This is a genomic window from Candidatus Defluviilinea gracilis (assembly GCF_057138825.1).
On sequence record NZ_DBNHEF010000032.1, the window covers coordinates 1 to 53,604 of the forward strand.

At 52.9% G+C, this 53,604-nt stretch carries 53 protein-coding genes; 30 read left to right on the forward strand and 23 right to left on the reverse strand.

All coding sequences use genetic code 11. The annotated features are described in order from the left end of the window. The first annotated feature begins 220 nt into the window (after positions 1 to 220). The gene (locus AC16KF_RS04190) at positions 221 to 1,351 is read left to right on the forward strand and encodes a GNAT family N-acetyltransferase (RefSeq protein ID WP_484036044.1); all 1,131 of its coding nucleotides are present in this window, start codon (positions 221 to 223) and stop codon (positions 1,349 to 1,351) included. Between the two features lies 1 nt (position 1,352). On the opposite strand, the gene AC16KF_RS04195 is transcribed toward AC16KF_RS04190, so the two are convergent. Further along, complete coding sequence (locus tag AC16KF_RS04195; RefSeq protein WP_484036045.1) at positions 1,353 to 3,626, reverse strand: GAF domain-containing sensor histidine kinase; 2,274 nt, start codon at positions 3,624 to 3,626, stop codon at positions 1,353 to 1,355. Positions 3,627 to 3,673: 47 nt separating this feature from the next. Here AC16KF_RS04195 and AC16KF_RS04200 point away from each other — a divergent pair, with 47 nt between their 5' ends. Beyond that, positions 3,674 to 6,535 (forward strand): alpha-amylase family glycosyl hydrolase, encoded by a 2,862-nt coding sequence (locus AC16KF_RS04200; protein ID WP_484036046.1) that lies wholly within the window; start codon positions 3,674 to 3,676, stop codon positions 6,533 to 6,535. Positions 6,536 to 6,544: 9 nt separating this feature from the next. On the opposite strand, the gene AC16KF_RS04205 is transcribed toward AC16KF_RS04200, so the two are convergent. The 5 genes from AC16KF_RS04205 to AC16KF_RS04225 all read right to left on the reverse strand — a co-directional run bounded on the left by AC16KF_RS04205 (position 6,545) and on the right by AC16KF_RS04225 (position 11,594). After that, positions 6,545 to 6,892 (reverse strand): DUF5615 family PIN-like protein, encoded by a 348-nt coding sequence (locus tag AC16KF_RS04205; protein ID WP_484036047.1) that lies wholly within the window; start codon positions 6,890 to 6,892, stop codon positions 6,545 to 6,547. Beyond that, positions 6,892 to 7,203 carry a DUF433 domain-containing protein gene (locus AC16KF_RS04210; RefSeq protein WP_484036048.1) on the reverse strand — a complete coding sequence of 104 codons (312 nt, stop codon included), beginning with the start codon at positions 7,201 to 7,203 and terminating at the stop codon, positions 6,892 to 6,894. The genes AC16KF_RS04205 and AC16KF_RS04210 overlap by 1 nt, the downstream gene beginning before the upstream one ends. Before the next feature lie 162 nt (positions 7,204 to 7,365). Then, entirely contained in the window at positions 7,366 to 9,072 is a 1,707-nt protein-coding gene (locus AC16KF_RS04215; RefSeq protein WP_484036049.1) for a caspase family protein, read from the reverse strand. Positions 9,073 to 9,096: 24 nt separating this feature from the next. After that, positions 9,097 to 11,229: a caspase, EACC1-associated type gene (locus tag AC16KF_RS04220; protein WP_484036050.1), complete on the reverse strand. Its 2,133-nt coding sequence runs from the start codon at positions 11,227 to 11,229 to the stop codon at positions 9,097 to 9,099. After that, positions 11,226 to 11,594, reverse strand: coding sequence for a hypothetical protein (locus AC16KF_RS04225; protein ID WP_484036051.1), 369 nt, complete (start codon positions 11,592 to 11,594; stop codon positions 11,226 to 11,228). Before AC16KF_RS04225 ends, AC16KF_RS04220 begins: the two co-directional genes overlap by 4 nt. A gap of 126 nt (positions 11,595 to 11,720) precedes the next feature. Between AC16KF_RS04225 and AC16KF_RS04230 the strand changes: the two genes are divergently transcribed. Then, a complete protein-coding gene (locus tag AC16KF_RS04230) occupies positions 11,721 to 12,002 on the forward strand; it encodes a BrnA antitoxin family protein (protein WP_484036052.1) in 282 nt (93 codons plus the stop codon). An 18-nt stretch (positions 12,003 to 12,020) separates the two neighbouring features. On the opposite strand, the gene AC16KF_RS04235 is transcribed toward AC16KF_RS04230, so the two are convergent. After that, positions 12,021 to 12,404 (reverse strand): PilZ domain-containing protein, encoded by a 384-nt coding sequence (locus tag AC16KF_RS04235; protein WP_484036053.1) that lies wholly within the window; start codon positions 12,402 to 12,404, stop codon positions 12,021 to 12,023. Positions 12,405 to 12,538: 134 nt separating this feature from the next. On the opposite strand from AC16KF_RS04235, the gene AC16KF_RS04240 reads away from it, so the two are divergent. The 10 genes from AC16KF_RS04240 to AC16KF_RS04285 all read left to right on the forward strand — a co-directional run bounded on the left by AC16KF_RS04240 (position 12,539) and on the right by AC16KF_RS04285 (position 19,848). Next, positions 12,539 to 13,276, forward strand: a complete 738-nt coding sequence (locus AC16KF_RS04240; protein WP_484036054.1) for a PIG-L deacetylase family protein — start codon at positions 12,539 to 12,541, stop codon at positions 13,274 to 13,276. A gap of 135 nt (positions 13,277 to 13,411) precedes the next feature. Further along, positions 13,412 to 13,882: a transcription elongation factor GreA gene (greA, locus tag AC16KF_RS04245; protein ID WP_484036055.1), complete on the forward strand. Its 471-nt coding sequence runs from the start codon at positions 13,412 to 13,414 to the stop codon at positions 13,880 to 13,882. A 187-nt stretch (positions 13,883 to 14,069) separates the two neighbouring features. Then, on the forward strand, positions 14,070 to 15,587 hold the full coding sequence (lysS, locus tag AC16KF_RS04250) for a lysine--tRNA ligase (protein WP_484036056.1): 1,518 nt from the start codon (positions 14,070 to 14,072) through the stop codon (positions 15,585 to 15,587). A gap of 238 nt (positions 15,588 to 15,825) precedes the next feature. Next, positions 15,826 to 16,314, forward strand: a complete 489-nt coding sequence (locus tag AC16KF_RS04255) for a hypothetical protein (RefSeq protein ID WP_484036057.1) — start codon at positions 15,826 to 15,828, stop codon at positions 16,312 to 16,314. Continuing rightward, positions 16,314 to 16,697: a DUF3054 family protein gene (locus tag AC16KF_RS04260; RefSeq protein ID WP_484036058.1), complete on the forward strand. Its 384-nt coding sequence runs from the start codon at positions 16,314 to 16,316 to the stop codon at positions 16,695 to 16,697. Before AC16KF_RS04255 ends, AC16KF_RS04260 begins: the two co-directional genes overlap by 1 nt. A gap of 103 nt (positions 16,698 to 16,800) precedes the next feature. Next, a complete protein-coding gene (locus tag AC16KF_RS04265) occupies positions 16,801 to 17,409 on the forward strand; it encodes an RNA polymerase sigma factor (protein ID WP_484036059.1) in 609 nt (202 codons plus the stop codon). Beyond that, positions 17,406 to 18,131 (forward strand): hypothetical protein, encoded by a 726-nt coding sequence (locus AC16KF_RS04270; RefSeq protein WP_484036060.1) that lies wholly within the window; start codon positions 17,406 to 17,408, stop codon positions 18,129 to 18,131. Before AC16KF_RS04265 ends, AC16KF_RS04270 begins: the two co-directional genes overlap by 4 nt. Positions 18,132 to 18,165: 34 nt before the next feature. Then, entirely contained in the window at positions 18,166 to 18,660 is a 495-nt protein-coding gene (locus tag AC16KF_RS04275) for an NUDIX hydrolase (protein WP_484036061.1), read from the forward strand. Beyond that, entirely contained in the window at positions 18,653 to 19,477 is an 825-nt protein-coding gene (gene amrB / locus AC16KF_RS04280; RefSeq protein ID WP_484036062.1) for an AmmeMemoRadiSam system protein B, read from the forward strand. Before AC16KF_RS04275 ends, amrB begins: the two co-directional genes overlap by 8 nt. Before the next feature lie 41 nt (positions 19,478 to 19,518). Next, positions 19,519 to 19,848, forward strand: coding sequence for a DUF433 domain-containing protein (locus AC16KF_RS04285; RefSeq protein WP_484036063.1), 330 nt, complete (start codon positions 19,519 to 19,521; stop codon positions 19,846 to 19,848). A gap of 7 nt (positions 19,849 to 19,855) precedes the next feature. Here AC16KF_RS04285 and AC16KF_RS04290 read toward each other — a convergent pair whose 3' ends face one another. Genes AC16KF_RS04290 through AC16KF_RS04300 form a run of 3 tightly spaced genes read right to left on the reverse strand, consistent with a single transcriptional unit; the run spans position 19,856 to position 22,456 of the window. Then, positions 19,856 to 21,037, reverse strand: a complete 1,182-nt coding sequence (locus AC16KF_RS04290; RefSeq protein WP_484036064.1) for a CfrBI family restriction endonuclease — start codon at positions 21,035 to 21,037, stop codon at positions 19,856 to 19,858. A gap of 8 nt (positions 21,038 to 21,045) precedes the next feature. Next, positions 21,046 to 22,236 (reverse strand): DNA-methyltransferase, encoded by a 1,191-nt coding sequence (locus AC16KF_RS04295; protein ID WP_484036065.1) that lies wholly within the window; start codon positions 22,234 to 22,236, stop codon positions 21,046 to 21,048. A gap of 4 nt (positions 22,237 to 22,240) precedes the next feature. Continuing rightward, positions 22,241 to 22,456: a DUF2283 domain-containing protein gene (locus tag AC16KF_RS04300; RefSeq protein WP_484036066.1), complete on the reverse strand. Its 216-nt coding sequence runs from the start codon at positions 22,454 to 22,456 to the stop codon at positions 22,241 to 22,243. Between the two features lie 73 nt (positions 22,457 to 22,529). Here AC16KF_RS04300 and priA point away from each other — a divergent pair, with 73 nt between their 5' ends. The 3 genes from priA (at position 22,530) to AC16KF_RS04315 (ending at position 26,743) form a co-directional block, all read left to right on the forward strand. Next, on the forward strand, positions 22,530 to 24,992 hold the full coding sequence (gene priA, locus AC16KF_RS04305; protein ID WP_484036067.1) for a primosomal protein N': 2,463 nt from the start codon (positions 22,530 to 22,532) through the stop codon (positions 24,990 to 24,992). A 176-nt stretch (positions 24,993 to 25,168) separates the two neighbouring features. Beyond that, a complete protein-coding gene (locus AC16KF_RS04310; protein ID WP_484036068.1) occupies positions 25,169 to 26,080 on the forward strand; it encodes a hypothetical protein in 912 nt (303 codons plus the stop codon). A 156-nt stretch (positions 26,081 to 26,236) separates the two neighbouring features. Continuing rightward, on the forward strand, positions 26,237 to 26,743 hold the full coding sequence (locus AC16KF_RS04315; RefSeq protein ID WP_484036069.1) for a phosphoribosyltransferase: 507 nt from the start codon (positions 26,237 to 26,239) through the stop codon (positions 26,741 to 26,743). Positions 26,744 to 26,935: 192 nt separating this feature from the next. On the opposite strand, the gene AC16KF_RS04320 is transcribed toward AC16KF_RS04315, so the two are convergent. From AC16KF_RS04320 to AC16KF_RS04335, 4 genes are all read right to left on the reverse strand, one after another. Next, a complete protein-coding gene (locus AC16KF_RS04320; RefSeq protein WP_484036070.1) occupies positions 26,936 to 27,382 on the reverse strand; it encodes a DUF6174 domain-containing protein in 447 nt (148 codons plus the stop codon). 214 nt (positions 27,383 to 27,596) lie between these two features. Beyond that, on the reverse strand, positions 27,597 to 28,043 hold the full coding sequence (locus AC16KF_RS04325; protein ID WP_484036071.1) for a copper chaperone PCu(A)C: 447 nt from the start codon (positions 28,041 to 28,043) through the stop codon (positions 27,597 to 27,599). A 21-nt stretch (positions 28,044 to 28,064) separates the two neighbouring features. Further along, a complete protein-coding gene (locus AC16KF_RS04330) occupies positions 28,065 to 29,231 on the reverse strand; it encodes a glycosyltransferase family 2 protein (protein WP_484036072.1) in 1,167 nt (388 codons plus the stop codon). Positions 29,232 to 29,240: 9 nt separating this feature from the next. Beyond that, complete coding sequence (locus AC16KF_RS04335; RefSeq protein ID WP_484036073.1) at positions 29,241 to 31,865, reverse strand: AAA family ATPase; 2,625 nt, start codon at positions 31,863 to 31,865, stop codon at positions 29,241 to 29,243. Between the two features lie 107 nt (positions 31,866 to 31,972). On the opposite strand from AC16KF_RS04335, the gene AC16KF_RS04340 reads away from it, so the two are divergent. The 6 genes from AC16KF_RS04340 to AC16KF_RS04365 all read left to right on the forward strand — a co-directional run bounded on the left by AC16KF_RS04340 (position 31,973) and on the right by AC16KF_RS04365 (position 37,150). Next, a complete protein-coding gene (locus tag AC16KF_RS04340; RefSeq protein WP_484036074.1) occupies positions 31,973 to 32,497 on the forward strand; it encodes a hypothetical protein in 525 nt (174 codons plus the stop codon). Then, positions 32,494 to 33,555 (forward strand): zinc-binding metallopeptidase family protein, encoded by a 1,062-nt coding sequence (locus tag AC16KF_RS04345; RefSeq protein ID WP_484036075.1) that lies wholly within the window; start codon positions 32,494 to 32,496, stop codon positions 33,553 to 33,555. The genes AC16KF_RS04340 and AC16KF_RS04345 overlap by 4 nt, the downstream gene beginning before the upstream one ends. Positions 33,556 to 33,654: 99 nt before the next feature. After that, positions 33,655 to 34,704, forward strand: coding sequence for a M42 family metallopeptidase (locus tag AC16KF_RS04350; RefSeq protein ID WP_484036076.1), 1,050 nt, complete (start codon positions 33,655 to 33,657; stop codon positions 34,702 to 34,704). Between the two features lie 135 nt (positions 34,705 to 34,839). Continuing rightward, positions 34,840 to 35,571, forward strand: coding sequence for a Type 1 glutamine amidotransferase-like domain-containing protein (locus AC16KF_RS04355; RefSeq protein WP_484036077.1), 732 nt, complete (start codon positions 34,840 to 34,842; stop codon positions 35,569 to 35,571). Between the two features lie 105 nt (positions 35,572 to 35,676). Further along, positions 35,677 to 36,684, forward strand: coding sequence for a M42 family metallopeptidase (locus AC16KF_RS04360; RefSeq protein WP_484036078.1), 1,008 nt, complete (start codon positions 35,677 to 35,679; stop codon positions 36,682 to 36,684). 1 nt (position 36,685) lies between these two features. Continuing rightward, entirely contained in the window at positions 36,686 to 37,150 is a 465-nt protein-coding gene (locus AC16KF_RS04365) for a hypothetical protein (protein WP_484036079.1), read from the forward strand. Between the two features lie 250 nt (positions 37,151 to 37,400). On the opposite strand, the gene AC16KF_RS04370 is transcribed toward AC16KF_RS04365, so the two are convergent. Continuing rightward, positions 37,401 to 37,934 carry a DUF456 domain-containing protein gene (locus tag AC16KF_RS04370; RefSeq protein ID WP_484036080.1) on the reverse strand — a complete coding sequence of 178 codons (534 nt, stop codon included), beginning with the start codon at positions 37,932 to 37,934 and terminating at the stop codon, positions 37,401 to 37,403. Positions 37,935 to 37,975: 41 nt separating this feature from the next. Beyond that, on the reverse strand, positions 37,976 to 39,244 hold the full coding sequence (serS, locus tag AC16KF_RS04375; RefSeq protein WP_484036081.1) for a serine--tRNA ligase: 1,269 nt from the start codon (positions 39,242 to 39,244) through the stop codon (positions 37,976 to 37,978). 589 nt (positions 39,245 to 39,833) lie between these two features. Between serS and AC16KF_RS04380 the strand changes: the two genes are divergently transcribed. Next, a complete protein-coding gene (locus AC16KF_RS04380; RefSeq protein WP_484036082.1) occupies positions 39,834 to 40,511 on the forward strand; it encodes a response regulator transcription factor in 678 nt (225 codons plus the stop codon). 110 nt (positions 40,512 to 40,621) lie between these two features. Further along, positions 40,622 to 41,986, forward strand: coding sequence for a sensor histidine kinase (locus tag AC16KF_RS04385; RefSeq protein ID WP_484036083.1), 1,365 nt, complete (start codon positions 40,622 to 40,624; stop codon positions 41,984 to 41,986). Positions 41,987 to 42,014: 28 nt separating this feature from the next. On the opposite strand, the gene AC16KF_RS04390 is transcribed toward AC16KF_RS04385, so the two are convergent. From AC16KF_RS04390 to AC16KF_RS04420, 7 genes are all read right to left on the reverse strand, one after another. Continuing rightward, entirely contained in the window at positions 42,015 to 42,731 is a 717-nt protein-coding gene (locus AC16KF_RS04390) for a transglycosylase SLT domain-containing protein (protein WP_484036084.1), read from the reverse strand. A 92-nt stretch (positions 42,732 to 42,823) separates the two neighbouring features. Beyond that, on the reverse strand, positions 42,824 to 43,597 hold the full coding sequence (locus tag AC16KF_RS04395) for a hypothetical protein (protein WP_484036085.1): 774 nt from the start codon (positions 43,595 to 43,597) through the stop codon (positions 42,824 to 42,826). Between the two features lie 62 nt (positions 43,598 to 43,659). Continuing rightward, positions 43,660 to 43,977, reverse strand: a complete 318-nt coding sequence (locus tag AC16KF_RS04400; RefSeq protein WP_484036086.1) for a hypothetical protein — start codon at positions 43,975 to 43,977, stop codon at positions 43,660 to 43,662. Continuing rightward, positions 43,958 to 44,089 (reverse strand): BrnT family toxin, encoded by a 132-nt coding sequence (locus AC16KF_RS04405; protein ID WP_484036087.1) that lies wholly within the window; start codon positions 44,087 to 44,089, stop codon positions 43,958 to 43,960. Before AC16KF_RS04405 ends, AC16KF_RS04400 begins: the two co-directional genes overlap by 20 nt. 98 nt (positions 44,090 to 44,187) lie before the next feature. Next, positions 44,188 to 45,108, reverse strand: coding sequence for a pseudouridine-5'-phosphate glycosidase (locus AC16KF_RS04410; RefSeq protein WP_484036088.1), 921 nt, complete (start codon positions 45,106 to 45,108; stop codon positions 44,188 to 44,190). Positions 45,109 to 45,223: 115 nt separating this feature from the next. Continuing rightward, positions 45,224 to 46,960, reverse strand: a complete 1,737-nt coding sequence (locus tag AC16KF_RS04415) for a hypothetical protein (protein WP_484036089.1) — start codon at positions 46,958 to 46,960, stop codon at positions 45,224 to 45,226. Continuing rightward, on the reverse strand, positions 46,957 to 48,609 hold the full coding sequence (locus tag AC16KF_RS04420) for a hypothetical protein (protein ID WP_484036090.1): 1,653 nt from the start codon (positions 48,607 to 48,609) through the stop codon (positions 46,957 to 46,959). The genes AC16KF_RS04415 and AC16KF_RS04420 overlap by 4 nt, the downstream gene beginning before the upstream one ends. Before the next feature lie 64 nt (positions 48,610 to 48,673). Between AC16KF_RS04420 and AC16KF_RS04425 the strand changes: the two genes are divergently transcribed. The 6 genes from AC16KF_RS04425 (at position 48,674) to AC16KF_RS04450 (ending at position 53,563) form a co-directional block, all read left to right on the forward strand. After that, positions 48,674 to 49,348: a PHP domain-containing protein gene (locus AC16KF_RS04425; RefSeq protein ID WP_484036091.1), complete on the forward strand. Its 675-nt coding sequence runs from the start codon at positions 48,674 to 48,676 to the stop codon at positions 49,346 to 49,348. A gap of 81 nt (positions 49,349 to 49,429) precedes the next feature. Next, positions 49,430 to 49,642: a cold-shock protein gene (locus tag AC16KF_RS04430; protein ID WP_484036092.1), complete on the forward strand. Its 213-nt coding sequence runs from the start codon at positions 49,430 to 49,432 to the stop codon at positions 49,640 to 49,642. Positions 49,643 to 50,155: 513 nt separating this feature from the next. Then, a complete protein-coding gene (locus AC16KF_RS04435) occupies positions 50,156 to 50,422 on the forward strand; it encodes a 4Fe-4S dicluster domain-containing protein (RefSeq protein ID WP_484036093.1) in 267 nt (88 codons plus the stop codon). After that, entirely contained in the window at positions 50,419 to 51,717 is a 1,299-nt protein-coding gene (locus AC16KF_RS04440; RefSeq protein WP_484036094.1) for an NAD(P)/FAD-dependent oxidoreductase, read from the forward strand. The genes AC16KF_RS04435 and AC16KF_RS04440 overlap by 4 nt, the downstream gene beginning before the upstream one ends. Positions 51,718 to 51,735: 18 nt before the next feature. Next, complete coding sequence (locus tag AC16KF_RS04445; RefSeq protein WP_484036095.1) at positions 51,736 to 52,290, forward strand: hypothetical protein; 555 nt, start codon at positions 51,736 to 51,738, stop codon at positions 52,288 to 52,290. A gap of 10 nt (positions 52,291 to 52,300) precedes the next feature. Then, positions 52,301 to 53,563: a cytochrome c3 family protein gene (locus AC16KF_RS04450; RefSeq protein WP_484036096.1), complete on the forward strand. Its 1,263-nt coding sequence runs from the start codon at positions 52,301 to 52,303 to the stop codon at positions 53,561 to 53,563. The last annotated feature ends 41 nt before the right edge of the window (positions 53,564 to 53,604 follow it).

Genomic DNA, 53,604 nt, shown 5'->3' on the forward strand with positions numbered 1-53,604 from the left:
GCTGGGTCTGCTTCAGAATTTGAGTTTGACTCGGCGTTTGCCTCGTGAGCGGCTCTAGACTTGTTCAGCCCTTGTTTGGCAACTCCAATACTACTTCAAGTCTAATGGAGCGGAGCGAAGAATCTCCTCATATCACAGGAGACCCTTCACTATGTTCAGGATGACATTTGATTTTTCGCAAGTATAGCACGAACGCTATGATGGATTTATACTTGGCGGCATGCTCACCATCGAACAAGTGGATACAAACAACAAACGGCAAGTAAAACGTTTCGTGGAGTTTTATTACGACCTCTACCGCGATTGCAAACAATGGGTGCCGCCTCTTTTTCTCGACGCCTACCTGCCTCTCAATCGCAAGAAACATCCCTTCTTCAGCCACTCCGAAGCGGATTTCTTCCTCGCCGTTCGCGACGGCGAAGTGGTGGGACGAATCTGCGCCGCGAATAACAAGCCCTTCAACGACTATCACAAGACGAAGAAAGCGCACTTCTACGCCTTCGATTCCATTGACGACCTTGAGGTTGCCCGCGCCCTCTTCGACTCGGTCCGCGCCTGGGCAAAAGAGCGCGGACTCGACACGCTGATCGGTCCAAAGGGACTCTCTCCGTTCGACGGCTATGGGATTCAGATCGAAGGCTTCGAGCATCGCCAGATGATGACGATGATGAATTACAACTACGATTACTATCCCAAACTGATGGAATCTCTCGGCTTCGAAAAAGAAGTGGATTTTGTTTCGTGCTACCTGCCCGCTCACCAGTTCAAAATTCCCGAACGAGTCGAAAGCATCGCCAAACGCGTGATCGAACGCGGCGCGTTGACAGTTAAAAAGTTCAAGAGCAAGCGCGAGTTGATCAAATGGGCGCCGCGCATCGGCGAAGCATATAACAAGGCGTTCATCCACAACTGGGAGTATTATCCGTTCTCGCCCGGCGACATCCAATACGCGGTGGATAACATTTTCCTCGTCGCTGATCCGCGCCTCATCAAAGTTATTTTGGATGGCGAAAAGATCGTCGGCTTCCTCTTCGCCTTCCCCGATGTCTCCGCCGCGTTTCAACGCGCGAAGGGAAAACTCTTCCCGTTCGGCATCTTCGACCTTCTGCTCGAAATGAAACGCACGAAAACGGTCTCAGGCAACGGCATGGGCATCCTGCCGGAATATCAGGGACGAGGCGGAAATGCTTTGCTGTATTACGAAATGGGGAAAACAGTCTTGGGCTTCAACCAGTTCGAAAACGTCGAAATGACTCAGGTGGCTGAAACCACCGAACAAATGCGCGCCGATTTGAAGAACTTGAATGGGGTGGAGTACAAAAATCACCGGGTCTATCGCAAGGCGATTTGAGTTACCCCAGTTGCAATTTCACTTCATTCCCCATCACAACTGTTTTTTCGCCGCTATCGAAAACGCCTAGAGGCAGGATCACGTGGAATTGACTGCCGGGGAAATTTTCCTCATCGTAGCCTTTGCTCTCCACCCAGATGCGCCCGCCATGCGCCTCGACAATGCCTTTGGATAATGCCAATCCCAGCCCGGCGCCGCTCCCTTTGAAGCGCGACTTGCTCGTGGAATGTTTGAGCAGTTCGCCGGGTTGATAAAACTTGCTGAAAATGATCTCGCGCGAATCGGGATCTACGCCCACGCCGGTGTCGCTGACCACGATCTCGAGTCCGCCGTTGGGCATGTCTGCCGTACTGGGGGAGATTTGCCGCGCCTCGATGTTGATCTTCCCTTGATCTGGCGTGAATTTGATGGCATTAGTCAGCAGGTGCTGAAAAAGCTTGAGCAGAAGGTTTGGGTCTGCCTTGACCATGGGCAGGTTGGGAATGTCCAGTGTCAGTGTTTGTTCGCGTTCCTTGAGCGATTTTTCGGAGCCGTTCACCACGTTGCGGATCAAATCGCCGGTATCCACCGAAGTGAGGTGGAGTTGCAGAGTGCGCGAGTCGATTTGCGCGATATCGAACATCGAGTCCATGATCTCGTGCAGGCGTTTCGTGCCTTTGGAAATATTTTTCAACATGGAATGGCTGGGCAAAGGCAGGGAGGTATCTTCGAGCAGCATTTCGGTGTAGCCGATGATCGTTGTCAGCGGGGTGCGGAGTTCGTGCGAGGCGATGCTGATGAAATCGGATTTGGTCTGGTCGAGGCGCTCGAGGTCGCGGTTGGCTTTATCGAGGTTGCGATATGCCTGCCGCAGTTCGGTGTTGACCACCACCAGGTTATCGACGAGACGGGCGTTTTCGAGCGCCACCGCCGTCTGGTTCGATAACGCCGAAAGGGTGACGAGGTCTTCTTCCGTATAGCGCGTGCCGCTGATCTTTGCGCCGAGGGCAAACAGCCCGATCCACTCGCGCTTGGAAAAGATCGGGAGATACACCTCCGCTTCGAGATGATTGAACCATTCCCGCTCGGGCTGAGAAACCGACCGAAAAGCCGGGAGCAGGTCCAAGTCGTATTGAAGAAGCGGGCGGCCCTCCACCACGAGGTATTTCGTCACCGGGTGTTCGCTTCCCAGTGTGGTGATCCGAATCTGCCGCTCGCCCTTGTTGCGGACGGCTCGCAGGCGGTAATTCTTCTCGCCGTTCGGCGTGATATCGGGATCTACAAGAAAGAGGAAGCCGCGCGAAATGTCCATCGCCTCGATGATGAGCCCCACGGCGACATTGGCGAGCCTCTGCATATCGAGGATGTTGCTGATCTGTTCGCTGTAGGCGTGGAGCGTGCGGCTGGCGTCGTATTCCTGCAAGTTGAACCAGTTGTTGACGAGCCGCCGCACGCTGGTCAGCAACGGGGTGAAGATCAACGCCAACACAAGCGCGATCCCCGCGCCGACGACGAGCGGGTTGTAATTCGGCAGAGCATTGAACACCGATTGCGAGGCAGTCGCGCCAGCGACATAAAAGATCAGGATCACCAACGTGGTGATAACGTACGTAAGCACCCGCCGCGCAACATTCCGCAAGTCTGGCGGATCGTGGGTAACAATGATGAGCGCGCCGAGCATAGCCGCGCACAAACGCGCCGGGTTGCCGGGTATGGGCATCCCGAAAAACAGCAAACCATCGTTGAGCGCAATCAGCAGAAACGCCGGCGTCCAGTAATTCAGGCGGTTGCGGAGCAGGGGCTGGCGCGAGCGGTCATGCGCAATACGCACAACCACAAAAGCCCCAGCAGTAAATACCAACCAGCCATACCCTGCCCAGATCGACGCGAGCCGGTCGAAGGTGACAACGAGCGCGCCGTTCGTCCAAACCACTTCGCCGAAACGGAACAGGTTGAAGAGGATGGCAAAAAAGCCAAGCAGCCAGACGCCTCCCACGATCAGCCAGTTGCGAGAATTCCGTCGCACAAAATACAGGATGGCGATCAGGGCAATGAAGGAAAGGATGAATGCGCCGAACGCCTGCAGGTCGATTGCGCTCCGTTCGCCGAGCGCCAATTGCCCCCCGCGTATCAGTCCCTCTACAACGGTCAGGAGCAGGTTGATGATAACGTATACCGAAAAGAATACGGCGGCGGTCTCTTGCCCGGCGCGCTTGCGTAACAACAACGAAAGCACAGGCAGGTGCAATGCCGCTGCGATCATCAATAAGACCATCTCGAAAATTTGGGGTGACATTGAGCAAAAGTATACTCGAAATCATTTTTCGAGGTTATCATTGCCCCATGCGCCTAACAAAACTGTCGCGTGATCATTATCATTTTTCATCGGATTTCTTCCGCGACGACGGCCGCGTCCACTTTGGGGATTTCTCCTCCGCGCGGAAGTTTGCGGCGCAGGCAACAGCGCTTCGTTCGGACCCTCTGCCTGCTTCAGACCTTTATGCTTTATCCCTCATTGACGAGGCTTTGCGCGCCCTCGTGAAGCGGTTCGCCCCTCCGCCGGTGATGAACACAGCGGTCAACTCTGCGAGCGAGCAAGTCGGTGAGGATTCAATTGACCGCACGCAAAAAAAATTCGTCGCAGAGTTTCCGCCTGAAAGCGTGTATCTCGGCGAGCAACAAGTTGATGACTATCTCGCCAAACTCACGAACGGACGAGTCAAGTCGGTCGAAGAGTTGATCTACGTCTTCACGCACAACGCCAACCCGGCAGTGAGTCCCATGCTCGAACTCGTGGACGATGCTCCGCTTGAACCGACCGCTTACAAGAATCTGATCGCCGCGCTCGATTCGTTCTTTGCCCAAATTGTAAAAGATAACGCGAATATTCCAGGCTCGACCGAATCGTTGTTTGAAATCCTGCGCGCGCCTGCCGAAGCCTTCCCTGATTCGCTTGAAGGGCAGTTGCAGTTCATCCTCGAAAAGTGGGGCGGACTACTCGGCGACGAGTTTGTCTCTCGTCTCTTGCGCGGCATGGACTTTTTACGCGAAGAGACTCTCCGTCATCACCTCGCTCACGGCGATTTCAAAGCGGATATCCCCGTCGCAACCTATTCGGGCGGCGACTATGCCGAATACGAAAGATACAGTCCCGACAAAGACTGGATGCCGCGATTAATCCTCATCGCGAAAAATTCCTATGTGTGGCTCGAACAACTCTCGCGCAAGTATGGTCGCTGGATAAAAACTCTCGACCAAATCCCCGATGAAGAACTCGACATTCTCCGTGATCGCGGCTTCACGGGTTTGTGGCTCATCGGTCTGTGGGCACGGAGCCGCGCCAGTCAACGAATCAAACAACGCATGGGCGATGCGGACGCAGTCGCTTCGGCGTATTCACTTTATTCGTATGATATTGCCGAAGACCTCGGAGGCTGGGGAGCATTGGAGAATTTGCGAACTCGCGCGTGGCAGAGAGGTATTCGCCTGTCCGCCGATATGGTCCCCAATCACATGGGCATCGACTCGAAGTGGGTGAGCGAGCATCCCGATTGGTTCCTGTCGCTTCCGTATTCGCCATATCCTTCGTATTCGTTCAAATCCGAAAATTTGTCCGACGATATTCGCGTGGGAATTTATCTCGAAGATCATTACTACAACAAGACCGATGCGGCGGTCGTCTTTCAACGCCGCGACCATTTTACGGGCGACGTGCGTTACATCTATCACGGCAACGACGGCACGTCCTTTCCGTGGAACGACACAGCGCAACTCGATTACACCAAAGCCGAAGTGCGCGAGGCGATCATCCAAACCATTTTGCATGTGGCGCGCAATTTTCCCGTCATCCGTTTCGACGCGGCGATGACGTTGGCGAAGAAACACATTCAACGATTATGGTTCCCCGAACCCGGCTCAGGCGGCGCGATCCCCTCACGGGCAGAGCGAGGCATGACGAGGTCCGAATTTGACGCGTTGATCCCGCAGGAGTTTTGGCGCGAGGTCGTGGACCGTGTCGCGGCGGAAGTCCCAGACACGCTACTCCTCGCCGAAGCGTTTTGGCTGCTCGAGGGATATTTCGTCCGCACGCTGGGGATGCACCGCGTGTACAACTCCGCGTTCATGCACATGCTGCGCGACGAAGACAACGCCAAATATCGCGCCGCGATCAAGAACACGCTGGAGTTCGACCCGCAAATTCTCAAGCGGTACGTCAACTTCATGAACAACCCCGATGAAAAAACCGCCATCGAACAATTCGGCGACGGCGATAAATATTTTGGGATCGCAACTGTGCTGTCCACGTTGCCTGGCTTGCCGATGTTCGGGCACGGACAGGTTGAAGGCTTCCGCGAAAAATATGGGATGGAGTTTCGCAAACCGAAATGGGATGAGACACCGAATGACGCGCTCATCGCTGGTCACGATTGGAAGATCTTCCCGCTTCTTCACCGCCGCTATCTGTTCGCCGACGTGGAAAATTTCTTCCTCTTCGACCTCTTCACCGCCAGCGGTCACGTGGACGAAAATGTTTTTGCCTACTCAAACATATTTCAAGATGAACGCGGACTCGTCCTCTATCACAACCGCTTCGCCGACACCAAAGGCTGGATCAAAACCTGCGCCGCCTATCTCGATAAGTCTACTGGCGACTTGCGCCAAAAATCTTTAGCCGAAGCGCTGGGACTTCCATTCGAAGGCTACGTTATTTTCAAAGATTACGTTACACACTTGGAATACATCCGCTCATGTGAAGAACTTTGGAGCAAGGGACTGTACGTTGAACTGCACGCGTACCAGCATCACGTGTTTATGGATTTTCAGTTCGTGGAAAGTGGCGAGTGGAAAGTGATTTGCGACGCGTTGAATGGCGCGGGCGTGGAGTCTATGTCCGCGAAGTGGGAGGAGATGTTTGGCGTGAAGGATGAAGGTGGAAGGATGAAGGATGAAGAAAGAGGAAAGAAGAAAGAATCCGCGAAGGTGAAGAAACCGAGGAAGAAAGTAGAGAATGGAAAGAAGGCGAAAGCTAGTAAGACTAAATCCGCCGCGAAAAAGTTAGTGAAGAAAAAGGCGGTTGTCAAGAAGAAGCTTGTGGCGAAGAAGGCTATGGCGAAGAAATCTTCTGCGAAGGCGAGTAAGTCAACGCCGAAATCAGTGAAACAGGTTCTGAAGAAAGCAGTGAAGAAAAAATCAAAGAGTAAATAACTCTGCGTGTTACAGCGGCAGAAATACAACTTGATTTTTCAAATCTTCCGTTTCCCCACTTTTGGCGATAATTTCAAGGTCATGGATACAAAGTCCTATCGTCACCCTCAATTGATGCCCATAAATCACGCCTGAAAATTCAATCCCCTCCCGTTGACATTTCGCCGCCTCTGTTAGCAAGTCGTCGTCTTGTGTGAATAAGACCCGCCCCAATTCGTTTACTCGTTTCAGTAATTCATCATCGTCGAGTTGGTCGGCGCCATCCTCATGCGCCGTAACCACATCTACGCCCCGCAAACGCAAACCAACCGTGATCGCTATTGGAACATGGTGATCCATGTATAGCGACACAGTCATTAGATCAGCCCTTTGTCCTTCAGTCGTTTAATTAATGGCGAGGCGGGAGTTGATTTCTGAACTTTGTCAACTTTTTCGATTCGCTTTTCAATGTCGCCATCCAATTCGTCGCGATGATCCCAATAATACGCGAGCGCGGAATAGATCTGCCCCAGCGTCAATTGCGGGAACTGGATGTGCAATTCCTCCGCGCTCCAGCCATATGCTGCCTGCGCAAGGACGAGTTCCACCACCTTCATTGTTGTCCCTGAAATGAGAGGCACACGTGAGTCGCTCAAAACTACATGCTCGTAACGGGTTTCTGCTAACATGGCTAACTCCTGCCCCAATCATACACGATTTTTAGTGAACAGCTCTCTTCCTTTGATCCGTACGCATGCGGTCAATTGCGCCAGACCGGGGTCGGTGTATTCCGTGTTGCCGATGATGAGTGCGAATTTTCCGCTCAATTTATCCTTTTGATGCTACACGGATCATTTCAGGTTTCTAAAAGTAATTTCCTTGTAATTATCAAGGGTGATGATACCTTGATTTGCCTGCACATAAAAAATCCAGTCCGACTCAATCCATGTCGAGTCTTTTTCCTCTCGAAGAAATAGAATATCCGATGGGTTAGCTGGATCCCAAACAGCCACAACAAACTGCGCATCTGTTATAATTGCCATTAATAGCGAATACCCCGTATCTGCATTGAGCGAAATATTCCCTGACAGAGGGGTACTTTGAATGAGTTGATCCCCATCATACTCGTTTGTCAGAATAGAGTTGTCGCCGATGAAAATGCCAAACCGTCTGTACGATTCGTTGCCAAAATCGCCCTGCTCGAAAAACGCTTCAAAAAGCGCATCGTTTGTATATTTGAAATCAACGATAATTCCCTCGCCGTCCTTAAAGTTCTTTTTCCGAGAAACCCCGTCCCAGTTTTCAGTGCCGATGATTTCCAATACACCGTTGTTAATTGCTCCACCGGAAAAAGTTGAACCCGTTACAAGAGGATTATCAAAACCATCAAAATATGAAACTTCTGAATTAATCAAGGATTCCAAGAGGTGGGGGTATGCTGGAAAATTTTGGATGATAGGACTTACGACCGCGGTAGGTGTTTGAAAATTTCCTTCGCTAGGAATGGGTGTGACGGAAACCGAGTCTGTGCTCGTTTGGGGTGGGGATGCAAATAATGAGAATATTCTATTACTGACCCAAAGCGCGCTGATTGCGAAACCGCAAAGTATTAGGAAAATTCCTGTTGGTATTACCCATGACTTGCTTGATGTTGATTTTTTGGATGATAAGCGGAGAGATTCAGATTCGCTAATTCTTGATTCAAGTTCCTCTTTCTCCTGTAACAATTTTTCCTGCCTGCTCTGTATCATTTTCAATCGTTCATGATGCAGGACTCGAAGTTCTTCGGTCCGTGTCTTTTTGTCGCCAACGGGAACATATTGCCGAAGAATGATTTCACCTTGTTCCTTGTATGACCATTTTCCCGGTGTCTGTTTTGTGGTTATGTTGAGAACTTGCTCATAAGCAAAATCGTACAATTCGTCAACAGTGATGTTCCCGTCGCGGTTTCTGTCGGCTTCGCCTTCAAGCCCCCGGATAAGAAAATGGGTGAACAGCGAATTTTCCGTTTCGCCGATGGCCTTGTCTCCTTCCCATGCGAACTGGGTGGAGTCGCTAGCTGTCAAAACTACACGACCATACCCATTCCCTTCAAAAGCGGATGATGTCCCAATACTTGCGCCGGTAGCTGCTTTTGTCCCTTGTTGGAACGCGCCGCTATTGCAGCAGTCAAGGATGAGTACTTGCCGTTTGGAACGACTTTGGTCCATGGACTCTCGTACATAGTCTGATTTAATCGCCGTAGATCTCAAACGAGAACGATTTGTATTTTTTACCGCAAGATACAACGAACCATACTCGTCTCGTACGCCATGACCTGAAAAATATAGCACAAGCAAATCATCTGGTCTTTTAAGATAATAGAGACTGTCAATCGCTTCACGGATTGCAGACTCTGTTTGATTGAATAAAACATTGACTTCATCGAATTTACAAAGACTTTTGTCCTTCAACACGCGCGCAAAATCCTCCGTGTCCTTGCCCGGCGCGGTCAGTTGCGCCAGACCGGGGTCGGTATATTCCGTGTTGCCGATGATGAGGGCGAATTTTCCGCTCATGGGTTCCTCAGGGCAAATATTTCATTACTTGATTACTTTTAGCCAATACAAAATTCTAGAAAGTAAAGCGCCTGCTGGAAGGCCGTACACACCTCCAAATGCAAGCAAGTCATATGGCAAAGATCCTTCTTGACTCTTGGCAATACCTACAACAATGAAACCGCCGATCATCAATGGGATAGTCCATCTGTGTGGAAACGCTATTAATCCAGCCAGACCGCAAGCGACTAACAAGATAATGTGTGGAACATCTAAATAAAAGGTGGAATATGCGTAGGCAAAGTTGTAGGTGGTTTCATTGACTATCCCGTATATTATTCCGAACAATATTCCAAGGATTAATCCAACCAGTACGCCTAGTAGGCTTCGTCCCTTCCATGAAAGAAGAAATACCTTGTGTTTCTCTATGAATTCAGCGATGGTCCATTTGCCTGCGAACTCTTCTTGTGCTGTTTCTTTAGGTGCTTTTAGAAGTTGCCGACCCAAAACGTAACCGCCGATTGCGCCCGAAATTGCCCAGGCGAGTCCCCATCCAGCCGCTTTGCCGATGTAATAATTGAACAAAAACCCATCAGCATAATAAATCCACTTACCGATTGTCCAGCCGACCGCGCTTGAAATTGCCCAGAACAATATCAACCACAGCATGTCTTTCCAACGCGAGCGTAATTTTTCAATACCAAGCGTGCCCGCCAACGCGATCAGAATCCCGATCGTATCTCCAACTACCGCAATGGGCGCCGCCGTGATCATGCTCGTATCTGCCCAACCGATTATCCCGCCGATGACCCAGATAAAAGTTACCAGATAAATATTTTTCTCGCTGGGAAGGATATCTCGGGCTCGCAGGATAATTGTAGTTACGTAGCCACCGATCCCCCAACTGACGATACCGACCAATGGCGTGCTGAATTCGTCCACTGCCCAGAAAACTGTCCTACTAATCGCCCCGGCAACGACCCAGCCCAAAGTGATCCATAAGATCGCTTGCTGATTCGAAATGGATGAGTTTATTATCTCAGGCTCAGGCTTCGAAAGTTCTTTCTTGGCATCAAGGATTCGTGCCACTGATGGTTTGACTTTTTCCTTCTCCAGACGTTCCGCTTCCATGACGCGTTTGTGGATGACGTTCTGCGCCTCTTCCGTTATTCTGTCTGATTCTTCATCTTTGGCTTTTTTCTCGCCCTCGCGCACGGACTCCAACGCCCCCGCCGCCGCACGCTGGACTTGACGGCTGTCATCCTCTTCGGCGATTCTTTCCAACGCCTCTCGCGCGGATCGTGCCAGCCCAAGATTTTTTCCGTTCAATAATTTCGTCAGTTGTTGCACCGCGCCGAGACGAATATCTGAAAATGGATTCTCAATCGAGTCCAACAGGGGAGTGGGCAACGGCACCGACTTGATCTCTTCGACGGATATATTTTGGCGAAGAATGATCTCGCCCTGTTGCTTGCTCGAAAACTTCGACGGGGTTTGTTTCGGTGTCGCATGTTTTACTTTTTCATACGCGTAATCGTACAACTCATCAACAGTGATTCTTCCATCGCCGTCTATATCTGCTTCGCCTTCGAGTCCCTCGACGAGGAAGTGAGTGAAAAGCGAGTTGTCCGTCTCACCAATGACTCTATCGCCTTCCCATGCGAATTGAGTCGAGTCGCTGGCGGTGAGAATGATGCGACCATATCCGCCCTCGAACGCGGTTGCCGTGCCAACGCTCACGCCCGTCGCGGCTTTTGTCCCTTGCTGGAACGCGCCGCTGTTGCAACAATCCAAAACGAGGACTTGCCGCCTCGACCGCGATTGATCCATCACCTCGCGGATGTAGTCAGACTTGATCGCCGTTGATCTCAATCGTGAACGGATCGTATTTTTGACCGCCAGATACAACGAACCAAGTTCATCTCGCACACCGTGACCCGAAAAATACAAAACGAGTAAATCATCGGGTTTCTTTTGGTCGAAGAATTCGTCAATCGCTTCGATAATGGAAGAGGAAACCTGATTCAGCAAAACTTTTACATCGTCAAACTCGCAGAGACCTTTGTCCTTCAACACGCGCGCAAAATCTTCCGCGTCCTTGCCGGGCGCGGTGAGTTGAGCCAACCCCGGGTCGGCGTAGTCCGTGTTGCCGATGACCAAGGCGTATTTGGCGCTCATTTTTTCTTGCTTTTCTTTTGGAACGTGGAGAGAAACTTATCGAATTCTTCGGGCGAGCCTTCGAACTCAAACCCCTTGCCCTTGAACTTCACCGTGCGACCCTGTCCGCGCATGACCCAGGCTTGCACCATCGCGATCAGACTCGGCGCGGCGGCGGGCAACACTTCCAGCGCCAACATGCCGACGGTCACCAAATCGCCTTTGGTTCCCTTCGGGGCGGCTCCCGAGGAGACTAAATCTGCCGACAGTGCGTCACTTCCCCTCAATTCGTTCAGCAAATTTCGGGTGATTTCGTCGAGGTCTTCTTCGCTTATATTCTTCGCGCCGACTTCGATCTCAAATTTGATTGGCTGGTCAGTCGTCATATGGGCTCCACCTGTAAGCTTGAATTCCGACACCGATGCTCCAATTATAGGCTAAAATCCATTAATTGAAACACTCAAATTTTGGTAAGGTTGTTCAGAGGAGCAGGCAAGCAAAGAGAATATTCGATGTACAAGCAACTTCCTAAATTCAAGAACGAGGAAGAAGAGCGCCGATTTTGGGCTAAAAATGATTCCAGCGATCTGATCGATTGGAAGAAGGCTCAACGCGCCGTTTTCCCCAATCTGAAGCCCACCTTGAAATCTATTTCTTTGCGCCTGCCCGAATCGATGATCGCTGAACTGCGCCAACTGGCGAATGAACGCGACGTGCCATATCAATCATTGATCAAGCATTTTCTTCGGGAAAGCATCAATAACGAATATTCGGTGAAGAGACCGAAAGCATAACTCCCCCAGAGTGTAAACTTACCCTACTTCGGGGCGAGGCGGATAGTTCGGCGATTCGCGGCGGAACTCGTAATTTTCCATCACGGCTTCGATGATGCGTTTCTGTTCGTCGGTCACAAGCTCGAACTCAAACCCGATGTTGAAGAATTCAGGGCTGAGGTCTTGTTGGCACCACGCAACGCGGACCGGCAAAGCCATGCGCGTGGCAGAGACATTCGGCAATTCGGGTAGTTGGATCGAGGCGGTCAATTTTGTGTCCAGCGGCATTGGCTCGTCGCCGATCACCATTGCCCCCAGCAGGTTCAGGTCGCCGAGGTAGCCGATGAGCCTGCCTTCGTATAGATCGAAGACCTGCGAATACGACATCAAATTCTTGCGCGGTTGTTTGCGTCTCTCTTGCATGGGGGTAGTGTACTTGAACTAACTTCAACAGACATTGCACTCGCATCTTAAATTTATCGGGCAGGCCGTCCCCCAGGTTTCACCGCGCGCGACAACACCTCCCTAAAAACCTGCGGGACTGTTAAAATTGAATTATGCGATGGATATACCTTTCCCCTCACCTTGACGACGCCGTCTTTTCCGCGGGCGGTTTGATCTACGAACAAACTCAAGCAGGCGTCCCAGTTGAAATCTGGACGATCATGTGCGGCGACCCGCGCCTCACCGAGTATTCTCAATTCGCGCAAAGGCTTCACCAAATTTGGGGATTCTCCTCCGCGGAAGAAACTGTCCGCAAGCGGCGGATGGAAGATACGCTCGCCGCCTCCATCGTCGGCGCGAAGGCGATCCACTTCGATTTTCTCGATTGCATCTACCGCCGCGACAAAAATGGGGATTGGCTTTACCCCTCTGAAATCTTCGGCGCGATTCACCCAGCGGATGCGGATTACCCCGCGCAGATCGCCTCTGCCATTTCCGCCCGCCTCAACCCCGACGATGTGCTGGTCTGCCAACTTGGGCTTGGCTCGCACGTCGACCACGTGCTCGTGCGGCAAGCCGCGGAACTTTTGGGCAAACCCCTCCGTTATGACATTGACGTTCCATACTGGTGCTACAAACCACACGAACTGGAGGCAAAAGCGGCTGGGATGGTCGAGGAAACTGTCAGGATAACTGAACCCAGCCTCACCCGTTGGATCGAAGCGTCGCTCGCTTATACATCCCAATTTCCCGCGCTCGGAGACCAGTTCGATACCCCCGAAAACGTGACCAAATCCATCCGAAATTACTGGGCTGAGCGGCAGGGAATCCGTTTATTGCAATATGATTAGACCGTTGCGACGTACTTGTATTGCCTAAAAAACCATGATATAGTATGCCCGCTTTTTGGGAAACACCAACTGAATCGGCTCTCCCTTGCTTTGTCCCGCGATGCGGGACAAAATTCATAATAGCAGGAATTAAAGATGCCTAACAACAATTTCTTAACTAAAGAAGGTTACCAGAAGCTTCAAGACGAATTGGATTATTTGCGAACCGCCAAACGGCAGGAAGTCGCCAATCGTCTGCACGAAGCCATGGAAGGTGGGGAACTCATTGAAAATGCCGAATACGAAGCCGCCAAGAACGAGCAGGCTTTCGTGGAAGGGCGCATTCAGGAACTCGATTTGTTGCTCGCCACCGCCAAGATCATCGAGGATAACGGCAAGAAAAAAGGCGACGTGGTGCACCTCGGTTCGAAGGTGACGATCAAAGAGGGCAACTTCGAGGCGGAGACGTTTGCCATCGTCGGCGCGGCGGAAGCCAACCCGCGCGAGGGGAAGATCTCGAACGAGTCGCCCATCGGGAAAGCCATCTTGAATCGCAAGGTGGGCGATATTGTCAAAGTCGAAACGCCCGGCGGCACATATAATGTTAAAATCCTGAAAGTCGGATAGACTCAGGAGCGACAGAAACACAATGCCCCGCGTCTTTCGCGGGGTTTTTTTTATTTATTGACCGCGAAAACCTTAGCCACGGATTTCACGAATTTACGCGGATTTTATTAATAAATCAGTGATAATCCGCGAAATCCGTGGCAGAGAATTTGATCGACTCGCGCGTGGTGTAAAATCAGGAATCATTATGACCGAATATACCCAACTCGAAAAAGTCCGTTTGCAGAAACTTGAGGAGCTACGCGCTGAGGGCTTGGAGCCGTTCCCCACGCGCGCCAAGCGGACGCACCTCAGCGCGGAAGCGATTGCCGAATTTGAATCTGCTGAAAAAGATGGCAAGGAAGTCCGAGCCGTGCTCGCGGGTCGCATCCGCGCGATGCGGACGATGGGCAAAATTTCGTTCGCGCACATCGAGGACGGCGCGGGCAAAGTGCAGTTATTCCTCCGCGCAAACGAAGTGGGCAAAGAGCGACTCGACCTTTTCAACAAGATGTTCGACCTCGGCGACTTCGTTCAAGCGGAGGGGGTGATGTTCCGCACAAAAAGCGGAGAGGTCACGCTTCACGTCCACGATTTTCATTTGCTCGCCAAAGCGGTGAGTCCGTTACCCGCCGCAAAGGACGAGACTCTCGAAGATGGGACCGTTGTCCGTCATGCCGCGTTGGAGCATCCCGAATTGCGCGCGCGACAACGTTACGCAGACCTGGCGGTGAATCCCGATGTCCGCGAGACGTTCCGCAAACGCGCGGCGATCATTAAGTCGTTGCGCGAATTTTTGGATGGCAAAGGTTTTCTCGAAGTCGAGACTCCAATCCTCCAACCGTTGTACGGCGGAGCGGCGGCGCGTCCGTTCGTGACACATCACAACGAACTCGAACAAGATATGTATCTACGCATCTCGTTCGAGTTATATTTGAAACGACTGCTCGTCGGCAACTTGGAAAAAGTCTACGAGATCGGGCGCGACTTCCGCAACGAAGGAGTCTCGTTCAAGCACAACCCCGAATTTACGCAACTCGAATTCTATTGGGCATACGCGGACTATCTGCAAGTGATGGAACTGACCGAGCAAATGGTTTCGTTCACGGCTCAGCAAGTCCTTGGCACGATGAAGATCAAGTACAAAGAAAATGAAATTGATTTAACCCCGCCATGGAAACGACTCGAAATGCGCGAGGGCATTAAACAAACCAGCGGCATAGACATTGCCGAGCATAAATCCGCTGAGGAGTTGTTCAAGGCGATCAAAGCGAAGCACCCGAACAAGACTCCCGATCCGAAAGCGACGCGCGGCAAGTTGATCGACTTCCTGCTCAGCGATTTCCTCGAACCCACGTTAATCCAGCCGACGTTCTTGTACAACTATCCGCGCGATATTTCCCCGCTGGCGAAGTCCATCCCTGGCGATGCGCTGACTGTCGAGCGGTTCGAGGGATACGTCGCGGGTTTCGAGTTGTGCAACGCCTTCACCGAGTTGAACGATCCGCTCGATCAGGAACAACGCTTCGTCGAAATGGGACGCGATTACGCGGAGGGCGACGACGAGAAACATCCGCTCGATGAGGATTACCTCCGCGCCATGCGCTACGGTATGCCTCCCAACGGCGGATTTGGCATGGGCGTGGATCGTCTCGCCATGTTGCTGCTCGACAAACATTCCATCCGCGAGGTGCTGTTGTTCCCCGCGTTGAGGAAGGAAGAATAGCAAAGAGCTTAAACACGAAGGACACAAAGTACACAAAGTGGAAAAGTGTGAATTTCACAAAGATTTCCTTCGTGATCTTGGTGTCCTTTGTGTTGAAAAAGGTTTTTCGTTAAAAATAGGAGAGCATGTTTATAGCTTACCTTACGCAGAACGTCCCGTAGGATTGGTTGAATCAATGGAGTTCTGCGAGAAAACCTGCGGGACGGTGCGTAACATCAGTTTATAAAAGGAGTTCACCATGCCAAACCTACAACCTCACCAAGCGCAAAAGATCCACGAACTGATCGACGCCAGCCAGATTCTCATGGCGATCCAAGTCTACCGCGAAGCGACGGGCGTCAGCCTTGCGGAGGCAAAACAAGCGGTGGAACAAATGGCACGGATGGAAGCGGCAAGACCTCCCTCCGATTCGCGCAACTTCGACAATCCCGTGCTTGAAAGTAAGATTCGGTCATTGCTCGGCAAAGGGAAGAAGATCGAAGCGGTAAAGATCTACCGCGAAGAATATGGTGTCGGATTAAAAGAAGCAAAAGACGCGGTGGATCGCATCGAAGCCACCATGCCACGCGATTCGGGAAGCAACATGCCTTATGAATCCGCGATTGGGAATGATCCGTTCGCTAGAGACGATGGAAGCGGCAAGAATGTTGTCTTGCTCTTTGCGGCGATTTTGGGAGTGATTGCCTGTGGAATAGCGGTTGTTGTATTTTTACTCGGAGGAAGTTAATGTCAAAAAAGATGTTGTTCATTAGCGACGCTGTCGCCATTGCGCTGGTCACGTTTGCGGGATTTGCCTTTCACGGCGAGACAGACGCATCCATCCTGCCGCGTTTTCTGTTGAGTTATGTTCCGCTCACCGTTGCGTGGTTCATCATCGCCCCGCTGCTTGGACTATACCAACCAGAGATCACATCCAACCCCAAACAACTGTGGCGACCCGCGCTGGCGATGATCTTCGCCGCGCCGCTCGCGGCTCTCTCGCGCGCCAACATCCTCGGCTCGATGGTGATTCCCGTTTTTGCAAACGTCCTCGCCGCCACATCCGCGTTGGGGATGGTAGTGTGGCGGGGGATTTATCTTTTTATGAAAACAAAAAGGGCGGACACGTAGGTCTACCCCTACTTTCCACTTTCCTCTTTCTTCTTTCCCGTCCCGAAATGATAAAATAATCTCGACGCTAATCGTAAATCGTCAATCTGAAATCGTAAATCGTATGAACGAACAAGCCCTCATCACCGACGCGCAAGGCGGAAACCTCGACGCCTTCAACACGCTCATCTTGCATTATCAAGACAGCGTGTTCAACACCGCCCTCCGCATCCTCGGCGACGAAGACCAAGCCGCCGACGCCTCGCAAGAGGCGTTCATCTCCGCGTTCAAAAGCATCGCATCGTTTCGCGGCGGATCGTTCAAAGCGTGGCTCATGCGCACCGTCACCAACGCGTGCTACGACGAACTGCGCCGACAAAAACGCCGACCCACAACTCCGCTCGAACCCGACACCAACGACGGCGACGAAATGGATTCCCCGCGCTGGCTCGCCGACCCGAACATGACTCCCGCACAGCAAGCCGAAGCCGACGAAGTCGAACACGCGATCCAGCACTGCCTCGATAACCTCCCGCTCGAATTCAAAACTGTCGTCGTAATGGCAGACATTCAAGGCATGGACTACACCGAAGTCGCCGCCACCGTTCGCGTGCCGCTCGGCACCATCAAGAGTCGCCTCGCCCGCGCACGCTTAAGATTACGTGAGTGCCTGCAAGGCTTCGCGGAACTTTTGCCCGCATCGTATCGTCTTGAAAGCGGTGTTGCACAATGAATGACCGCGATCTCGAACTCCTCTCTTCTTATTTAGATGGACAACTGACTCCATCCGATTCAGCGCGACTGGAATCACGCCTCAAATCCGACGGGGGACTTGCCTCAACCCTCGACGATTTACGCGCCGCCCGAACCCTTCTCCGCCAACTCCCCAAGCGACGCGCTCCTCGCAACTTCACGCTCACGCGCAAAATGGTGGGATTGAATCCGCCGCTTCCGCGTTCGTATCCCGCGTTTCGATTCGCGACAGTCGTTGCCACATTATTGTTCTTCTTCACATTTGGAATCAACACATTCGCTCCACAACTCGCGCAGATTTCCCCATTTGGAACGGGAGGCGGCGCGCCAGAAATTTTTTCCGCCGCACCCGCCGCCGCGACAGAAGCGCCCGTGTTTGCTGAAGCCGCCGCGACCGAAGCGCCAGCGACCGAAGCCCCAGCCGCGACGGAAGCTCCTCTTCAATCTTCATCCGATCTTGCGCCTCTGCCAACCATGATGCCTTCATTGGAAGATTCTGCGCGCGTGGCGGAAACCCCGATGACAAAGATCGGAGAGGCAGAGAATGCTGGGGATGTGGATCAGCCTCAAGTCGCGAATGAACCGACGCGTCCCGCGCCGATCATTCCATCCATGTGGCAATCCGCGTTTGCAGTGATCGCAATCCTGAGCGCATCCTTGATGGCGTTATTACGTCGAAGCGCGTCCAATCGTTGGAAGTAAATATGGAGTTGGACAGCTTGCTGTCCGATTTTTTATGTCAACCTCCGAATTCAATTTCTGCCCGCGTTGTGGCGCGTCGGTGATGCCCGTCGAAAAGTTTGGACGTGTGCGCCCCGTTTGCCCGCAATGCGGGTGGATTCATTATGTAGACCCGAAGGTCGCCGCGGCGGCGTTGATCGTGGATGATGGGCGCGTGCTGTTGGTGCGGCGCGTCAACGAACCGCATCGCGGACTGTGGACTCTGCCCGCAGGGTTTGTGGACGGCGGCGAAGACCCAGCCGAAGCGGCGGCGCGTGAATGTTTGGAAGAGACAGGCTTGCGCGTGCGCGTGACGCGCGTGTTCGACATCGTGTCGGGGCGCGAGCATCCGCGCGGCGCGGACTTTGTCATCGTGTATGTTGCCGAAGTTCTCGGCGGCGACATGAAACCCGACGACGACGCGGATGCGGTTGAGTGGTTCGATAAAACTAATTTGCCGCCGCTCGCTTTTCGCGCGACTCAAAAAGTGCTACAATCTTTTTATGCTTGATGTTCGCCCGTCTCCGATCGCTGGGACTTGGTATGAGGGGAATGCAAAGAATTTGGCTCGTGTCGTTGATGAATATTTGAATAACGCGCAATTGCCTGAGTTGAATGGGGAGGTGGTGGCAGTCATCGCGCCGCACGCGGGGCATCGCTATTCGGGCGCGGTGGCTGGGTTTGGATTCGCAACAGTTCGAAATTTGCAATTCGATTTAGTTGTGGTCATTTCTCCATTCCATAACTTATCAAATTATCCATTGCTCACAACCACCCACGACGCGTATGGTACTCCGCTTGGAAATATTGAAGTGGATAAATCCGCGCTGGCGGAGTTATCTTCGCATCTCGATATTCCCATCACTCCAATTCGCGCCGATAAAGAACATTCGCTTGAAATTGAACTTCCATTTTTACAACGTGCATTGACAGGTGAATTCAAACTCTTGCCCATCATGATCCGCGCGCAAGAAGTAGATGTGGCAAAGAAACTCGGTCTTGCGCTTGCACAAGTTTTGAGAAACAAAAACGCTCTGCTCGTCGCCTCCACCGACCTCTCCCACTTTTACGACCAAACCACCGCGAACATGCTCGACGCCGAAATGCTCAAGCGGTTCGAGTCGTTCGACCCCGAATCCATTTTTGAAGCGGAACACACAGGCAAAGCCTTCGCCTGCGGACATGCCGCCGTCGCCGCCGCGTTGTGGGCATCGCGCGAGTTGGGCGCGAACAAAGTGCAAATTTTACGTCACGCCACCTCAGGCGATGTGACGGGAGATTTCACGTCCGTTGTGGGGTATGGGGCGGGGGTGGTTTTGAAGGGATAACTCTCTGTGCTATACTTGCAAACGAAGAAAGACGAGTCGAAATGGCAACCGCAACATTTACTGGAACCATCCCATTGAAAGTTGATAAAGACGGCGTGATCCGCGTCAGCAAAACGCGCGTGACACTGGATACAATCGTTGCCGCGTTTCTCGAAGGCTTGACCGCCGAAGAGATCGCGGTTCAGTATCCCGTTGTCCCCTTGGCAGATGTGTACTCTGTGATCGGTTATTACCTGCATCAGAAAAGCAAAGTTCAGGAGTATCTCAAACGCCGCGAAAAATTTGCCCTAGAAGTGCGGAAACAAAATGAAGAACGCTTCAATCAATCAGGGATTCGAGAGCGGTTGTTAGCGAGACGACAAACAATTTGATGGATTATCATTCGTAATCTGAATTTTCATCAAATAAGTTGTATTGTTCTTGCTCTTCTTTTATAAATTGTCCCCCAAAATTTTTTGATAATCCTATAAACTGTTCCAGTGGAACTTTTCGAATTGCTTTGCGCAGATGTTTCTCCACTTCATTGTCGTTCATACGAAGTAGATCGTGTCTGAATCCAATAGTTTTGTTTAATACTTGGGCAACTTGCTTGGGCCAATAGCCCGCACTCATCTGAATGATTGTCCCTTGCACCTCTTCAGCCATGCGTTCTATTCTGCTGTTTGCTCCGATGCGGTCAACAAGAATGATAGTTGCCATAAAAAATTTTGAGCGACCCAATGAAATTTCTCTTTCAAAGCGTGTTACCTTGTCTAAAGAGATTTCAGGATTTCCTCTCCCAATGAAGCCAATGTCAAATCGTACGCCTTTACCTAATTCGTAGAGCAACGTTGCGTCACTTTCTCGTTTTTCATTTCTTGAAGAAAGCCAAAATACTTTTTCGTACTCTTGTGGGGGAGGCGTAGTGTGTTTGAAGCCTAAAATATGAAGAAGAGAGCCAAGTACCAATTTCTCAAATAGTTTGCCATAAGCAGATTTTTCTGACCCGCGAATTGCAAGTGTTTGCGCTCCGATGGTATTCAGAAGGTAGGTCATCCAAAGCCAATTGATTTGAGCTTTTTGATTTCCATTGATTGTAATTTCGCCACGCAGTGATCCCTTCTCTGTTTTTCTTGTGCCGATAACTTCGTCGCAAATCTGAATATATCTATCCCTGTATTCTGCAATTGCCTCGGGATCATCCCTCAAAACATTTTGAAATGCTTTATCCGTCAACCCAAGAATCCATTGAGCCAGCCATCTTTCGGCTTTGGATAAATTCCCTTTAGAAAGAATGTCAGTAGCGATTTTCGGAAGCTGATTGATAAAGTCTTTGGAGTTTGCCGAACCTCTAATAAATAATTCCATTGTTGCTAAATTCAATGTGGCGATTCTGCGCCGCGTCAACGCTTCGGTTGAATCTCGCAAGTTCTTACCTGTGAGAATATCTAGCACAACACCGCGAACAACGTCCAAGCCTATTTGCTCAACAAGTTGACTTCCGCTTGCTGATAGTAAGTCTAAATCAGCAGGCGAGATTAAGTCAGTTAGGGCATTTAGCGGTTTTTTGTTTTTAGGCATGTAAACCCTCAAAATAACATATTGCCAGAGTCAATTGGTGCGCAGTTGATCGTATGAATTTGCTTTGCTTCTTTACCAAGCCAAGATTTTGCTTCTTCTTGAATAATTGAAATATATTTTGGATTTTGTTCAAGTAATACAAATCGTCGGTGAAGTTTGACGGCGGCTTTTCCGACTGTGCCAATTCCAGCAAACGGGTCAAGTACGACGTCGCCTTTGAATGAATAATATTTGATTACCCTTTCTGCCAATTCGACGGGAAAAATGGCAGGGTGTCTGTGATCATGAGCGGGAGTGATCTTCCAAATATTAGTGCGATCATAACCATCGCCAACTTTTGACGCTTTCACAGTTTCTTTGTCTGGATGAGCGCGGATATTCCAATCAATTAGTTTTTCGGTATGCTTTCGGTATACCAAAATGTATTCTGTGACGGGAACAGGTTTGTATTGCAATGGATTTCTATCCGCTGCAAATCTCCTGCCGCGACCTGTTGCCCAGCCCGCGCCTTCTGGTTTTTCCCAAACGATATCGTCAATAAAGTCATAGCCTTCGTCGATGAATAATCTGTGCATATCAAAAGGCACCGCAATTCTGCGCGAGGCTTCATTGCGGCTTGCTCGACGTACAAGCACGGGGGAAATGTTCATTACAAAGAAACATCCTTCTGCCAAAACCCGATGCGCGTTTTGAATGACCTTTCGGATTTTTAGAAGATATTCTTCGTAAGTAACATAGTCGGTGTATTCTGGACGGGCATTGTAATAAGGCGGCGAAGTGAAAATTAAGTTAACGCTGCCTGCTGGAAGTTCTTGCAATAACTCTTCGCTGTCGCCCTGTGCGATTGTATTTCTCAGAGATGACAAAACGTAGCTACCATTTTGTTTCTTTGATTTAGTTTTTTTATGACCGTTTCGTCCGAGTAGACGTGATTCAAGAACTTCTGTGTTTGTGGATTTGTCTTCAACGATTAAAGAAGTATAGGCGTCAATTACCACTTCGCCAATTCGGTCATTTGATGTTTTCCCCACAAGCGGTACGCGCCAAATGTGATAACGATCGTCAACCTCTGGTAAACCAAAATCAATTGCTTTTTCTAATTTTGCTCGTTCAAGCCAAAAAGTAGCAACCTTCTTGGCAGATTTTACGTCCAAAACATTGTATTTTCTTTTTGTGGCAACCGTAGATTTCGTAAGCATGAATTTATTTTACCATTGGAGAACTTGCAGGAATGTGTTGATAAAGCAATTCATCCATTTCCGCAAACTTGTCAGCGTGTTCGATGGTAATGCTGACAATAAACCCTTGATCGTCAAGATCAATGTAGAGATTTTCGTTTAATTCCCAAGTCTCAACAGATGGATTTTTGGACAATTCCACTATTGCTGTGTCTGTTGCTTCAAAGTGCTTGATACGCATAGTCTTTGCCTAGTACTGAGCATACAGCCAAACCCTTCTTCCCGCAAGACTCCTGAAATTTCAAGATAAAATCATGTCAATGACCTCCTTCGTTCAAATCGTCATCAACGTGCCAGCCATTGCGGGAGTGTTCGATTATGTCGTACCCCAATCCCTCGTGGGGATGGTGGGAGTTGGGCATTTGGTCATCGTCCCATTTGGCAAACAGACCGTGCAGGGAGTTGTCTTCCGCTTCATTGACCAGCCGTCTGTGCGCGATGTGAAAGAGGTCATCGAACTCGTTGACCCTGAGCCAGTTTTGACTCAAGCGCAGATCGCGTTGGCGGAGGCGATGGCAGAGTCCACACTCGCGCCGTTGGCGGCGGTGGTGGGATTGTTTTTGCCAGTGGGGTTAAGTCAACAAGTGGATACGCTTTACGATTTACGATTGTCGATTAACGATTTACGATTACCCGAGGGGAGTGGGATTAGCCCGAAGACTCAACGATTGACAATTGAAGATCGGTTGTTGAATCTGTTGCGAGTTAGAGGCTCATTGCGCGGACGTCAAATTGACACTCACTTCTCCAAAGTGGACTGGCGCAAGACGGCGGGATTTCTCGTGAGAAAAGGCGTGTTGTCGGCGCGGTCTGTGTTGCCGCCGCCGAGGGTGAGATCAAAGTTCATTCGCGTTGCCCAGCTTGCAGTCACACCAGAAGAAGCGGAAGTTGAGATGCCGACTCTGGGGATGAAGCAGACGCTCGCGCGTAGGCAGTCCGCGTTGCGATTCTTGATCCAGCAACCCGACGCGATCAACGTCTCGTGGGTGTACGCCGAAAGCGGATGCAATCTCGCCGACTTGCAAGAACTCGAAGAGCGCGGCTTGATTCGATTGTTCGAGAGCGAAGTGTTTCGTGATCCGTTGGAGAAAACAGGTAAACAGGTAAACAAGGAAACAAGTACACAAGTAATTGAACTTACACCTGAGCAGAGCTCTTCACTCAACGAAATCACAAAAGCAATACGCAGTACGCAATACGAAGTATTTCTTTTACATGGCGTCACAGGTTCAGGTAAAACAGAAATTTATTTACGCGCCGCTGAAGACGTGGTGAAGCGCGGAGGACAAGTGATCGTGCTTGTGCCTGAGATCGCGCTCACACCGCAGACCGTGCGACGATTCTTGAATCGATTCCCTGGGCAAGTGGGGCTTGTCCATTCGAAACTTTCGGAGGGCGAGCGATATGACACGTGGCGTCGCGCGCGCGCGGGCAAGCTCAAGGTCATCATCGGCGCGAGAAGCGCGCTCTTCGCGCCTCTGCCGAACATCGGTCTCATCGTTGCGGATGAATGTCACGACTCGTCGTTCCATCAAGCCGAGCCGCCGTTCTATCACGCGGTGGACGTGGCGCAGACGTACGCGCGTCTCTGCGGCGCGGTGTGTGTGCTAGGCTCTGCCACGCCGACAATTGAACAGCGATTCAAATCCGAAACGAATCAACTTCATAAATTGGATTTACCCAAACGCATCGTCGAATCAGGATTGCCTCCCGTCCACATCGTGGACATGCGCGACGAATTGAAAGCGGGTCAACGCGGGATCTTCAGTCGGCTTCTGCTTCGTGAACTTGAGTCCACGCTTCAGCGCGGCGAACAGGCGATCCTCTTCCTCAACCGACGCGGGACTTCAACGTACGTATTCTGCCGCGATTGCGGACATGTGTTGAAGTGTCCCAACTGCGACACGCCGCTGACATTTCACACGGAAGATAAAGAACGATTGCTCTGTCACCACTGCGGATACGAACGCGGCAAGCCGAAGACTTGTCCGCAGTGTGGAGGGAAACAGATCCGCGAGTTTGGGCTCGGCAGTGAAAAGGTTGAAGCGGAAGTCAACGCGTTGTTCCCCAAAGCACGGACTCTGCGCTGGGACTGGGACACGACACGCCAAAAAGACGCGCACGAAATGATCCTCACACACTTTGCGAATCACAAAGCGGATGTGTTGGTCGGCACGCAAATGCTCGCCAAAGGATTGGACTTGCCGATGGTCACTCTTGTCGGCATCGTGCTTGCGGATGTGGGTCTGCATCTGCCTGATCCGTTCGCGGCGGAACGAGTCTTTCAAGTGTTGACTCAAGTGGCAGGGCGCGCGGGTCGCGGTGAACGCGGCGGGAAAGTTGTCTTGCAAACGTTTGACCCTGCGAATCAAGTCATCCAGTCTGCGGCGGGGCATGACGTGGACGGCTTTTATCAGCACGAGTTGGAGAATCGCAAGCGGCTAGGCTATCCTCCGTTCGCGCGTCTGGTGCGACTCGAATTCAGGAGCGACGACCAAGCGTCGGCTGAGAAAGAAGCGAAACGTGTTGCGGAGAAGTTGTCCATCGTCCATCGTCCATCGTCTAACGTCATTGGACCCGTCCCGTGTTTCTTTTCCAAAGTGGCGGGGTTGTATAGGTGGCAGATCATCCTGCGCGGATCGAATCCAAAAGAATTGTTGCGCGACGTAAAACTCGACGGTTGGCGCATAGAAGTTGATCCGATTAGTTTGCTATAATCAATTTAAATTCGGTGGTCGAGTAGCCCTGAGCGAAGCGTAGCGAAGCGTAGCGAAGACGAAGGGCGTATCGAGACCACCATGCTAGCAAGAATAATTTTGTGACTTGTTGGTCTCGGTACGCCGCGAAGAACAAAAGCGCGGCTACTCGACCAACGAGGTTTAGAGGAGACATAATGCAAGCATTTTCACGTGGTTGGTCGTTTCTCAAACAAGCCTGGGCGATGGCGTTCAAAGATAAAGATTTATTGAAGCCGTCAATTTACGCGTTGATCGTTGGGATGATCGTTTCGGTCATCGGTATCATCCCCATCATCGGCGTGGCGTTCCTGCTCGGCGATTCGCAATTCGGGCAGATTATCATAGGCATTCTCGGCTTGTTGATGATCTTTGTACAATACGTCATCACATATATTTTCTCGGCGATGACCGTGTACTTGATCTACGGCTATCTCGCCGAAGGCGACGGTCGCATGGATCATGCGTGGGCAATTGTGCGCCGCGACTTCTTCGACATTCTCTCGCTCGCGCTGGTGTCCACACTCGTGACGTGGTTCCGCAACGCCACGCGCAACAACCGAGGGCGCAATAATTTATTTGCCAGCCTCGCCACTGGACTCTTGCGTTCGCTCGGCGGCGTGTTGGAAGCGTTGTGGCTCGAAACGTCGTATCTCGTTTTGCCCGCGATGGTCATTGACGATCTGAACTTGAAGAACGGTTTACAACGCATCTGGAACATCACCAAACAAAACTTATTGTTGATCGGCATCGGCTTCGTCGGCATCCGCTGGGTGACGGGACTGATCGGCTTCCTCCTCGGCTTCGGCGGATTCATCATCGCGCTCGCCATCGGCGGCGGAGCAGTGTACGCGACTGGCGGTTTCGGCGTTGTTTCAATTGTGGCAATCGCTGTCGGCGTGTTCATCTTCTTTGCGCTCGTGATGATCGCAAGCGTCATCACTTCATATACAAACGCCGCGTATCACACCTGCCTCTATCTCTGGGCGCGCGAAGCCGAGAAAGCGCAAGTTGCTGGGCAGGATATTCATGTCGCCGCGCCCGCGCCTCTTGCGGCTGTTTTGGGCTAGTTTCCGCGCTGAGCGGAGTGAGACCATGTTTTTTGGTCGAACGCAGTCGAAGCGCATACATCAACAATTGAAAGTTGGAATCACACGTGCCCTTCGACTTCGTTCCTCGTGGCGCTTTGCGCCACTCGTCACTCTGCTCAGGGCGAAAATAAAAATATGCAACCCGAACCTCGACGCGAATTAATTTCATGGGATGAAGTGGATCGTCTCATTGACCATCTCATCCCGCAATTCAAACGCGAATTCACCGCGATGGTCATCATCACGCGCGGCGGCATCGTCCCTGCGGGCATGCTTGCCGAAGCGATGGACATCACGCACGTCCTCACCGCGGCGGTGGACTTCCCCGCGCAACTCGCCAAAGAAAAATCCATCATGGCGTGGCCCGAGTTCATCCAATTCCCCGCTGACGAAAAAATGCGCGGTCGCCCAACTCTCATCGTGGACGACATCTGGGGATCGGGTCGCACCATCACCGCGGTCAAGAATCGCGTCTCTGCCGCGGGCGGCTTCCCCGAAACGTGCGTCCTGCATTTCAACCCGTATCGAAACCTGTTCGGCAACAATCGCCCCGATTACTACGCCGCCGTCACCGACGCCTACATCGTCTACCCGTGGGAAGTGGATCGGGGAACGGATCAAGTTTTGCTCGGAGAAATATAACCATGATCGTTCAGCAGTTGAACTGCTGAACGATCGAAATGGGATAACAAAAAATCCCCGAAAATTCATCGGGGATTTTTTGTCGCTTCCTTCTCGACGGGACGGCTGATTCAGTTTCCTGATTCCTTTTCGCCGCCCCATCCGATCTGTGTAGCCAGCGTCCTCTAACGCTGGCGATTGTTTATCCAACCGTTACGGCAACGCCTCGAAACCTGAGATGCTGTAATACATTTCCTCATCAGCGATTTGCTGACTGATATCAATAGCCACCTCCGCAGGGAAGCCGTACGTCGCATCATACGTCACGTTGACCGAGTCCGCGCCTTCTTTGATTGCCGCGTCGATCTCTGCAAAGAGCAGGTCTATCGTCGCGTGAGGCGCGAAGAACGCATAATTCGGATCGGTGTCAAGCACGAGAGTTCCGTCCGCGGTCGCCATGTGAACGATCTGACCGTCTTTCACTTCAACAGTCAACGGCATCTGGTCGCGGAACGCGCAGAAACAGCTGATGTTCAACTCGAAACGATAATGCGTGATGTTGGCATCCTCCCATTTTTGCTGGTTGCGCGAGAGTTCGCTCCCGCCAGCCGAGCAAGCCACTAGAATAAAAGCGAGTACGATAAGAATTAACTTTTTCATTTTGTCTCCTTGTCCAGAAGGACGACGGTGTATGAAAAAATGTTCCTCGAAATGACGTGAGTTCAATCCCGAAGGGATGGCAGGATTGTTGAACATGACCCGAGTCGCCATCAAATCCCGAAGGGATGACATACCTTCACGAAAAACCCATGACACCCCTTCGGGGTTAGACCGCCTATTTTGTGCTCTACCATCATTTCACTCCTTCGGAGTTTCAACCATCATGCCCGCCATGCTCATCTGCCCCTTCTTGCACGGGGACGTGTAGAACAATATCCTCGCTGTTCTTGAAGTGCAAAACGACCTCCACCATATCTCCTACTTTCGCCTCTTCCTTGAGACCCACCAACATCACATGCAAGCCGCCCGACGCAAACTCCACATCCTCGCCCGAAACCAGCGGCACCGACTCGACCATCCGCATCTGCATCACATCGCCCGCCATGCTCGTCTCGTGGATCTCCACCGCCGCCGCGATCTCCGTCGAAACGCCGACCAGTTCATCGTCCGCCGAATAATTGTGGATCACAAAATACAACGCGCTGTTTCCGCCCTGTGGGGCGGACCTTATCCACGCGTCGCGAATCTCAATCCCCTCCTTAGGCGCGCAGGCGGCAACCAACAGAAAAATACTGAACAGCACGATCGACTTTTTTTTCATTTTAGATTCCTTTTCGTTGAATTATTTGAGTTGGGCATAATGCCTTCCGCGCCAACTGACGCCTTTGCCCGAAAGCGTCAGCCATGCGGATGCGATCATCATCGCGGCGAAGATGCCCGCGCCAAGAGGTGTGGAGAGCGAATAGAGCGGAGAAATTCCCATTTGACTCGCCGCCCATCCGCGCGCGATCAGAATCGCACCCCAAAGGGTCAGCGCTTCGGTGAGAACGATCAGCGCGATCAATCCGCCGCCGTTAATCATCCATAGCAACCCCAATCCCAGCCAGATCGGTAGGAGTAACGCCGCCATCAACGCCAGCGACGCTCCAATGACTCCGAGCCACATCAAGACAGGTTGACCGCGAAGCCCGAGGTACATATTCTTTGTCCAGCCTTCCCACATGGAACTTAACGATGTGTACATTCGTGTGCTAATGAGCGCAGTCCCGTCGGCAAGCGCGAGACGATCCCCGCTCCACTTGACGCGCTCCGCCAGAGCTTGATCTTCGACGATCTGGTCGCGCACGCTGGCATGCCCGCCGATTTTCTCGTAGACCTCGCGGCGGATGAGGATGAATTGTCCGCTGGCGATGGCGTCTTTGTAAGTCGGGTCGTTTACTTTGCGCGGATTAAAACCGACCGACAGCGCGGTGACCACAATGGGCATAACGGCTTTCTCCCAAAACGATCCCATGATCTGACGGTGAAGCGTGGTAAACAAATCCGCTTGAACCTCCATCGCTTTGACGTAGCAGGAGGAGAGCGCTTGCGGCGAAAGAAAAGTGTCCGCGTCTACGAAGCATAGCCACTCGCCTCGCGCCGACGTGGAGGCTTGGTGCAAGGCGTGAGGTTTGCCGACCCAGCCCGAAGGGAGGTCCGACCCGCTGATGGGGTGGAGGCGTGAATCGAGGGTGGCGAGTTCCGCCAAAATGCGAGGAGTCGCGTCGGTAGAGCGATCATCCAGAACGATAATCTCGAAGTTTGGATAATTCTGCATGAGCGCCGATTCGACGCACACCCGGATATTCTGCTCCTCGTTCCGCGCGGGAATGCAGATCGAAATGAGCGGCGCGTTTTGCGGAGGCGACGCGGGTTTGACGATGATGTCAATGCGGGAATGGCTGTGCAGCCAATAGACTACGACAATTCCCCCGATGCAAAAAACTGATGAAAGGACAAGATAGATCATAGCGGGCGGTTAAATAATTTGTAACGTCGAACCTCGTTCGGTCTTCTCGACCTCGATTCTCGTCGGAAACGCGTCCTTCAATTCTTCGAGATGTGTGATGACGAGAATCTTGGCAAAATCATTCTTCACCAGATTGATCGCCTCGACCAACCGCTGACGTCCCAGCGTGTCTTGCGAGCCGAAGCCCTCGTCAATGACCAGCGTTTGCAAGCGCGCGCCCTTCCGCTGGGCAAGGATTTCCGACAGCGCGAGCCGAATCGCAAAGTTGACGCGGAACGCCTCGCCGCCCGAGTACATCTCATAACTGCGGATGCCCGCCGCATCGCTGATCTGAATATCGAGCGTTTCCCTCAAATCCTCGCGCTTCTTATCTTTGTATTCCGACTGCGTCACAAACCGAATGGACATGTTCCCATCGGATAGACGATCTAGCAACTCGTTTGCCTTCTCTTCGATCTGCGGCAATGCCTGCTCGATCAACAAGGCGGGGACTCCGTTCTTGCCGAAGGCTTGTTCGAGCGTCCGATGCCGCGCGATCTGCTTTTGGAATTCTTCGCGCTCTTTTTCATAGTTCGCTTTGCGCGCGCGTTGACTCTTCAACACATCCACGCGTTGTTGCGCCCCGCCGAGTTCGCCCCGCGCGCGGTTTTCCTCTTCACGTAATCGGAACAACTCGCGCTCCGCTTCATCGAGATTCGGCGCGCCCGCTTCCGCCTCTTTCAAAGCCAACGATGCAGCATCGTATTGCTTTTGCCCCTCCTCAACTTCATCTCTCCACTTTCTACTTTCCTCATTCAGATTCGCAATCTCACCCTCGATCTGCCTGTTCACTTCCTTCGCCGAGCCGAGTTCGCGATATTCATTCTCCACTTCTCTTAATTCTCGTTCTTTTCCTCGCGCTTCATCGTGCGCCGACGCGTCGTAGCCAAGTTTGGCTAATTCCTTATCCAGTTTGGCGAGTTGCTTTTGTTCATCCACCGCGAACTTGCCGCCATCCAATGCTTTCTCCACATCCTTCAACCGCTTCCTGCCAGTGGATTCCCAATCTTTTGCCAACGATTGCAACCGTTCCAATCGCTCAGTGAGTTGCGAGATTTCGCTTGCATATTTCACGCGCTCGTTTTCGGCGGAGCCAAGGGAAGTAATTTGTAATTCGTAATTGGTAATTTGTTCGGCAAGGTCAGCCGCTTCTTTTTGATTCGCGCGATACGCGTCACCTTTTTGTTTGCCGTCTTCTTCCAACTGCTTAAGCGTGGACTTGCGATGTTCCTTGCTCAACTCCTGCCCGCATAAAGGGCAAGTCGCGCCGTCTGCCGATTTGAGCGTTTCGATTCGATCTTTCAACGTATTCATGTCCGCTTTGAGCGAATCGTTTTCCACTTTCAACGCGGCTTGCCTCTCGCGTCCCGCGTTGCGTTCGCTTTCAATCTTGGCGCGTTCATTGACCTTTGCCTCCGATTCGCCCAACAGTTTTTGAGTTTTCTCGATCCCGCTTTTCAACTCACTGTTCACTGATAACTGATTACCGATCTCCTCTTCCTCCACCGCCAACGACCGTCGCTCCTCCTCCAACTTCGCCTTTTCGACCGAAATTCTTTCCTGCAACGGCGCGCGCTCTTTTTGATGATCGTGAAACTCTGCCGCAGTCTTCTCCCAATTCTCTAATTCTTTCCGCGCTTTTTGCCACGCCTTATATTCCGCTTCGATTTCCTTTGCGCGATTCACAAGGTCGGCATACGAGGCGCGATCCGATTCTTTCTCAGCGAGTCGACTCTCCAACGATGCGAGAGCCGCGCGTGAGCGTTCGAGTCCCGCCGCGAGCGTGGAGGTCATCTTGCGTTGCTCCTCCACCAGCGCCGCGTTCCGTTTTAGATTTTGCATCACGGATTCTTGCGCCTCCCTCGCCGCCGACAATTGTTTCAGCGACGATTGAAGTTCCCCCAGCCGAATCTTTCGCGCCTCCTCTTCGGCGAGTTCCGCGTCGATCTCCGCCACACGTCCGTCAATGATTTCGACCTCCGATTCAATTGCCTTGCGTTTCTCGGCGGCGCGATTTTTATATTCATCCCAAATTTCAAGCCCAAGGATGTTGCTCAGCACTTCCTTGCGTTTGCTCGCGTTCTGTTGCGTGAACTGATCCGCCTTCCCCTGCAAAAAAAATGACGCGTTGACGAACGTCTCGTAATCCAACCGCAGCGTCTGTTCGATCCGCGCCTGCGTGTCGCGCGTTGTCTTTTCGGTGAGAGGTTTCCATGTCCCGTTGACCATGGACGATTGACCTTTGACATTTGACTTCCCTTCTTGGTCTATCGTCCATCGTCCATCGTCCAGTATCTGAAACTCCAATACCGTACTCTTTCCTCTCGGCAACGACCGTTGCACGCGATAGGTGTTGTCTTCATGCTTGAACGTGAGGATCACCTCGGCGGCTTTCACATCCGCGTGCAGGTTGATCACGTCACTGCTTTTGCCGCGCGCCTCGCCGAACAGACTCCACGTGATTGCATCCAACAGCGACGACTTCCCCGCGCCGTTGTGCCCGGAGATGCACGCAAGATCGAACGAGTTGAAATCCAATTCAACGGGATCGCGATAAGAAAGAAAACCTGAGATGCGGAGATGGAGGGGGATCATTGTTGACGAAGTTTCTTTGTCGCAGAGAACACAGAGACCATTGAGTTATTAAAATTTTTTCTCAAAGAACTCTGCGATCTCTGTGGCTAAAGTGAGTAATTTGCCTTATGATGATAGATTATAATCGAACCACCATGTTCGAAGCCTCCGACAAGATCGCCCAGCGCCGTTTGACTCTGATCATCATCACGCTTGCCACGCTTCCATGTTATTGCGTAGGGTGGATTGCCATGCTGGCGGCGCCCAATTCGAGCATCACGCTGACGCCGACCATCAGTTCTACAGCCGCTAATAACCTAACCGCAACGGGCACGCTTCAAATTACGCCTGCCACTACCACAGCGCCAAATATAATTTCACCGACAGTCACAGACACCCCAACACCGACAGGCACGCCAACCTCCACAGTCACCCCTACATTGTCATTCACACCGTTCCAGCCCGCTAGCCTCACGCCATCGTTCACGCTTACTTCATCCCGCACGCCGTCGCCTACCCCAAGCGTCACATTCACGTTTACTTCCACATTCATTGCTACAAGCACAGACACGTTCACATTTACTCCATCACCGACACAGTCCACGCCAACGAACACATCCACGCCTTCATTGACTCCCTTCCCAACGCCATGACCGATATTCTTCCATTCCTAAAAACATTAATCTCCTCTTCGGGAATCTCAGGCAATGAGACTCCTGTTGCGAAACTCATCGAAGAAAAGTGGCGCCCGCTCGTGGACGAAACGCGCCTCAGCCGCGTCGGCTCACTGCATGGACTCAAACGCGGTTCAGGCAAGAAACATCCCTCGATCATGATCGCCACACACATGGACGCGATCGGCATGAGGGTGAGTCACATCGTGGATGGATTCCTCCGCATCACCAACGTGGGCGGGATCGATGTGCATGTGTTACCGGGCGCGGAAGTAACGATTCACGCCTCGAGTGGGGCTGACTTGCCTGCGGTCATCGCGATGCCCCCTTCGAGATTGCTCCCCGAATCCGCTGGCGACGGCGCGCTCGAGATCGGCTACCTGCTCGTGGACACGGGTTTGACTCCGCGCGAGGTGGAGAGAAAAGTCAAAGTGGGCGACCTGGTCTCCTTCGCGAATGAACCGATGGAACTCGCTGGCGACATCCTCTCAGGGCACACAGTTGACAATCGCGCCTCCGTCGCCGCGTTGACAGTCTGCCTGGAGGAGTTGCAATCGAAGCCGCACGTGTGGGATGTGTGGGCAGTGGCAACCGTGCAGGAAGAGACGAGTTATCTCGGCGCGTACACGTCTGCGTTTGAGATTCGACCGCAAATTGCGATTGCTGTGGACGGCACATTCGCCAAAGGACCCGGAGCGAACGGTTGGCAGACTCACACGATGGGCAAAGGTGTGGGCTTGTGTCTCGGACCGAACATACACCCGTTCTTGCACAAGAAACTCAAAGAACTCGCCGAGCGACTCGAGATCCCATGGTTTTTCGATGTTACCGCCGGTCACTCAGGCACTGATGCCTACCCGATGCAAGTCACCGCCGAAGGGATTCCCACCGCGCTGGTCGAGTTCCCCATCCGTTACATGCACACGCCTGTGGAGTCTGTCGCCGTCAAAGACATCCAACGCGCGGGGCGCTTGCTCGCCGAATTTATTTCTTCGCTTGAAGAAAATTTTGTAGAAACAATAACTTGGGACGATTAAATATGAGGCGGGAGCAGTTCAACTGCTCCCGCAACTAATAATCATTTCTCTAATCATCTAATCATCTAATTCTCCACTCCTCTAATCCTCTGAATCCCAATGCCAACCTCCCCAACCCCTCCCTTCAAACTGCTCGAAAAACTTTGCAACGTCATCGCGGTCTCTGGCGATGAAAGCGAAGTGCGCAAGATCGTCCTCGATGAGATAAAAGACTACGCGGACGATGTTCGAGTGGACGCGCTAGGCAGCGTCCTTGCGACCAGGTTGGGGCGGGGAGCGAAGCGTGTGAAAGTCATGCTCGACGCGCACATGGACGAGGTCGGCTTGATGATCGTCGCTGAGGATGGCGAAGGCATCTATCGTTTTGAAGAGATTGGCGGCATCGATCCGCGGCATCTTGTGGGCAAGCAGGTGTATGTCGGCAAAGAGCGCGCGCCCGGCGTGATCGGCGGCAAGCCCATCCATTTGATGGAGTCGGGTGAGCGCACGCGCAAAGTTCCCATCGACGCGCTGCGCATTGATCTCGGACTCGCGGGCAAAGCGAAGGTTGGCGATCGCGCGGGCTTTGCGACGAAGTTTCGCCGCGTGGGTCCTTCGATCATGGCGAAGGCGCTTGATAACCGCATCGGCGTTGCCACATTGATCGAGTTGTTCAAACACGCGCCGTCGAACATTGATCTGTGCGCGGCATTCACGGTGCAAGAGGAGATCGGTCTGCGCGGCGCGAAAGTCACGGCGCAATATTTCAATCCCGATCTTGCGATTGCAATTGACTCGACGCCTGCGAACGATCTGCCCAATTTTGACGGGAACGAAAACACGACCTACAACACCAAACTCGGACTCGGTCCCGCGATTTATGTTGCGGACGGTTCGACTCTTCACGACCCTCGGCTGGTTCGCTTTCTTCAAACGGTCGCGGCGTCTGCAAAGATTCCATATCAACTCCGCCAGCCCGGAGGAGGCGGCACAGACTCCGCCGCGATCCAGCGCGCGCTCGCGGGAATCCCGACAGTTTCCGTTTCTGTGCCGCATCGCTACACTCATTCGCCCGTCAGCCTCTCGCGCGTGGACGATTGGAAGAACACTCTGGCGTTGTTGCACACGGCATTGAAGAAGATTACGGTGGATCTGATTGGGAAAAGGTGAACGCAAAATGTATACAGGTACACACGTAAACAGGTACACAAGGCAAAAGATGTGTTGCGTTTTGCAACGCCGTGTTTACGTGTTTCCTTGTTTACGTGTTTACTTGTCTCCGTGTCTACCACCCAAAGAGCGCCCATGAACGGACTCATCGCCCTCGTCGGCGCTGGTGAATATCTGCCTGTGATGGAAGAGGTGGATCGCTATCTGCTGTCTAGCGTCAACTCGAAAACACCGCGCGTCGTTTGTCTTCCCACCGCGGCAGGGCAGGAAGGCGACGAGAGCGTCAACCGCTGGTCGCGCATGGGAATGGAACACTTCCAAAAACTCGGCGCGGATGCGCAGGCTCTCCGCATCATTGACAAAGAGTCCGCGAACGATCCGCAATTTGACTCGGCATTGGAAAACGCGGATTTCATTTATTTCTCTGGCGGCAATCCGCTTTACTTGTTTCAAACCATGCAAGGCTCGCGCGCATGGGCGTCCATGAAAAAAGCGTGGAGCAAGGGAGCGGTCTACGCGGGCTGTTCGGCGGGAGCGATGATCCTCTCGAAGCGCGTGCCGAGTTTTCGATTAGCTCAAAACGTGGATGGGTTTGGCGTCATCCCCGCGCAGTTCATTCTTCCGCATTTCGATGAGATGCCGCTCGTGTTCAAGCCAATGATCTTTGCCTTGCGAAAGGGACTCAAGAAAGGCGAGCGCATGCTCGGCGTGGATGAAAACACCGCCCTCGTCGGCGCCCTTCGACTGCGGTCTTCGACCTCCGCTCAGGGCGGCGAATGGAAAGTGATGGGTCGCGGCACAGTCCACCTCATCACCCGCGACAAAGACAAAGTTTTCAAAGTCGGCGAAACCGTGCCGCTCAACTAATTCTCTAATTCTCGAATCCTTCAACTTCGCTCAGGACAAGTCTCCAGTCTCCAATCTCTAATTACCAATTACCAATAACTCAATTCCCTCCCCAAGGAACTCTCCATGAAACCTCTCCTCAAACAACTCACCGAAATCTTCGGACCATCGGGTTACGAAGAGAATATCCGCAAGTTGGTGCGCGCGGAAGTGAAGCCGCTCGCCGACGAGATCAAGGTGGACGCGCTTGGCAACCTCATCGCGCGGAAACGCCCGTCGAAATACACCAAAGACACAAAGAAAATCATGATCGCCGCGCACATGGACGAGATCGGGCTGATGGTGAGTCACATTGATGAGAACGGCTTCGCGCGCTTTTCGAACATCGGCGGGGTGTTTGGGCGGTATGTGCTGGGAGGGCGAGTCCGCTTTTTGAATGGCACGGCAGGCGTCATCGGGTTCGATCGTTTTGACAAAATGAACGAAGTCCCCCCGCTGGATAAAATCTATATTGACGTGGGCGCGACAAGCAAAAAAGATTGTCCCGTGAAAGTCGGCGATGTCGCCGCGTTTGACCGTTCGTTTGTCGAGATGGGAGATCGTCTCGTTGCTAAATCCATGGATGATCGCGTGGGCGTGTTGGTTGCGATTGAGACGCTGCGAGCGTTAAAGTCCACGCCGCATGATGTGTATTTCGTGTTCACCACGCAAGAGGAAGTTGGCACGCGCGGGGCGGGGACATCCGCATTCGGCATTGACCCCGACCTCGGCATCGCGGTGGATGTCACTGCCGCGGCGGACACGCCCAACGCGCTCAAAATGGAAATGAAGTTGGGCAAGGGTCCATGCGTCAAATTTCAAGACGGGGGCATGATCGCTGATCCGCGCGTGGTGAAGTGGATGATCCGCACGGCGGAGAAAAGCAAGATCCCATATCAGCGCGAAGTCCTATTATTCGGTTCGACCGACGCGCGCGCCATGCAACTCACGCGCGCGGGCGTGCCTGCGGGTTGTCTCTCCATCCCTGTGCGTTATGTTCATTCGCCATCCGAAATGGTGGACTATAACGATGTGCAGAATTCCGTCAAGTTGTTGACGGCTCTTCTGCGCGCGAAAGTTGAGTTGAGTGGATAAGATGTCTGATTGGAAACGAACAACAAAAGAGTTGGGATTCGAAAACCTGCGCCCCGAGTTATTGCAGGCAATTAACGGACACATCGAGAAATACAACCTCGGCGAAATTTTATCCGATGCGTTGATGTGCGTTCAAACGGATTCAGAAAAGATCAAAAAGGGATTGTTCGGCGGGGCGGAGGTGGTCTACGCGGGCGCGGTCGTCACTCCGCGCTGGCTGGTGTGGGCGACAAGCGGGACCAAGACCCAAACTTCCGCCTCGTCTGCCCAGTTGAACGATGTGACGATCCAGGATTATGCCGAATCGTCGTTTGCAAACATGATTCCCGATTCGGGACTCAACGTCAGCGGCAGGTTTACCGACGCGTCTGACGACGGGTTAATCTTCATCGGCTTGGACGACAACGCGGCAGGGGCGAAGTTCAAAGAGATCGCGCTTCAAACCGCGCAGGAAGCAAAGCGATAATCAGTGGACTATGAAAATAGTTCTCGACGCGGTTGCGCTGCGTCGAGGCAGGCGGCGCGATGCGCCAAGCCAATCGAGCTGTCGCCTGAACTTTCGTGAAGCGCTGATCATGAATATGGCAGAACTTACGCAGTTGGCGGGCAGTTGTACTGCCGCCGCCGCAGTGCAACTACGGCGCAGCAGGTTCAACTTCGTAAATCCCATATGGAAATCCGCGACAATCCGTGAAATCTGAGGCGATGGTTTGTTTTCACACCCAAGCCCACAGCATCCATAAACCAAGAATCAAAACTCCGATTCCGAAGCGAGCGGCGAACGACCAGCCCCAGCCGACCATGTACGCTTTGGTCGATTCGATGGCGGCCGTTTTATCGCGCAGTCTGTAATATTCCAAGCCGAACAACGCGAGCGGAGCGCTTGCCAGACCAACGATGGGGGTGAGGAACAAACTTGCGACGAGACTTGCCGCGAACGCCAGCAGGATCGAACTCCACGGCACGAACTTGTCGCGCATTTTACGGGCGATGATAATGTTGTCCACGATGTTGCCTGCGATCATCAGGAGGGTGATGACGGCGAACAAGACCCAATCCCAAAACGTCATGCGTTGCGCCACGCTTTGTAGGAGCGCATACACCAGAGTGGCGAGCCACATCACGGTGATGCCCGGGAAGATCGGAATGATCAAGCCTAGCAGCCCGATTATTAAGACGGCAAGTGTTAGCCAGTCAACAATAAAAATCCATGCGACTTGAAAGAAAGAGACTAATTCGGGAGGAAGCATATTCATTCCAGTAGGGGCGGGGTCGCCCCGCCCCTACAAAATTATTCGATCACATCCACGCCGCCCATCCACGGGCGCAGAACTTCAGGGATGCGGATCGAACCGTCGGCTTGCTGGTTGTTTTCCATCACGGCGATCATCGTGCGCGGCAGACCGAGACCCGATCCGTTCAATGTGTGGAGCAAACGCGCTTTGCCGCCATCGGCGGGACGATACTTTATATTCGCGCGTCGCGCCTGAAAGTCGCGCACATTCGAGACCGATGACACTTCCAGCCACTCATTGCATCCCGCCGCCCAGACTTCGATGTCGTACGTGATCGCCGAACCGAATCCCAGATCGCCTGTGCAGAGTTGTTTGACGCGATAGGTGAGTCCCAACGCGGCGCAAGTCGCTTCGGCGTCCTCACGCATTTTTTCAAGCAACGCATCCGACTTTTCGGGTTTGGCGTACATATACATTTCCACTTTATCGAATTGATGTCCGCGTTTGATACCGCGCACATCGCGTCCCGCGCTCATTTTCTCGCGGCGGAAACATGGCGTGTATCCCGTGTACAGCAACGGCAATTGCGCCTCATCGAGAATCTCATCCATGTGCATGCCCGTCAACGGAACTTCGGCGGTCGGCACAAAATACAAATCCTCTTCGTGGTCTTTGTATAAATTGTCGGCGAACTTCGGCAGTTGACCCGCGCCAAACACGGTTTCCGTTTTCACCATGAACGGCAAATATTTTTCGGTGTAGCCTTGCCGAATGTGCAAATCCAACATGAACGCGATCAACGCGCGTTGCAATCGCGCGCCCGCGCCGCTCAACACATAAAAGCGCGAACCCGTGATCTTCGTGCCGCGTTCAAAGTCAATGACGCCGAGCGCGGGACCCAAATCCCAGTGCGCTTTCGGCTCGAAATCAAATTCGGGGAGTTGACCAACTGTGCGGAGGACCACGTTTTCTTCTTCGGATGCGCCTATCGGCGTCCGTTCATCCGGGACGTTGGGCAGGGCGCTCGTTAGCCGCGTTAACTCCCCTTCGACCTCTGCCACCTCCTTGTCGAGCGCGGCGATTTTGTCGCCCACCTCGCGCATCGCAACAATTTTCTTTTCGCGTTCCGCCGCGTCTTTCATTTTGCCGATCTCTTTCGAGACGGTGTTGCGCTCAGCCTTTAACTGCTCCACTTCGGTGAGCAGGGCGCGGCGTTTTTCATCGAGTTGAAGAATCTCCTCGATGGACGATGAATCCATTTGGCGGTTCTTCAACGCCGCGCGGATAACGTCTGGTTTTTCGCGGATCAAATTCAGGTCTAACATGTTGCACCTCCGAGTGCAGAGAATAAAATACGCCCCCGTCCATGTGCAGGACGAAGGGGCGTTTCGTGGTGCCACCTGCTTTTACCTTCCCCCTCCGCCGTTGGCGCCTCCCCCAAATTCGAAGGGGAGTTTTTCTGCCATCCCAAATTCAAATTTCGAATTTGGGGAGGAGGGTGGGGGTCTTGGATCCGCGATAACGGGCGGAGACCGATTCTCTTACGATTGATCGTAGTAGCGACTTTAGTCGCTCTGATGACGACTGAAGTCGTCACTACAATAAATCCCTGCGAGAACAACGTGGTGAAGTGGATTTCGTCATCTGCCCGACCGTCTTGCACTGTTGGTCGAGTAGGCGAGTTCTTCGCCATATCGAGACCCGACGGCTCTCTGAACGGTTCGATGAGTACTTGTCTTCACGCTGTCTTGTTGGCACGATTATACGCGTCGAGATTGTGTTGTCAATGGCTTGGAAGAGAAATGCCGAAGCGTTGGTGAAGTTCGCGCGGGCGAATCAAATTTCCCGTCGAGGGCGAAGCGTGGATTGAATCCGCATGTCAAATTATGGTATATTCTGTTTAGGAGTATCGTCATGAATGAACGAATTCTGATCATCGAAGACGACCAGCAGATTCTCAAATTGCTTCAACGCGGACTCGCGTATGAAGGCTACACAGTGGACTCAGCGACCGATGGGCGGATGGGGCTGATCCTTGCGCGCGACCACACGCCCGATCTTGTGATCCTCGATTGGATGTTGCCCGGCATGGATGGGCTGGAAGTGTGCCATCGTTTGCGCACGGGCGGTTCGATCCCGATTTTGATGTTGACGGCGAAAGATACCGTGCAGGATCGCATTCAAGGCTTGGACGCGGGCGCGGATGATTACATGGTCAAGCCGTTCAATTTGGATGAACTCCTTGCGCGTGTGCGGGCATTGTTGCGCCGAACGCAGCCGGAGCGAATCCCTGTGCTGAAGTTCGCCGATCTTTCGCTCGATACCGGCACGCGCCAAGCCTCGCGCGGAAATCGTACGATCTCGTTGACGGCGAAAGAATACGAACTGCTTGAATTGTTCCTGCGCCACCCGAAACAAGTGTTGACGCGCGAAGTGATCTTCGATCGCGTGTGGGGTTATGACTTCGGCGGTGAGAGCAATGTGCTGGAAGTGTACATCCGTTACCTGCGACAGAAGTTGGAGAGTGATGGGGAAGTCCGTCTCATCCATACTGTGCGCGGGGTGGGGTATGTAATGCGGGAAAATCCGTGATGCAAATGGGCAAATAAGCAAGTGAGCAAATGAGCAAATGAGCAAGTAGGCAAATGAGCAAGTTTGCAGATCTTCAACCGTCAATCCAAAATCGTAAATCGTAAATCGAAATGTCTCTCCGCCTTCGCCTGACCTTGTTATATGCGATCGTTACAGGCGGGATTTTGCTTGTCTTTGGCGCAACGGTGATTTTTGTTTTTAAAGCCGTTCTGGTCGACCAGGTCGATCGTACGCTGGAGAACGCGGTAGATTTAATCGTCAGCGGAATCAACGTCGGCGACCTGGACGAGCTCGAAGGCAAACTCGAATCGGTTGAACTGCGTTCGGATGTCTACGTGCAGATGTGGGACCTTGGCGGCGCCGCGCAGACCGGCTTGCGTACATTGGAAGGATTCACTGACCAACGCCCGTTTTACCCCGCCGGTTTGCGCATCGAAACCCCGAGCTATCGGTATGTGCAGGCAGGGATGGTTCACTTGCGCGTGGTTAGTGTTCCGCTCGAACTGAATGAACGCCGTATAGGCACACTTCAACTTGCCGTGAGTCTGGATGTGGTCGATGCGGCGCGTATAGGGTTGGAAAAAATCCTCGGAGTGATCTGGATCGTTGCGGTTCTGATTTCGGCAAATGTCGCCTGGTTGACGCTTGGAGAAACCCTTCGCCCTTTGAAATCTATAACGCTGGCGGCAGAACAGATCAACCGCGCCGACGATCTCTCGCGCCGCATCCCGTATGATGGTCCCCCTGATGAAATCGGGGGGCTGGTGGATTCGTTCAATCAAACGCTCGAACGTATCGAGGTGTTGTTCACCTCGCAACAACGCCTGCTGGCAGATGTGAGTCACGAACTCCGCACGCCGCTTACGGTCATCAAAGGTAACGCGGATTTGATGCGCCGCATGAAAAGCCTCGACGAAGAATCGCTGACCAGCATAGACCAGGAAGCAGGTCGCCTCTCTCGCCTTGTGGGCGGTTTGCTTTTGCTGGCACAGGCTGAGTCGGGCAAGCTCGCGCTCGTCGAAAAGCCAGTCGAACTCGATTTGCTCGTCACCGAGGTCTTTCAAGAAATGAGTGTGCTGGCTGGCAACAAAGTCCGTTTGCATCTCAATGAGATTGATCAAGTCATCGTCAAAGGCGACCGCGACCGGCTGAAACAAGTCTTCATCAACCTTGTGGCGAACGCGATTCAATACACGCCAACCGGGGGCGAGGTCTTCATCAGCCTCGAAAAAATAAAAGATCAGGCGCGCATCATCTGCCGCGACACGGGCCCGGGCATTCCAGCGGAGGACTTACCTCACATCTTCGAGCGTTTCTATCGCGCCGAAAAATCGCGCACGCGCGGCAGGAGCACCGGCTTTGGGCTTGGGCTTTCCATCGCCAATTGGATCGTCGAACGTCACGGGGGCAGGATCGAAGTCAATTCAAAAGACGGGCAAGGCACGGCATTTGCAATTTGGTTGCCGGTGATGTAGTCGCTTGGTCTTCTGGTCTCTTCGTCGGCTAGTTGTCAATTCCTAATCTCTGCGCGGCTTGGCGGCATAACCCCGCTCCATAATTTTGATACCACTCATCGAGCGTTAAGCTGGATGAAAACCCGCTTCGCGCATCGGTGTAAATTGGTCCGCCATAGCGGACATATCTCTGCGTCTCGGCATGCCACGTCCACTCGCCGCGATGGATCACGCCGATGCCTCCATTGTAGCCAGCCAGCGCAAGGCGCGGATCGCCGTTGGCGGTTTGAAGCGAACGCGCGAGGTATTCGAGTCCGCGCAGGGCGTTGGTCTCGGTGTCGAATCCGTTTTCGCCGTAGTGGAAGTGGAACGGCATCACTTGGAAGAGTCCCATCGCGCCGGAACGCGAGAGCGCGTTTGGGTCGCCGCACGATTCGATCTGCATCACGGTGGCGACCAGATTGGGGTCAAGGGAAGAAGCGTTTGCCCAGCGGACGATGTTGTTGCCCCAGTATTGGACTTCCCGCGTGAAGATGGGGGAGAGTCCGCTTGAAGAGGTTGAAAAGGTCGACGCGATTGAAACAGGCTGAACGATGGGCGAAGCGGAGGTTTGAATCGGCATGTTCGACGCGAGCGCGGCAAGCAGGCACGCGATCAGAATCACCGCGAGAGGCGGCAAGGCATAAAAAGACAAACAGCCGCCGGCATCGTGATCTGCCGCGGCTGTTTGCCGGTCGTCGTATGGTTGTGAGCGAGCGCGGGGCATAGTGGGTTCCTTTAATTTTGAGTAGGGACCCGAGCTCGAAATGAGTTCGGATTATTCAGTTGTCATTGCCTCGCCTTGAGTGAGGTCGAGAGTTAAGCGTTGTAATTGCGGTCGTTGGAAGGCTCATTGACCGAGTGATACGTCGGCTCAGCCCGCATGAATGAAGTTTGTTGCGCGGGTTTCGGCGCGGGACGATAGGATTGATTTTGCGTGGTCTGCACCGGGCGGTTCAAACTGGACGCGGGGCGAAGAATCGGTTGTCCCTGATTCGCCGGGCGATAGGTTTGCTGTTGGGCGGGTCGCGCGTAGTTGTTTCGTTCCGAGGCTGAGCGCTCGGCGGTGGTGAACATGCGGTCTCCGGCGAGCGAGAATGAACCGATGATCAACACGCGGATGAGCAGGATCATCGCGGCGACGAAGATCGGCACAACTTTCGTCATGGTCTCGTTGCTGATGACCGCTCCGCCCGACGCGCTGGTGTGATTGACGATGGCAACCGACACGCCCCACCATGTGAGAATCGCGTTGAAGCCAGCCGCCAACAGCCACGCGCCGAAGAGGTAATACACTTCTTTCGGTTCGTCGGCTCCTTGTTCCGGCGTGAAGACGCGGGCGATGCCGGCAAAGTCGATGCCGCAGAATGCGATGGCGAGAATAGTCGCCCATTGCAAGCCGCCGAAGGAAAGGTCGCCCAGAATATCCCGTAGGGCGAAGCGTGTGGCGTTGAAGTTGGAAACCTCGAAAGCGAGCAGAGCCACGAGGATGATCATCCCCCAAGCCGCGCCGCGGTTGAAGCGCCGTCCGTGCGTGAGATCGCGGAACAAGGCGCGCAGTCCATCCCCTGAATTTCTTCGATACGTAGTCATCTCGACCTCCTTTGTCGAATGGGTGACAATTGGGTCGAGTTTAGAACACTTGTTCTAAATTGTCAAGGGCGAGACGATGCGGTGATTTTACGGGATGCGCGTAGAGCGCCGCGCTTTTTCGGCGCAATGGCGATCAAGGTCCGCAATGCTTTATTCACCGATTCTGCATCGGGGAAATATTCGCGCACATCAGGCTCAAGAAGGATTGCCCCTTCCTCCAGCTTGAAATTCTGGACGATGGTTGTTCCATCTTCTTTGTGAATGACAACGGAATGCCCCTGGCGGTACGCTTCCGCGTGCTTACCGCGGACTCCGCCGGTGAAATCATATTCCCCGCGCATCTCGCCGATTTTTTTTGATTTATTTGGTTTGTTCTTCATAGGTAATCGAAAGAGGGTCTCCAAAAACAGATTTCGCTTCCTCAAAACTGACCGTATGTTTCTTGATATTAATTTTGGCTTTCTCTTCATCCCATTCAAAGAACATCGCCATACTTCGTTTCCTCGACGATTACTTACCTGTAAAGATTATACCTCGCGCTTCGATCGGTAAAAATTCCTCTCGGTGATTGTATCGAGTAATTGCCGTCATCACGCCACTTTCCGCCGCTCGCTCGCGCGCCACGCGCGGGCGATGTGCGCCGCCAGCCTAGCGTTGTTCAACAGCAACGCCAAATTTGCTTTCATTGATTTCCCTTTCGTCAACTCATTGATGCGCTTAAGGAGAAACGGTGTAACTTCCTTCCCGTGGATGCCTTTTTCCTGCGCTTCTTTGGATGCCTTCTCGATCAACGGTTCCATCTCGGACTTGGAAATTGCCTCCGCCTTCGGAATCGGATTCGCCACCAGAACCGCGCTCGTCATACCCGCGTTCCAATGCGCCTTCGCAAACTCGATCACATCTTCCGGCGTGTCAACCTGCGCGCTAACGTCCAGCCCGCTTTCGCGCGAGTAGAACGCGGGGAAGTCATCCGTTCCGTAGCCAACGACCGGCACCCCGTTCGTTTCCAGATATTCCAATGTGGCAGGCAGATCAAGGATCGCTTTTGCTCCCGCGCAGACAACGATCATGGGGATGGTCGCCAACGCTTGCAGATCAGCTGAAATGTCGAAAGAGGATTCGCGGTGCACGCCTCCGATTCCGCCGGTGGCGAAGACTTTGATCCCCGCGTGTTTACATGCGAGCATCGTCCCGGCGACGGTTGTGCCTCCGCAAGCCTCTTCTGTGATCACCGTCGCAAAATCGCGCGGACCCACTTTGTAGGTGTCTTTCTCGTCGGCGAGTCTTTTCAGTTCAGCGCTACTCAAACCAATATGCAATTCGCCGTCCAAAAACGCGATTGTGGCTGGCGTGGCGCCTTCCTCCTGCACGGCGGTTTCCATATCTTGCGCGAGTTCCAAATTTTGCGGACTCGGCAAGCCGTGTGTGATCACCGTCGACTCGAGCGCGACGATGGGCAAACCCGCCCGGTGGGCTCGGCTTACGTTGGCTGAATATTTTTTTTCTTCCATGATGTTTGTCCTTTGATTGACTGAAAGTACGCGCCGTTCTGAAGGCTTGGGCAAAACCCCAACCTGATTCACGAAAACCTTCGGGGCGTTCCGCTTAAGGCGAGTTATTGATTGCTCATCCCAGCGGGAGAGGGTCGTCTCCCTGATTGCCATCATCGGGCGACGGGGGAGGGTCGTCTCCCTGATTGCCATCATCGGGCGGCGGGGGAGGGTCGTCTCCCTGATTGCCATCATCGGGCGGCGGGGGAGGATCGTCTCTAACGCGGAAAATAAAACGATTCAAGTGCTGTATCGCTTCGACAATCGAGTTGGGCGGCGTTTCGCCTTTGTTGATCCAGGTTTCGCTGGCTTGAATTAAAAACTTGCGATAATCTTTCAATACAATGAACATGACCGGGTTTGACGCGCGGGTTTTGCCCATCGCCTGCTCGCACGAAGCGATCGGGATCTCTTGGATCAACCCTGCTACTTTATCCGACGATGTTTCGCGGCTCAATCCTTCGAGCGATTTGGTTGAGTCTAGTCCGTTGGACTCGATGAATATTTTCCAAGCGTCGATGTGCTCTCTGATAACCTTTTCAACTTGCGACGCCCAGGTGCCGACGCCGATCCAGTGCAGTTTGACGCCGCGCCGTTTCGCAAGGGTGGCAAATTCATTTTCCAGTTCCGTGAATAATCGTGTGATCTTTGGTCGTGGAACGAACGTGGGCGCTTCGGGCAATGAGCCGGCCTCCGGCGGGGATTCTCCTCTTGGCGTTAAACCCCGCATAAGTTGCGAGATTGCCTCTTCGCGTTTTGTTGCCAGGTCCACTTCAGGGATGCCGAAATTCGCCAGATACTCGGTCAGGTTTCGTTGCGCCATGAATTTGCCTAACTCGCTATGAATCAGGCTGGTCATATTTTTCACCCAATCTGGCTCGAAAACGGACGGTCGGTCAACATCGTTCGTTACCTTGGAAGTGGCTTTATATACGAGGGTATTCACTGCCTCGTCTGTATATGAGTATGGCAGATCGGCTTTGTCTCTGCTGTCCTCCTCCGCGCGATCGACGCTAAAGGCAATTCGAACGTCCGTCGCCGAAATGGGAATTCCGTCTTTACTTCGGCTCGCCACCGATTTATATTTTTCGCCCATATCACGGAACTCGACAAAATGCTCGCGCAGGTTGAAAGCCTCCCTGAAACGTTCAAACCCTTCGATATTCGCCTGGCTCTTTTTCTCTTTGCCGGTCGGTCCGATCACGCGCGGCGTGCCGTCGGGGAGTTCGAACACGACAACCGTATCCAACTCCACCACCACCTTGCCCGGTCCCCCAATGAGAAAATTGGCTGATTTTATGCTCTCATCGGCGATTGCGCCGCCTTTGAATCGAATCGTCTCGTCACTGCCGCCCAGCGCAACTTCGCGGATATGCCGACGCGCAACCGAAACAACGTCCAGATTGAAAATATCTGCCAGGTAGATGGCGGCAATTTGAATAGATATAAAATACGGAGCAAGCAGGAGAGGAATCAAGCGGAGGTTGCGAGGATCGATGAGCACTTGAATTAAAAACAACAACAGATTTCCGAAAGGGTTTCCGATATAGGTTGCTCGATATGTGGAGTTGAGCGTATAAATTAATACATCCTGGAGGCGCGCCCACCATTCGATTAGGGAGTAATTGAAGAGACTGAGTGAAAACCCGCTGAAGAAGAATAAAAACACGAATGCCCAGAAACGCCGACTGGCGGCGCGGGACGAGAGCGCGAAGAACCGGTTCAGGAACGCATTGGCAAGCCGGGTCAATCCCTCGCGGAAGAGTCGATATTCGCTTCGCAAGGCGGATTCAGGCGCGTTTATTTCGTTCATCGCCCGTTGACCTCGATCCAACGCAGGATGTCTTCGAGATACAGTAACTCGGTTTCCATTTTTCGGCGTATGCCATCCGATCGAATGATCATGGAGCGCGTGCGTTTCAGCAGGGTTTTTAGCGTATTTTTCATATCAGGGGGAGGCGCCTGCATGATTCCCTCGCTGAGCCATTTTCCATAGTCCTGGATCGCCCGGTCTTGCGCGGCTGATTCGTGAAGTTCGCGCTTCCTGTTGATTCGTTTTTGCTCCCCTTTTGCGTATTTTAGCCAGTCAGCCTGCCATTTGCCGATGATGGTTTGATCCACAGCGTCGTTTAACCTAGGATTGCTGATGCTGACGCTGATCACTTTCAACCCGCGCTCCTGCAGTCGTTTAAATTCCCGACTCAACTCCGGGGGGTGACCTTCGATCCAAACGCCATGTTGATCGAAGAATTCTACAAATTCCTGCGTCAACCGCGCCTTGACCATTTCATTGATCGCCTGTAAGGCAGTTTTCTGGGTCGCTTTCTTTTCCTGCGAGGGCGGTTGGGGAGGAGTGACAGGCGGTTGTTTTTTCGGCGGAATTGACGGCTGTTTTTCCACCATGGATATCAGCTTTGCAATACCCCGGTTTGCCGCGCGCAAAATTCGCGCCAGCGCGATTTGGAATGATTCGCGTCGGCTTTTCATTTGAATCGCCCGTGTGAGCGGGTCAATTTCTTCTTCTGTGGGCATGATGGGCGCTTCATAAGGCGGCGGCATCTCGACGCGCGGTTCGAAGAACTGATTCAATGTGAACTTGGAGGCATACTCGCGCCATATATCCACTGCGAGCACGGCAGGCAGTTGATTCCACGCCACGCGGTACCGGGGCGATTCCGGGTTGTAATTTGGGTTAATACTCTCGCCCATGATCGCCTTGCGAATGGCTTCCTGATCCGCTTTTTCATTTTTCTTATCTTTTGGGGTCACGCCGGTGCGATACCCGAATCGCGAGCCGGGTTGTCCTTCCTCCGGAAAGCCTGTGTCGATGCGGAAGGTCACCGAAATATTTGGGACAATCTCGATCCCATCTCGCGTCAATGCGCTGACTTGCATGCGCCGGTCTTGGATCTGTTTATATTCCTCATCCGATTGCGCTTCTGATTTCTCGGCGAACGGTTTTTCCTGAGCGTTAGGTCCTACCGCATGATTTTGAATATGTAAATCTACTGTGCCGGCAATGGTTTCTTTTTTGCCGATGAAGTGAAAACCCGGTCCCAGCGTCCGTTGGATCTTTGTTGCGGTTCGAGTGACCGCCGCGCTGGCTGAATCGAGCCACAGAACTCCTTTGCCTTTCCGCTCTTCCTCCCCCGCTTCTTTTTCCTGTTTGCCATTTTTGATAAATATGGCTGGTCCTTTGCCCCCGACGAGACGGCTAAGCACGCGGGTGAAAATTCTCCAACGGTCGCCGGTTTTGGTTAGCGGTAGGACGAATTGCGAGAAGAACGCCATCCACATGAATAAAAGGATGGGAAATAAACAAAAAGCATCGATCAGGATTCGCACCTGGTTGAATTGAAATCCCCCCGCTCGAACGATCTCCCACAGATAGGCTATTACGAGGATAAACAACCATACAAAGATAAAAAACCACGGTCTTTTATAGATCGGAGTATCGCCCATAGGTTTGAATTTTATTCCAAAACCTCTCAAATCGCCACTGACTCGGTGCGGTAAAATGAGGGATATGTTACGTGTTGAATTTCACTGTCATACCAATGCCTCGAAGGATTCGCTGACGCGCCCGCGCGATTTGGTGGAGGCGTGCCGGCGCAAGGGGATCGATCGCGTCGTCGTCACCGATCACAACTCGATCGCGGGGGCGCGGGCGGCTCAGGCGCTGGACCCGGAACTGGTCATCGTGGGGGAGGAGATTTTCACCACCAAAGGAGAGATCCTTGCGGCGTTCGTGACCGAGGAGATTCCCGCCGGGTTGACTCCGCAAGAGACGATTCGACGGCTGAAGGAGCAGGGCGCGTTCATCAGCGTGTCGCATCCGTTTGATGAATTTCGCCCGGGCGGTTGGGCGGAGGAGGATTTGCTTGAAATTTTGCCGCACGTAGATGCGATCGAAGTGTATAACTCGCGGTGCAGAAATCCGCGCTTCAACCGCGAGGCGCGAGAGTTTGCCGCGAAGCACAACATCGCTGGCACGGTTGGCTCGGACGCGCACGCGGCGTTCGAGGTGGGGAGAAGCCTGCTGAGGCTGGAGCAGTTTGAAGGTCCGGAGGGGATGCGGAAGGTCATCCGCAATGCCCAGTTCGAGACGCGTTGGTCGCCTCCGTGGTTTCATCTTGCCTCGCGGTTTGCCGTCCTCCGAAAGGGGCTGAATCCGAGTCTTGACATGAAAAATCAGGCGTGATAATCTTGCGCTCGCGTGTCCGGCTCGCCGTGAAAGCGAAGGCGGCTGGGCATAAATTTTCTAAGCAGGAGATGTTGTACGATGTCAGAACGATTTGTTGGTACGGTCAAGTGGTTCAATGCCACCAAGGGCTACGGCTTTATCGGCCGTGACAATGGCGAGGATGTGTTTGTTCATTTCAGCGCCATTCAGTCCGATGGCTACCGCAAGTTGGAAGCCGAGCAGAAAGTGGAGTTCTCTGTGGAGGACGGTCCCAAAGGTCTGCAGGCCGCCAACGTGGTGCCTGTCTCGTAAGACGGTCGGCTTGCCGACGTAAGTTTTGCGAACCGAACAGGGTTGTCGTGAGACAGCCCTGTTTTTATTTAATCAGGACTTACGCAGTTGGCGGCAGTTCGATTTGCCAAGCAAATCGTGCCGCCGCCGCAGTGCAAATGCGGCGCAACAGTTCAACCGCAGAAATCCTATTTAACGCCAATAATGGATAACAGAATCATGTCATGCTGAGGGGCGATTTTTGCCCCGAAGCATCTCGGAAAGGCTCATTCGAGACCCTTCGGTCGCTGAAAACCGATCCCTCAGGGTGACATAACGGTAGTTTTGGTTTATCCATTATTCACGTTATTGATCACGACTTACGCAGTTCAAAATCTTTTGCCGCGAATTTCGAGAATTCACGCGAATTGTTTAAAAAATTAGCGATACTTCGTGTAATTCGCGGCTTGTTCTTAGGAGTTTGCGTAAGTCCTGTTTATGACTTAATGATGACATTCGTCGTTTGCTTCAGGCATATAATTTTGTCGTAAAAATATGGCGATTCTAAGTATCTTTCAGCAACGTGCGAGCAAACACACCGTTCTCGCGTCGGGGTATGTGGTTCCTGACCCTGCGCGTTGTGTACAGTGCGGAATTTGCACTTATAACTGCCCTGTCGGTATTGATGTGCGCGCTCACGCCTGGCGCGGCGAACCCGTGATCCACAACCACTGCCTGACGTGCGGCGAGTGCGTGATGCGTTGCCCGCGCGGGTCGCTCCGTTTCGAGAAGACGGATCTGTTCGCGAAGAGGAAGCCATGAAGTATGCGATTGTTGGGTCTGGCGTATCGGGTATCGCGGCAATTGAGGCGATCCGTTCTGTGGACCGTTCGGGTGAGGTTGTGATGATCGGCGACGACCCTCACGGGTTTTATTCGCGCCCCGGTCTTGCGTATTATTTGACCGGCGAACTTCACGACAAAGCTCTATATCCGCGTACGTCGGATGAATACCGCCAGATGAACTTTCGATATGTGAAAGGGCGTGTAAAGGGTGTTCTGCGCGAGGCGCGCGTTCTGGAGTTGGAGAATCAGACTTCCATTCCTTATGACCGGTTGTTGATCGCAACCGGGGCGCAGGCGTTACCTTTGGAGATGCCCGGCGCGAATCTTGAAGGCGTTTTTAAACTCGATCACATGGAAGACGCGAAGCGTATTTTGAAACACGCCCGCCGCGGCAGGATGGCTGTTGTGATCGGCGGAGGAATCACCGCTCTGGAGTTGGTGGAAGGATTGCTCGCGCGGGGTATGAATGTCCATTATTTATTGCGCGGCGATAGATATTGGAGCGGCGTGCTCGATGAACACGAATCAAAGATTGTCGAGGCGCGTCTTCAAGTGGAGGGGGTGACGCTGCATCACCACGCCGAAGTAATCGAGGTAATGGGAAAGAAGAATCGGGCGATCGGCGCGCGCTTGCTCGATGGCAGAACGTTGAAATGCGACATGGTCGCCTACGCGATCGGGATTCGTCCGCGTTTGGAGTTGGCGAGGCAGGCTGGGCTGGCGGTTGACCGGGGTATTCTCGTCAATGAGTTTATGCAGACCAACGACCCTTATATCTTTGCGGCGGGCGATGTGGCGCAAGTGTACGATCCGGTTGTTGGGCGGTCTGTATTGGATAGTTTGTGGGGACCCGCTCGTCAGCAAGGATACGCGGCAGGATTAAACATGGCGGGCAAGACAAGCGCGTATGTCAAAGCGTCTCCCTTCAATGTGACTCGTTTGGCGGGTCTGACGACAACGATCATCGGCGCGGTGGGAGGCGGTCATGACGAAGACCTGGTCGGCATTGCCCGCGGCGACAGCGAAACGTGGCGCAGTCTGCCGGATGCGCTGGTGGCTCAGAGCGGCTTTGACGTGAATCACTTGCGCTTGATGGTCGGCGAACAACGATTGCTCGGCGCGGTGGTAATGGGAGACCAGACACTTTCATACCCGCTCCAGAAAATCGTATCGGAAAGAATAGACATTTCCTCGATCCGTGAAAAATTGCTGGCGGCGGATGCGCGCATCGGGGATGTGGTCGTTGAGTTTTGGGCGGGTTTGAGGAATTAGAAAGTCTTTGGAGGATGTATGCTTCGCGGCAACAAAGAATTATGGCTGGCATTTCTGGCAATGATCCTGATTACTGGGGTTTATGCGTTGGTCGTCCTGTTAACGCGAGAAATTCCGCCCGCGGGTGATTTGTTCGGTCACGGCATCGGAATCGTCGGCTTCGTCTTGATGATGCTGACAGAGACGTTATACAGCCTCCGCAAGCGGAGCCGCAGTGTGAAGTGGGGGAGGATGTCTGCATGGCTTCAATTCCATATTTTTACCGGGATCGTGGGACCGTATATGGTTCTGCTCCATACCTCCTGGAAATTCAACGGCATCGCGGGCGCCACAACGTTGTTGACCATCATCATCGTCGTCAGCGGATTTATCGGACGTTATGTTTTCACCCGCATCCCGCGCACCATGGACGGGTTGGAGATCGAAGGCACGCTCTCACAGGAGGCTCTCAAGCAAGCGCGTCGTCTTTTGGCGCTCTGGCATACCGTTCATATCCCCATCGGCATCGCGTTGTTCATTTCGGCGTTCGTCCATATCGGCGCGGCGTTATATTACGCCACCCTGCTAAAGTAGCGGAGGAAATATGCAAACCAAACGTTTGGGTTGCCTATCAGGAAGCGGCATCATCGCCGCGCTCATCACCACGTTCCTCATTGTTGGATACGTCTACGCTCGCGGCGGTTTGCTGTACAGCCCCGGCGAGTTGAACGCGCAACGCGGGGAGATGTTGGGCGGCGTCACGTCTCACGCGGAGACCGGCGGGGATTGCCAGACCTGTCACACTGCGCCTTGGGAACGCGCCACCATGGCAGACCGTTGTCTGGATTGCCATAGCGATCTTTCGGGACAACTGCAAGATTTTACTTCGCTTCACGGACGGATGATGAAAGATGCCGCCGCCATCACGTGCCGCAATTGTCATCCCGAACATCGCGGCGCCGACGCGTCGTTGACCGTGATGGACGAAATCACTTTTCCGCATGAAGCGCTCGGCTACTCGTTGAAGGGTCACCAGTTCACCGCGGCGCGAAAAGCCTTCACTTGTTCCGATTGCCATGCCGACGATATTTCCCAATTCGATTTGCAGACGTGCGATACTTGTCATCGTCAAATTGATTCGGCTTTCACCGACACGCACGTAGCAAGTTGGGGCGGCGATTGCTTGGCGTGTCATGACGGCGTGGATACCTACGGAAGCGACTTCGATCATAATATTTTCGTATTCCCGCTCGACGGCAAGCACGCGGATATTGCCTGCGCCGACTGTCACGCGAACGCGCGGACGATTGCGGATTTACAAACCGCTTCGCAAGACTGCGCGGCTTGTCACCAAGCCGAGGACGTTCACGCCGGGCAATTTGGCGCAGACTGCGGCTCCTGTCACACGCCCTCCGATTGGAAGGATGCGACCTTCGATCATTCGCGCAGTGACTTCCCGCTGACGGGCGCGCATCAACAAGTGGAATGCGAGCAATGCCACGTCAACGACCAGTTTGCGGGAACGCCCAGCGCGTGCGTTGCCTGTCATGCCGATCCTGTTTTTCACTTGGGGCTATTTGGCACAGACTGCGCGGCTTGTCACACCACCACGGCGTGGACGCCCGCCACGTTCAATGAACCACACACCTTCCCGTTGAATCATGGCGATGGCGGCACAGTCTCATGCGCCACTTGTCACCCAAGCGCTTTTACAACCTATACCTGTTATGGTTGTCATGAACACAACGAACCCAAAATACGCTCGAAGCACATCGAGGAAGGCATCTCCGATTTCCAGAACTGCATGGAGTGCCACCCGACGGGACAAGAGCATGAGGGAGGCGAACGCAAGGAGGGGGATAATTGAGAAAACCGAATCAAGCCGAACCCCCCGTTGCTGACGCAGTT

Bases quoted from the DNA above. Each gene is read 5' to 3' on its own strand.
- AC16KF_RS04425 (WP_484036091.1), top strand. From the start codon at position 48,674: ATGTTACGTGTTGAATTTCACTGTCATACCAATGCCTCGAAGGATTCG.
- AC16KF_RS04260 (WP_484036058.1), top strand. From the start codon at position 16,314: ATGTCAAAAAAGATGTTGTTCATTAGCGACGCTGTCGCCATTGCGCTG.
- AC16KF_RS04270 (WP_484036060.1), top strand. From the start codon at position 17,406: ATGAATGACCGCGATCTCGAACTCCTCTCTTCTTATTTAGATGGACAA.
- AC16KF_RS04220 (WP_484036050.1), bottom strand. From the start codon at position 11,229: ATGAGCGCCAAATACGCCTTGGTCATCGGCAACACGGACTACGCCGAC.
- AC16KF_RS04320 (WP_484036070.1), bottom strand. From the start codon at position 27,382: ATGAAAAAGTTAATTCTTATCGTACTCGCTTTTATTCTAGTGGCTTGC.
- AC16KF_RS04380 (WP_484036082.1), top strand. From the start codon at position 39,834: ATGAATGAACGAATTCTGATCATCGAAGACGACCAGCAGATTCTCAAA.
- AC16KF_RS04300 (WP_484036066.1), bottom strand. From the start codon at position 22,456: ATGCGTATCAAGCACTTTGAAGCAACAGACACAGCAATAGTGGAATTG.
- AC16KF_RS04350 (WP_484036076.1), top strand. From the start codon at position 33,655: ATGCCAACCTCCCCAACCCCTCCCTTCAAACTGCTCGAAAAACTTTGC.
- AC16KF_RS04420 (WP_484036090.1), bottom strand. From the start codon at position 48,609: ATGGGCGATACTCCGATCTATAAAAGACCGTGGTTTTTTATCTTTGTA.
- AC16KF_RS04445 (WP_484036095.1), top strand. From the start codon at position 51,736: ATGCTTCGCGGCAACAAAGAATTATGGCTGGCATTTCTGGCAATGATC.
- lysS (WP_484036056.1), top strand. From the start codon at position 14,070: ATGACCGAATATACCCAACTCGAAAAAGTCCGTTTGCAGAAACTTGAG.
- AC16KF_RS04255 (WP_484036057.1), top strand. From the start codon at position 15,826: ATGCCAAACCTACAACCTCACCAAGCGCAAAAGATCCACGAACTGATC.
- AC16KF_RS04275 (WP_484036061.1), top strand. From the start codon at position 18,166: ATGTCAACCTCCGAATTCAATTTCTGCCCGCGTTGTGGCGCGTCGGTG.
- AC16KF_RS04310 (WP_484036068.1), top strand. From the start codon at position 25,169: ATGCAAGCATTTTCACGTGGTTGGTCGTTTCTCAAACAAGCCTGGGCG.
- AC16KF_RS04210 (WP_484036048.1), bottom strand. From the start codon at position 7,203: ATGTTAGCAGAAACCCGTTACGAGCATGTAGTTTTGAGCGACTCACGT.
- AC16KF_RS04405 (WP_484036087.1), bottom strand. From the start codon at position 44,089: ATGGCGATGTTCTTTGAATGGGATGAAGAGAAAGCCAAAATTAATATC.
- AC16KF_RS04400 (WP_484036086.1), bottom strand. From the start codon at position 43,977: ATGAAGAACAAACCAAATAAATCAAAAAAAATCGGCGAGATGCGCGGG.
- AC16KF_RS04430 (WP_484036092.1), top strand. From the start codon at position 49,430: ATGTCAGAACGATTTGTTGGTACGGTCAAGTGGTTCAATGCCACCAAG.
- AC16KF_RS04190 (WP_484036044.1), top strand. From the start codon at position 221: ATGCTCACCATCGAACAAGTGGATACAAACAACAAACGGCAAGTAAAA.
- AC16KF_RS04390 (WP_484036084.1), bottom strand. From the start codon at position 42,731: ATGCCCCGCGCTCGCTCACAACCATACGACGACCGGCAAACAGCCGCG.
- greA (WP_484036055.1), top strand. From the start codon at position 13,412: ATGCCTAACAACAATTTCTTAACTAAAGAAGGTTACCAGAAGCTTCAA.
- AC16KF_RS04195 (WP_484036045.1), bottom strand. From the start codon at position 3,626: ATGTCACCCCAAATTTTCGAGATGGTCTTATTGATGATCGCAGCGGCA.
- AC16KF_RS04215 (WP_484036049.1), bottom strand. From the start codon at position 9,072: ATGAGCGGAAAATTCGCCCTCATCATCGGCAACACGGAATATACCGAC.
- AC16KF_RS04360 (WP_484036078.1), top strand. From the start codon at position 35,677: ATGAAACCTCTCCTCAAACAACTCACCGAAATCTTCGGACCATCGGGT.
- AC16KF_RS04240 (WP_484036054.1), top strand. From the start codon at position 12,539: ATGCGATGGATATACCTTTCCCCTCACCTTGACGACGCCGTCTTTTCC.
- AC16KF_RS04330 (WP_484036072.1), bottom strand. From the start codon at position 29,231: ATGATCTATCTTGTCCTTTCATCAGTTTTTTGCATCGGGGGAATTGTC.
- AC16KF_RS04385 (WP_484036083.1), top strand. From the start codon at position 40,622: ATGTCTCTCCGCCTTCGCCTGACCTTGTTATATGCGATCGTTACAGGC.
- serS (WP_484036081.1), bottom strand. From the start codon at position 39,244: ATGTTAGACCTGAATTTGATCCGCGAAAAACCAGACGTTATCCGCGCG.
- AC16KF_RS04355 (WP_484036077.1), top strand. From the start codon at position 34,840: ATGAACGGACTCATCGCCCTCGTCGGCGCTGGTGAATATCTGCCTGTG.
- AC16KF_RS04395 (WP_484036085.1), bottom strand. From the start codon at position 43,597: ATGACTACGTATCGAAGAAATTCAGGGGATGGACTGCGCGCCTTGTTC.
- AC16KF_RS04315 (WP_484036069.1), top strand. From the start codon at position 26,237: ATGCAACCCGAACCTCGACGCGAATTAATTTCATGGGATGAAGTGGAT.
- AC16KF_RS04200 (WP_484036046.1), top strand. From the start codon at position 3,674: ATGCGCCTAACAAAACTGTCGCGTGATCATTATCATTTTTCATCGGAT.
- AC16KF_RS04440 (WP_484036094.1), top strand. From the start codon at position 50,419: ATGAAGTATGCGATTGTTGGGTCTGGCGTATCGGGTATCGCGGCAATT.
- AC16KF_RS04235 (WP_484036053.1), bottom strand. From the start codon at position 12,404: ATGCAAGAGAGACGCAAACAACCGCGCAAGAATTTGATGTCGTATTCG.
- AC16KF_RS04335 (WP_484036073.1), bottom strand. From the start codon at position 31,865: ATGATCCCCCTCCATCTCCGCATCTCAGGTTTTCTTTCTTATCGCGAT.
- AC16KF_RS04410 (WP_484036088.1), bottom strand. From the start codon at position 45,108: ATGGAAGAAAAAAAATATTCAGCCAACGTAAGCCGAGCCCACCGGGCG.
- AC16KF_RS04205 (WP_484036047.1), bottom strand. From the start codon at position 6,892: ATGACTGTGTCGCTATACATGGATCACCATGTTCCAATAGCGATCACG.
- AC16KF_RS04365 (WP_484036079.1), top strand. From the start codon at position 36,686: ATGTCTGATTGGAAACGAACAACAAAAGAGTTGGGATTCGAAAACCTG.
- AC16KF_RS04450 (WP_484036096.1), top strand. From the start codon at position 52,301: ATGCAAACCAAACGTTTGGGTTGCCTATCAGGAAGCGGCATCATCGCC.
- AC16KF_RS04325 (WP_484036071.1), bottom strand. From the start codon at position 28,043: ATGAAAAAAAAGTCGATCGTGCTGTTCAGTATTTTTCTGTTGGTTGCC.
- AC16KF_RS04435 (WP_484036093.1), top strand. From the start codon at position 50,156: ATGGCGATTCTAAGTATCTTTCAGCAACGTGCGAGCAAACACACCGTT.
- AC16KF_RS04265 (WP_484036059.1), top strand. From the start codon at position 16,801: ATGAACGAACAAGCCCTCATCACCGACGCGCAAGGCGGAAACCTCGAC.
- priA (WP_484036067.1), top strand. From the start codon at position 22,530: ATGTCAATGACCTCCTTCGTTCAAATCGTCATCAACGTGCCAGCCATT.
- AC16KF_RS04285 (WP_484036063.1), top strand. From the start codon at position 19,519: ATGGCAACCGCAACATTTACTGGAACCATCCCATTGAAAGTTGATAAA.
- AC16KF_RS04345 (WP_484036075.1), top strand. From the start codon at position 32,494: ATGACCGATATTCTTCCATTCCTAAAAACATTAATCTCCTCTTCGGGA.
- amrB (WP_484036062.1), top strand. From the start codon at position 18,653: ATGCTTGATGTTCGCCCGTCTCCGATCGCTGGGACTTGGTATGAGGGG.
- AC16KF_RS04340 (WP_484036074.1), top strand. From the start codon at position 31,973: ATGATGATAGATTATAATCGAACCACCATGTTCGAAGCCTCCGACAAG.
- AC16KF_RS04290 (WP_484036064.1), bottom strand. From the start codon at position 21,037: ATGCCTAAAAACAAAAAACCGCTAAATGCCCTAACTGACTTAATCTCG.
- AC16KF_RS04225 (WP_484036051.1), bottom strand. From the start codon at position 11,594: ATGACGACTGACCAGCCAATCAAATTTGAGATCGAAGTCGGCGCGAAG.
- AC16KF_RS04415 (WP_484036089.1), bottom strand. From the start codon at position 46,960: ATGAACGAAATAAACGCGCCTGAATCCGCCTTGCGAAGCGAATATCGA.
- AC16KF_RS04230 (WP_484036052.1), top strand. From the start codon at position 11,721: ATGTACAAGCAACTTCCTAAATTCAAGAACGAGGAAGAAGAGCGCCGA.
- AC16KF_RS04370 (WP_484036080.1), bottom strand. From the start codon at position 37,934: ATGCTTCCTCCCGAATTAGTCTCTTTCTTTCAAGTCGCATGGATTTTT.
- AC16KF_RS04295 (WP_484036065.1), bottom strand. From the start codon at position 22,236: ATGCTTACGAAATCTACGGTTGCCACAAAAAGAAAATACAATGTTTTG.